The sequence below is a fragment of the Burkholderia sp. Bp9012 genome (genome assembly GCF_003853825.1).
GTDB lineage: Bacteria > Pseudomonadota > Gammaproteobacteria > Burkholderiales > Burkholderiaceae > Burkholderia > Burkholderia diffusa.
In genome coordinates this window covers 114,599-169,902 of the sequence record NZ_QTQA01000008.1, presented here as the reverse complement: position 1 = coordinate 169,902, position 55,304 = coordinate 114,599, and the positions used below count along the sequence as shown (strand labels likewise).

Annotated in this window: 55 protein-coding genes (2 of these 55 running past the window's edge); 33 read left to right on the top strand and 22 right to left on the bottom strand. The window is 68.4% G+C overall.

The features are described 5' to 3' along the window. Positions 1-142, top strand: partial view of a hypothetical protein gene (locus tag DIE11_RS36295; RefSeq protein WP_170296432.1) — the 3' portion only. It extends 14 nt beyond the left edge of the window; the window shows 142 of its 156 coding nt (coding positions 15-156); its start codon lies off the left edge, out of view; it ends in the stop codon at positions 140-142. A 159-nt stretch (positions 143-301) separates the two neighbouring features. Then, positions 302-781 carry an N-acetyltransferase gene (locus tag DIE11_RS13225; protein WP_059598939.1) on the top strand — a complete coding sequence of 160 codons (480 nt, stop codon included), beginning with the start codon at positions 302-304 and terminating at the stop codon, positions 779-781. Positions 782-949: 168 nt separating this feature from the next. Here DIE11_RS13225 and DIE11_RS13220 read toward each other — a convergent pair whose 3' ends face one another. Continuing rightward, positions 950-3,763 carry a heavy metal translocating P-type ATPase gene (locus DIE11_RS13220; protein ID WP_124624442.1) on the bottom strand — a complete coding sequence of 938 codons (2,814 nt, stop codon included), beginning with the start codon at positions 3,761-3,763 and terminating at the stop codon, positions 950-952. Between the two features lie 380 nt (positions 3,764-4,143). On the opposite strand from DIE11_RS13220, the gene DIE11_RS13215 reads away from it, so the two are divergent. Together DIE11_RS13215 and DIE11_RS13210 are read left to right on the top strand one after the other, a co-directional pair. Beyond that, positions 4,144-5,583: a DUF1254 domain-containing protein gene (locus DIE11_RS13215; protein ID WP_059598940.1), complete on the top strand. Its 1,440-nt coding sequence runs from the start codon at positions 4,144-4,146 to the stop codon at positions 5,581-5,583. A gap of 152 nt (positions 5,584-5,735) precedes the next feature. Continuing rightward, positions 5,736-9,515, top strand: coding sequence for a DUF748 domain-containing protein (locus tag DIE11_RS13210; protein WP_124624439.1), 3,780 nt, complete (start codon positions 5,736-5,738; stop codon positions 9,513-9,515). 69 nt (positions 9,516-9,584) lie between these two features. On the opposite strand, the gene DIE11_RS13205 is transcribed toward DIE11_RS13210, so the two are convergent. Then, a complete protein-coding gene (locus DIE11_RS13205; protein ID WP_059448952.1) occupies positions 9,585-9,806 on the bottom strand; it encodes a hypothetical protein in 222 nt (73 codons plus the stop codon). 289 nt (positions 9,807-10,095) lie between these two features. Between DIE11_RS13205 and DIE11_RS13195 the strand changes: the two genes are divergently transcribed. Further along, positions 10,096-11,772: an alkaline phosphatase family protein gene (locus DIE11_RS13195; RefSeq protein WP_124624433.1), complete on the top strand. Its 1,677-nt coding sequence runs from the start codon at positions 10,096-10,098 to the stop codon at positions 11,770-11,772. A gap of 78 nt (positions 11,773-11,850) precedes the next feature. On the opposite strand, the gene DIE11_RS13190 is transcribed toward DIE11_RS13195, so the two are convergent. Beyond that, on the bottom strand, positions 11,851-12,747 hold the full coding sequence (locus DIE11_RS13190; protein WP_124624430.1) for a LysR substrate-binding domain-containing protein: 897 nt from the start codon (positions 12,745-12,747) through the stop codon (positions 11,851-11,853). Positions 12,748-12,909: 162 nt separating this feature from the next. Between DIE11_RS13190 and DIE11_RS13185 the strand changes: the two genes are divergently transcribed. The 6 genes from DIE11_RS13185 (at position 12,910) to DIE11_RS13160 (ending at position 17,564) form a co-directional block, all read left to right on the top strand. Beyond that, complete coding sequence (locus tag DIE11_RS13185; protein ID WP_059598945.1) at positions 12,910-13,761, top strand: ABC transporter permease; 852 nt, start codon at positions 12,910-12,912, stop codon at positions 13,759-13,761. Positions 13,762-13,768: 7 nt separating this feature from the next. Continuing rightward, a complete protein-coding gene (locus tag DIE11_RS13180; RefSeq protein ID WP_124624427.1) occupies positions 13,769-14,800 on the top strand; it encodes an ABC transporter ATP-binding protein in 1,032 nt (343 codons plus the stop codon). 35 nt (positions 14,801-14,835) lie between these two features. Then, positions 14,836-15,924, top strand: coding sequence for an extracellular solute-binding protein (locus DIE11_RS13175; RefSeq protein WP_124624424.1), 1,089 nt, complete (start codon positions 14,836-14,838; stop codon positions 15,922-15,924). Positions 15,925-15,934: 10 nt separating this feature from the next. Further along, positions 15,935-16,765, top strand: a complete 831-nt coding sequence (locus DIE11_RS13170) for an ABC transporter permease (RefSeq protein ID WP_059598948.1) — start codon at positions 15,935-15,937, stop codon at positions 16,763-16,765. Between the two features lie 70 nt (positions 16,766-16,835). Further along, positions 16,836-17,315, top strand: coding sequence for a lysine decarboxylase (locus DIE11_RS13165; protein WP_409364569.1), 480 nt, complete (start codon positions 16,836-16,838; stop codon positions 17,313-17,315). A 54-nt stretch (positions 17,316-17,369) separates the two neighbouring features. Continuing rightward, positions 17,370-17,564, top strand: a complete 195-nt coding sequence (locus DIE11_RS13160; RefSeq protein ID WP_044848494.1) for a YqaE/Pmp3 family membrane protein — start codon at positions 17,370-17,372, stop codon at positions 17,562-17,564. Positions 17,565-17,667: 103 nt separating this feature from the next. On the opposite strand, the gene DIE11_RS13155 is transcribed toward DIE11_RS13160, so the two are convergent. Genes DIE11_RS13155 through DIE11_RS13145 form a run of 3 tightly spaced genes read right to left on the bottom strand, consistent with a single transcriptional unit; the run spans position 17,668 to position 20,277 of the window. Next, positions 17,668-17,847, bottom strand: coding sequence for a hypothetical protein (locus tag DIE11_RS13155; protein ID WP_059598950.1), 180 nt, complete (start codon positions 17,845-17,847; stop codon positions 17,668-17,670). Beyond that, complete coding sequence (gene cydB / locus DIE11_RS13150; protein ID WP_059598951.1) at positions 17,819-18,826, bottom strand: cytochrome d ubiquinol oxidase subunit II; 1,008 nt, start codon at positions 18,824-18,826, stop codon at positions 17,819-17,821. The genes DIE11_RS13155 and cydB overlap by 29 nt, the downstream gene beginning before the upstream one ends. Before the next feature lie 29 nt (positions 18,827-18,855). Next, complete coding sequence (locus DIE11_RS13145) at positions 18,856-20,277, bottom strand: cytochrome ubiquinol oxidase subunit I (protein WP_124624418.1); 1,422 nt, start codon at positions 20,275-20,277, stop codon at positions 18,856-18,858. A 491-nt stretch (positions 20,278-20,768) separates the two neighbouring features. Between DIE11_RS13145 and DIE11_RS13140 the strand changes: the two genes are divergently transcribed. The 3 genes from DIE11_RS13140 to ltaE all read left to right on the top strand — a co-directional run bounded on the left by DIE11_RS13140 (position 20,769) and on the right by ltaE (position 22,865). After that, on the top strand, positions 20,769-21,092 hold the full coding sequence (locus tag DIE11_RS13140) for a hypothetical protein (RefSeq protein WP_124624415.1): 324 nt from the start codon (positions 20,769-20,771) through the stop codon (positions 21,090-21,092). 13 nt (positions 21,093-21,105) lie between these two features. Further along, positions 21,106-21,633, top strand: coding sequence for a YMGG-like glycine zipper-containing protein (locus DIE11_RS13135; RefSeq protein WP_124624412.1), 528 nt, complete (start codon positions 21,106-21,108; stop codon positions 21,631-21,633). A 218-nt stretch (positions 21,634-21,851) separates the two neighbouring features. Beyond that, a complete protein-coding gene (ltaE, locus tag DIE11_RS13130; RefSeq protein WP_059598955.1) occupies positions 21,852-22,865 on the top strand; it encodes a low-specificity L-threonine aldolase in 1,014 nt (337 codons plus the stop codon). Positions 22,866-22,974: 109 nt separating this feature from the next. On the opposite strand, the gene DIE11_RS13125 is transcribed toward ltaE, so the two are convergent. After that, complete coding sequence (locus DIE11_RS13125) at positions 22,975-23,187, bottom strand: DUF1059 domain-containing protein (protein ID WP_059598956.1); 213 nt, start codon at positions 23,185-23,187, stop codon at positions 22,975-22,977. 106 nt (positions 23,188-23,293) lie between these two features. After that, a complete protein-coding gene (locus tag DIE11_RS13120) occupies positions 23,294-24,199 on the bottom strand; it encodes an HTH-type transcriptional regulator ArgP (protein ID WP_059598957.1) in 906 nt (301 codons plus the stop codon). Between the two features lie 226 nt (positions 24,200-24,425). Here DIE11_RS13120 and DIE11_RS13115 point away from each other — a divergent pair, with 226 nt between their 5' ends. Both DIE11_RS13115 and DIE11_RS13110 read left to right on the top strand, forming a co-directional pair. Beyond that, positions 24,426-25,496: a rhodanese-like domain-containing protein gene (locus DIE11_RS13115; RefSeq protein WP_124624409.1), complete on the top strand. Its 1,071-nt coding sequence runs from the start codon at positions 24,426-24,428 to the stop codon at positions 25,494-25,496. 124 nt (positions 25,497-25,620) lie between these two features. Further along, a complete protein-coding gene (locus tag DIE11_RS13110; protein ID WP_124624407.1) occupies positions 25,621-26,280 on the top strand; it encodes a glutathione S-transferase family protein in 660 nt (219 codons plus the stop codon). A gap of 136 nt (positions 26,281-26,416) precedes the next feature. Here the strand turns inward: DIE11_RS13110 and DIE11_RS13105 are convergent, their stop codons facing one another. The 3 genes from DIE11_RS13105 to DIE11_RS13095 form a co-directional block, all read right to left on the bottom strand. After that, entirely contained in the window at positions 26,417-27,112 is a 696-nt protein-coding gene (locus tag DIE11_RS13105; protein WP_124624405.1) for a phosphatase PAP2 family protein, read from the bottom strand. 528 nt (positions 27,113-27,640) lie between these two features. Beyond that, on the bottom strand, positions 27,641-28,279 hold the full coding sequence (locus DIE11_RS13100) for a 2-hydroxychromene-2-carboxylate isomerase (protein ID WP_124624403.1): 639 nt from the start codon (positions 28,277-28,279) through the stop codon (positions 27,641-27,643). 133 nt (positions 28,280-28,412) lie between these two features. Beyond that, positions 28,413-29,192 (bottom strand): IclR family transcriptional regulator, encoded by a 780-nt coding sequence (locus DIE11_RS13095; protein ID WP_124624657.1) that lies wholly within the window; start codon positions 29,190-29,192, stop codon positions 28,413-28,415. A gap of 213 nt (positions 29,193-29,405) precedes the next feature. Between DIE11_RS13095 and DIE11_RS13090 the strand changes: the two genes are divergently transcribed. The 4 genes from DIE11_RS13090 (at position 29,406) to DIE11_RS13075 (ending at position 34,200) form a co-directional block, all read left to right on the top strand. Beyond that, on the top strand, positions 29,406-30,392 hold the full coding sequence (locus DIE11_RS13090) for a hydroxymethylglutaryl-CoA lyase (protein ID WP_124624401.1): 987 nt from the start codon (positions 29,406-29,408) through the stop codon (positions 30,390-30,392). Then, positions 30,389-31,684, top strand: coding sequence for a CaiB/BaiF CoA-transferase family protein (locus tag DIE11_RS13085; protein WP_124624399.1), 1,296 nt, complete (start codon positions 30,389-30,391; stop codon positions 31,682-31,684). The genes DIE11_RS13090 and DIE11_RS13085 overlap by 4 nt, the downstream gene beginning before the upstream one ends. 85 nt (positions 31,685-31,769) lie before the next feature. After that, positions 31,770-33,074, top strand: coding sequence for an MFS transporter (locus DIE11_RS13080; protein ID WP_124624396.1), 1,305 nt, complete (start codon positions 31,770-31,772; stop codon positions 33,072-33,074). A gap of 1 nt (position 33,075) precedes the next feature. Next, positions 33,076-34,200: an amidohydrolase gene (locus DIE11_RS13075; protein WP_124624393.1), complete on the top strand. Its 1,125-nt coding sequence runs from the start codon at positions 33,076-33,078 to the stop codon at positions 34,198-34,200. A 25-nt stretch (positions 34,201-34,225) separates the two neighbouring features. On the opposite strand, the gene DIE11_RS13070 is transcribed toward DIE11_RS13075, so the two are convergent. From DIE11_RS13070 to DIE11_RS13060, 3 genes are all read right to left on the bottom strand, one after another. Continuing rightward, positions 34,226-34,702: an SRPBCC family protein gene (locus DIE11_RS13070; RefSeq protein WP_059608082.1), complete on the bottom strand. Its 477-nt coding sequence runs from the start codon at positions 34,700-34,702 to the stop codon at positions 34,226-34,228. Between the two features lie 120 nt (positions 34,703-34,822). Next, positions 34,823-35,308, bottom strand: a complete 486-nt coding sequence (locus DIE11_RS13065; RefSeq protein WP_124624391.1) for an SRPBCC family protein — start codon at positions 35,306-35,308, stop codon at positions 34,823-34,825. Then, positions 35,271-35,648, bottom strand: coding sequence for a helix-turn-helix transcriptional regulator (locus DIE11_RS13060; RefSeq protein WP_124624388.1), 378 nt, complete (start codon positions 35,646-35,648; stop codon positions 35,271-35,273). The genes DIE11_RS13065 and DIE11_RS13060 overlap by 38 nt, the downstream gene beginning before the upstream one ends. A 196-nt stretch (positions 35,649-35,844) precedes the next feature. On the opposite strand from DIE11_RS13060, the gene DIE11_RS13055 reads away from it, so the two are divergent. Both DIE11_RS13055 and DIE11_RS13050 read left to right on the top strand, forming a co-directional pair. Continuing rightward, complete coding sequence (locus tag DIE11_RS13055) at positions 35,845-36,375, top strand: GNAT family N-acetyltransferase (protein WP_124624385.1); 531 nt, start codon at positions 35,845-35,847, stop codon at positions 36,373-36,375. 256 nt (positions 36,376-36,631) lie between these two features. Beyond that, a complete protein-coding gene (locus DIE11_RS13050; RefSeq protein WP_124624382.1) occupies positions 36,632-37,210 on the top strand; it encodes a hypothetical protein in 579 nt (192 codons plus the stop codon). 163 nt (positions 37,211-37,373) lie between these two features. Here the strand turns inward: DIE11_RS13050 and fabV are convergent, their stop codons facing one another. Beyond that, complete coding sequence (fabV, locus tag DIE11_RS13045; RefSeq protein WP_124624379.1) at positions 37,374-38,576, bottom strand: enoyl-ACP reductase FabV; 1,203 nt, start codon at positions 38,574-38,576, stop codon at positions 37,374-37,376. 205 nt (positions 38,577-38,781) lie between these two features. Between fabV and DIE11_RS13040 the strand changes: the two genes are divergently transcribed. From DIE11_RS13040 to DIE11_RS13025, 4 genes are all read left to right on the top strand, one after another. Then, positions 38,782-39,315, top strand: a complete 534-nt coding sequence (locus DIE11_RS13040) for a GbsR/MarR family transcriptional regulator (RefSeq protein WP_006760784.1) — start codon at positions 38,782-38,784, stop codon at positions 39,313-39,315. A 143-nt stretch (positions 39,316-39,458) separates the two neighbouring features. After that, on the top strand, positions 39,459-40,712 hold the full coding sequence (locus DIE11_RS13035; protein ID WP_124624376.1) for an SDR family oxidoreductase: 1,254 nt from the start codon (positions 39,459-39,461) through the stop codon (positions 40,710-40,712). After that, the gene (locus DIE11_RS13030; RefSeq protein WP_124624373.1) at positions 40,709-41,179 is read left to right on the top strand and encodes a DUF2269 domain-containing protein; all 471 of its coding nucleotides are present in this window, start codon (positions 40,709-40,711) and stop codon (positions 41,177-41,179) included. The genes DIE11_RS13035 and DIE11_RS13030 overlap by 4 nt, the downstream gene beginning before the upstream one ends. A 141-nt stretch (positions 41,180-41,320) precedes the next feature. Then, positions 41,321-41,944, top strand: a complete 624-nt coding sequence (locus DIE11_RS13025; RefSeq protein ID WP_059608091.1) for a glutathione S-transferase family protein — start codon at positions 41,321-41,323, stop codon at positions 41,942-41,944. 66 nt (positions 41,945-42,010) lie between these two features. Here the strand turns inward: DIE11_RS13025 and DIE11_RS13020 are convergent, their stop codons facing one another. Together DIE11_RS13020 and DIE11_RS13015 are read right to left on the bottom strand one after the other, a co-directional pair. Further along, positions 42,011-43,414, bottom strand: a complete 1,404-nt coding sequence (locus tag DIE11_RS13020) for a serine hydrolase (protein ID WP_124624370.1) — start codon at positions 43,412-43,414, stop codon at positions 42,011-42,013. 193 nt (positions 43,415-43,607) lie between these two features. Further along, a complete protein-coding gene (locus tag DIE11_RS13015; RefSeq protein ID WP_185633754.1) occupies positions 43,608-44,774 on the bottom strand; it encodes a hypothetical protein in 1,167 nt (388 codons plus the stop codon). Positions 44,775-45,061: 287 nt separating this feature from the next. Here DIE11_RS13015 and DIE11_RS13010 point away from each other — a divergent pair, with 287 nt between their 5' ends. From DIE11_RS13010 to DIE11_RS12995, 5 genes are all read left to right on the top strand, one after another. Next, entirely contained in the window at positions 45,062-45,481 is a 420-nt protein-coding gene (locus tag DIE11_RS13010; protein WP_124624367.1) for an HIT family protein, read from the top strand. Positions 45,482-45,746: 265 nt separating this feature from the next. Further along, on the top strand, positions 45,747-45,911 hold the full coding sequence (locus tag DIE11_RS36285) for a hypothetical protein (RefSeq protein ID WP_006760791.1): 165 nt from the start codon (positions 45,747-45,749) through the stop codon (positions 45,909-45,911). A gap of 167 nt (positions 45,912-46,078) precedes the next feature. Next, complete coding sequence (locus DIE11_RS13005; protein WP_124624364.1) at positions 46,079-46,738, top strand: isoprenylcysteine carboxylmethyltransferase family protein; 660 nt, start codon at positions 46,079-46,081, stop codon at positions 46,736-46,738. A gap of 376 nt (positions 46,739-47,114) precedes the next feature. Continuing rightward, the gene (locus DIE11_RS13000) at positions 47,115-47,552 is read left to right on the top strand and encodes a hypothetical protein (protein ID WP_059608095.1); all 438 of its coding nucleotides are present in this window, start codon (positions 47,115-47,117) and stop codon (positions 47,550-47,552) included. 703 nt (positions 47,553-48,255) lie between these two features. Next, positions 48,256-49,092 carry a bifunctional allantoicase/(S)-ureidoglycine aminohydrolase gene (locus DIE11_RS12995; RefSeq protein ID WP_059608096.1) on the top strand — a complete coding sequence of 279 codons (837 nt, stop codon included), beginning with the start codon at positions 48,256-48,258 and terminating at the stop codon, positions 49,090-49,092. Positions 49,093-49,194: 102 nt separating this feature from the next. Here the strand turns inward: DIE11_RS12995 and DIE11_RS12990 are convergent, their stop codons facing one another. Further along, entirely contained in the window at positions 49,195-49,989 is a 795-nt protein-coding gene (locus DIE11_RS12990) for an aminoglycoside phosphotransferase family protein (RefSeq protein ID WP_124624361.1), read from the bottom strand. Positions 49,990-50,199: 210 nt separating this feature from the next. Between DIE11_RS12990 and DIE11_RS12985 the strand changes: the two genes are divergently transcribed. Beyond that, on the top strand, positions 50,200-52,323 hold the full coding sequence (locus DIE11_RS12985; RefSeq protein WP_124624359.1) for a penicillin-binding protein 1A: 2,124 nt from the start codon (positions 50,200-50,202) through the stop codon (positions 52,321-52,323). An 8-nt stretch (positions 52,324-52,331) separates the two neighbouring features. Beyond that, positions 52,332-52,943, top strand: coding sequence for a trimeric intracellular cation channel family protein (locus DIE11_RS12980; protein WP_124624356.1), 612 nt, complete (start codon positions 52,332-52,334; stop codon positions 52,941-52,943). 324 nt (positions 52,944-53,267) lie between these two features. On the opposite strand, the gene DIE11_RS12975 is transcribed toward DIE11_RS12980, so the two are convergent. From DIE11_RS12975 to DIE11_RS12960, 4 genes are all read right to left on the bottom strand, one after another. Continuing rightward, a complete protein-coding gene (locus DIE11_RS12975) occupies positions 53,268-53,495 on the bottom strand; it encodes a hypothetical protein (protein WP_059608121.1) in 228 nt (75 codons plus the stop codon). Between the two features lie 71 nt (positions 53,496-53,566). Beyond that, positions 53,567-53,950, bottom strand: coding sequence for a DUF6232 family protein (locus DIE11_RS12970; protein ID WP_124624353.1), 384 nt, complete (start codon positions 53,948-53,950; stop codon positions 53,567-53,569). A gap of 123 nt (positions 53,951-54,073) precedes the next feature. Beyond that, positions 54,074-54,334, bottom strand: a complete 261-nt coding sequence (locus tag DIE11_RS12965) for a DUF2866 domain-containing protein (RefSeq protein WP_059528608.1) — start codon at positions 54,332-54,334, stop codon at positions 54,074-54,076. A 220-nt stretch (positions 54,335-54,554) separates the two neighbouring features. Beyond that, a protein-coding gene (locus DIE11_RS12960; protein WP_059467242.1) for a porin crosses the window boundary here: on the bottom strand, positions 54,555-55,304 show its 3' portion. Its footprint extends 411 nt past the window's final position; the window shows 750 of its 1,161 coding nt (coding positions 412-1,161); its start codon lies beyond the right edge, outside the window — the gene reads right to left on this strand; it ends in the stop codon at positions 54,555-54,557.

The window sequence follows — 55,304 nt, the reverse complement described above, 5'->3', positions numbered from 1 at the left end:
TGCCCTGCTGCAAAAGATCGACGACCTGTTCGTCTCCCCGCACCTGCCGCTCGACGCGGAATATTCGTACGCTGCGCGTCACGCCGAAGCCGAGCGCGTGCGTCGTGCGAGCCTCGTGCCGATCGTCCTGTACCGTCGCTGATTCGCTGATTCGCTGATTCGCTGATTCGCTGATTCGCTGATTCGCTGATTCAGCGCGGCGCTCGTCGCCACTGCCTGCCCGTTTTCCACCGCCGCATCGCGCGCCGGTGCGACCGTCCCGCTACACTGGAAGTCCGACTTCCCTCGCGACCCCCGGGCCATGCTGCAGATGCGGCCGATGACGGCCGGTGAATTCCACGCATACCGCACGCGCGCCATCGACGGCTACGCGCGCGATCTCGTGTCATCCGGGCAGAACGCGACCGACGACGCGGCGAACCGCGCCCGGGCCTGCTTCGATACGCTGCTGCCCGACGGCCTGCTCACCTCCGGCCAGACGCTCGTCCAGCTGATCGACGCCGCCAGCGGCGACACGGTCGGCGACCTCTGGTACGCGATCGTGCCCGAAGGGCCGAACCGTACGCTGTTCATCTACGATCTCGACATCGTCCCGACCCGGCGCCGCCAGGGCTGGGCCATGCGCGCGCTCGATGCACTGGAGGCCGAGGCGCGCCGTCATGGCGTCACCGAAATCGGGCTGTCGGTGTTCAATCACAACACGGCTGCCCGTGCGCTGTATCGGGCGTGCGGCTTCGTGCCGATCACGACGACGCTGATCAAGCCGGTCGTCCAGAGCTGAGGCCAGTACGCACGCGTCGGTGACGCGCGCTGCCGTTTTCCCGGCCTTCTTCCGGTGATCGGTCCCGACGCAGCGCATGCAATGTGCGCCCCGCCGGTCGGCAAGCCATTTCCAATACGACAAGCGCCGGACCTCCGTCGGATGACCCGTCGCCCGTCGTGGCCCGCATCAGCGTGCGCGGCCTTTCCATCTCCTCAGCAGCAGCGCGTTCGTCACGACGCTGACGCTGGAAAACGCCATCGCCGCACCCGCGATCACCGGATTCAGCCAGCCGAGCGCCGCGAGCGGCACGCCGATCAGGTTGTAGACGAACGCCCAGAACAGGTTCTGCTGGATCTTCCGATACGTCCGCTTCGAGATGTCGATCGCATCGGCGACGAGCGCCGGGTCGCCGCGCATCAGCGTCACGCCGGCCGTATGCATCGCGACGTCGGTGCCGGTCGCCATCGCGATGCCGACGTCGGCCGCGGCGAGCGCGGGCGCGTCGTTGATCCCGTCGCCGACCATCGCGACGATTCCGCCGTGCGTGCGCTTCAGTTCGGCCACCACGCGCGCCTTGTCGTCGGGCAGCACCTGCGCATGCACTTCGCCGATCCCGAGTGCCGCCGCGACGGCGGCCGCGCTGCCGCGGTTGTCGCCCGTGACGAGTACGCTCGCGACGCCACGCGCCGACAGTGCCGCGACCGCGTCGCGCGCGCCCGGCTTCACGGTGTCGCCGAATGCGATCAGCGCGAGCAGCGCGCGCGGCGCGTCGGCACGCATCAGCCACGAAATCGTATTGCCCGCGCGCTCGAGTTCCGCGGCACGCGCGTCGAGTGCGGGTGGCACGACGATGCCGAGTTCGTCGCGCCAGCGGGTGCTGCCGAGTGCGAGAAGCTGACCGCCAACGCGCGCCTCGACGCCGCGTCCGGCCACCGCGCGCGCATCGGCCGCGACGACCTCGGCCGAACCCGCGCCGCCGCCGCGGGCCACGACGTCCGCATCGTGCGCGGCGACGACGGCGCGAGCGAGCGGGTGGTCGCTTTGCCGCTGGACTGCGGCCGCGAGAGCGAGCGCTTGCTCACGTGGGATGTCGACGGCCTCGAATGCCGTCACGGACGGTTTGCCTTCGGTCAGCGTGCCGGTCTTGTCGAACGCGATCACCGTGGTGCGCTGCGCGAGTTCGAGCGCCTCGGCGTCCTTGATCAGGACGCCATGGCGGGCCGCGACGCCGGTGCCCGCCATGATCGCGGCGGGCGTCGCGAGGCCGAGCGCGCACGGGCACGCGATGACGAGCACCGCGACCGCGTTGAGGATCGCTGTTTCGATGCCGGCGCCGGCGATCAGCCAGCCGACCAGCGTCAGCACGGCGATGCCGAGGATCGCCGGCACGAACACTTCGCTGACACGATCGACGAGCCGCTGGATCGGCGCCTTTTCCGCCTGCGCGGATTCGACAAGGCGGATGATGCGCGCGAGCGTCGTCTCCGCACCGATCGCGGTGGTTTCCACGACGAGCGCGCCTTCGCCGTTGATCGAGCCGGCCGTGACCGGATCGCCTTCGTCCTTCGGCACCGGCAGGCTTTCGCCGGTGATCAGCGATTCGTCGACGTGCGAGCGGCCCGACACGATCCGGCCGTCGACGGGCACACGCTCGCCCGGACGGATGCTGACGGTCGTGCCGACGCGCACCTGCGCCAGCGGCACGTCGCGTTCGACGCCGTGCTCGACGACGCGCGCGCGGTCGGGACGCAGCGCGTTCAGCGCGCGGATCGCCTCGGTCGTCTGGCGTTTCGCGCGCGCTTCGAGCCATTTGCCGAAGCGCACCAGTGTGATGATGACGGCCGATGCCTCGAAATACAGATGGCCGGGGTGCGCGGGGTCGCGCAGCAGCATCCACAGGCTCAGGCCGAACGCGGCCGACGTGCCGAGTGCGACGAGCAGATCCATGTTGCCGGTGCGTGCCTTCACTGCATGCCAGGCGGCGCGGTAGAAGCGTGCGCCGAAGCCGAACTGGACGATCGACGCGAGCACGAGCTGCAGCCAGCCGGGCAGCATCGCGTCGATGCCGAACGGCGCGACGAGCATCGGCACGACGAGCGGCACGCTCAGCACGGCCGAGCCGATCACGAGATTGCGTTCGCGGATGGCTTCGCGGCGCTTGCGGGCGTCGGGGGCTTGTGCGGGTTCGCCGGCGCGGGCGTCGGCGTCGGTCGAGGCGCTCGGGTCCGGCGCAACGGCGAGCGACGCCCGATAACCGGCCGTCGTGATCGCCGCGATCAGCGTGGTGGCGTCGAGCACGCCGGTGCCATGCACCGACGCGCGTTCGGTCGCGAGATTGACCGACGCGCGCGTGACGCCAGGCACGGCGGCCAGCGCCTTTTCGACGCGGCCGGCGCAGGATGCGCACGTCATGCCGCCGATGTCGAGTTCGAGATCGCGGGAAGCGGCCGGCGGCGGCGCGGCGACCCATGTCGCGTCGTAGCCGGCTTGCCGCACGGCTTCGGCCAGTTGCGACGCGGAAACGTCCGGTGCCGCGTCGATGGTCGCGCGCTCGGTGGCGAGGTTGACGGACGCGCGCGTGACACCGGGCACCTTCGCCAGCGCCTTTTCGACGCGCGACACGCACGACGCGCAGGTCATGCCGTCGATGTCGAGTTCGATGCTGGCGGCGGGCGCGGGCAGTACCGTCGCCGCCGTTGCGGGCCGGGCGTTCGCGTGCGTCGCGTGCTCGACGTGCGCGGACGCAACGGCTTCGACCGCCGCTTCGCGCACGGCCGCGCGATAGCCGGCGGCGTCGACCGCGGCGATGAGCTGCGCAGGCTCGACCGTGTCCTGCGCGGTCACCGTCGCCGCATGCGCGTCGAGATCAACCGCGGCATCGACGACGCCCGGCACGGTGGCCAGCGCACGCTGCACGCGGCCCGTGCAGCCGCCGCAATGCATGCCGTCGATGGTCAGTTCGATCGTTTGCATGTCGGCGGAGGCGAGTGATTCAGTCATGTTGGATTCCCCAAAAGCGCGGTTCGTGCCGCGACTGACTCCAGTATCAACATTCCCATGATGGGAAGGTCAAGGGGTGGTGATGCAATACGGGATCGTGCCGACGGCCGACCCATTCTCGCCCGTCATGCCACCCTGCGCAGGCGTCGGGCGGCTCCGGACAAGGGCCGGATCAATGGAAGTCGTGGCTGACGACAGCCCGGCTACCGCTGCACCCGATATTCGGCATATTGGGGGATGCCCTTAGGCGCTATGATACCGGCCTGACATCAGCGCCCGCCCGGCGAAGCGGCGACCGGGCACGCTGGGGTGCCTTGCTTTCGCCGATCGTGAGTCGAACAAGGCGTTGACTGACAAGAACGATATTCGGCCAGTAATCAATGATTGAAAACCTACGAGAATCAATTTCTCTGCGTCGCGCTGCAGGCGCGTCGCTGGCCCTCGCGGCGCTGCTGTCCGGATGCGCGTCGCAACCGGACGCGATCCAGCGGAAAACCGGCTGGATGCGCGCCGAAGTGGCTGACTCCTACATATACGCGTATCCGCTCGTGCTGATGGACGTCGCGAAGGAAGCCGCGACGGGCGGCGACAGCGCGCAGCCGGGCCAGGCGCCGCTCAACACGCTGCGTCACGCGCAGGCGCTGCCGCCCGTCGGCGCGCTCAACCCGCCGCTGCCGGGCGTCGACACGCTTGACTCGACCGGCTGGCTCGACGTCGGTGCCGAGCCGGTGATCGTGACGCTGCCGGATACCCGCGGCCGCTACTGGGATGCCCGCGCGCTCGACATGTGGACGAACGTGCTGTGGTCGTCGTCGAGCGTGGCGGCGCGTGGCGCTCGCGGCGCCGCGCGATCGCAAACGATTGCCTTCGCCGCGAAGGACTGGCAGGGCACCCTGCCGAAGGGCGCATTGCGTATCGACGTGCCGTCGGCCAACGCGTGGCTCGAGGTGCGGCTGCAGACGAGCGGCGGGCGCGACCTCACGAACGTGAAGAAACTGCAGCGGGCGATCCGCGTGGTGCCGCTGTCCGTCTATACGGGCAGCACGCGTGGCGCGTCGGTCGCGGTCCATGCGGGCAGCGCGCCGTTGGAAGCGGCGAGCGGCGGCACGCCGGCCGAGCAGGTGGCCGCGCTCGACCCGAAGGCGTTCTTCACGCGCTTCGCGCAGGCGCTGCAAGACAACCCGGCACCGGCCGACGACGCGCACGCGAACGAATTGCTCGGCGACATCGGTGTGACGGCCGGCTATCCGGTGCTGTGGACGGGCGATCGCCTGAGCGCCGCGACGGCCGGCGTCGCCGAAGCGCGCGCGCGGCTCGCGACGCCGCCGTCGAACCTGCTGAGCGCGAACGGCTGGAGCTGGATCGGCGACACGGCCGGCAAGTACGGCCAGGACTACGCGCTGCGCGCGTACGCGGCCTACACGCAGTTCGGCACCGCGACGCGCGACGATGAGACGCTCGCGCTCGTGCGCGTCGACAGCGACGGCCACTCGCTGAACGGCGCAAACCGCTACGTGCTGCATTTCGCGCCGGGCGCGCTGCCGCCGGTGCGCGGGTTCTGGACGCTCACGCCGTACGCGACGAACGGCGCGCTGCCCGACGTCGGCTCGGCGCGCCGCTCGCTCGGCGACCGCGACCGCTTGCGCCGCAACCACGACGGCTCGATCGACGTGGTCGTGTCGGCGTCGCCGGGCGGCACGCATGCGGCCAACTGGCTGCCGGCGCCGCGCGCCGATTTCGCGCTCGCGCTGCGACTCTACGCACCGAAACCGCAGGCGAGCGACGGCTCGTGGATGCCGCCCGTCGTCGTCCGAAAATGAACCGATGGGCGCCGCCACTGTCCGATGCGCGGGCGCGGCGGCCTCGCCCGAACGTCGTTCCGTCACCACCTGAGCCTATACTTTCGGGATAGCGTGCGCGGCCGTGCCGGTTTTCCGGCGCGGCCCGGCATCCATTCCCGAGGCATCCAAGCATGTCAAGCGCAGACAAAGAAACCGTATCCTCGACCCTTCATGCCCTCGGCGGCGTGGCACGCTCGCGCCGGACCCGGCGCATCGGCCTCGGCGTGCTGATCTTCCTCGTTTTATTCGGACTGCTCGGATTCTTCGCGGCGCCGCCGCTGATTCGTCACATTGCTGAACAGCAACTGAGCCAGCAGCTCGGCCGGCCGTCCACCATCCGGCGCATCGCGCTGAACCCTTACACGCTGAACCTCGAAGCCGACGGCGTGCACGTCGGCGAGCGCGGCGGCCAGGGCGACTTCATCGATATCGGCAAGCTCGTCGTGCGGCCGTCGTGGTCGTCGCTGTTTCGCGGCGCGCCGATCGTCAACGAAGTGCGCGTCGACTCGCCGCGCTTCCATGTCGTCCGATACGACGCGCAGCGCTTCAACTTCACCGATCTGATCGAGAAGTTCTCGACGCCGTCCAAACCCGAAAGCAAGCCGACCCATTTCTCGGTATCGAACATTCAGGTCAACGACGGGCGGATCGACTTCGACGACCGCCTGCTGAACGAAAAGCACGTGGTCGACAACTGGACGCTCGGCATTCCGTTCATCGCGACGCTGCCGTCGAAGACCGACATCTTCGTGCAGCCGAAGCTGCGCGCGCAATTCGACGGCAGCCCGATCGCGATCGACGGCAAGACGAAGCCGTTCGCGCTGTCGCGTGAGTCGGAAGTCGCGCTGAAGTTCGACCGGCTCGACGTGCCGAAGCTGGTTTCGTACGCGCCGGCGAAGCTGCCGGTGATCGTCACGAGCGGCCTGCTGAGCAGCGACCTCACGCTGAACTTCGTGATGAGCGGCGACACGCCGTCGCTGCGCGTGTCGGGCACCGTGGATCTCAACGACGCGAAGGTGACCGACCGCGCGTCGGCGCCGCTGTTCGCCGCGCGCGGCGTGCACGTCGCTGCCGCCGGCCTCGAGCCGCTGCGCAACGTGCTGCATTTCGACGAGATCCGGCTCGACCAGCCGGTCGTCGACCTGGCGCGCGACAAGCAGGGCGTGCTGAACGTCGAGAAGCTGGCCGGCCCGCCGGCCGCCGCGCCGAAGGCCGACGCGGGCAAGCCGGCCGCATCGGGCGCCGCCGCATCGACCGCCGCCGCCAACGCCGCGAGCGACGCGAAGGTCGAAGCCGCCGCGAAGGAAGCGCCGCCGCTCGACCTGACGATCCGTCATTTCGCGATCGACGGCGGCACGATCAACGTCGACGACCGCGTGCCCGCGACGCCGACCGCGATGTCGCTGACGAAGCTCGCCGCGACGCTCGACGGCTTCACGCTGCAGGGCAAGACGCCCGCGAAATACACGCTGTCGACGTCGCTGTCGCGCGGCGGCGACGTGAAGGCCGAAGGCGCGTTCAGCCTGGCGGCGAAGCAGGCCGACACGAAGCTGACGGTCGACGCGCTCGCGTTGCCGGCGCTGCAGCCGTATCTCGGCGAGGCGACCCGTGCGCGCGTGCTCGACGGCACGCTCGGCGCGAGCGTCAACGCGAAGGCCGACTGGGGCAAGACGCCGCTCGACGCGCAGGTCGCCGACAGCACGGTGAGCCTGAAGTCGCTCAAGCTCGCGACGCCGGACGCGAAGGCGCCCGCGATCGTGCTGCCCGACGCGAGCGCGAAGATCGCGAAGGTCGACGTCGCCGCGCGCACGGCGGAAATCGCGAGCGTCGATGCGACCGGGCTCGCGCTCGACGTGAAGCGCCTGAAGGACGGCAAGATCGACCTGGCTGCGCTGGCCGAACCCGCGCAGAAGGCGGTGCCCAAGCGCACGGTCGCGCGCAAGGCCGAGGCGGCCGCGCCGTCGTGGCATTACCGGATCGACGCGCTCAACGTGAAGGAGTCGTCCGCGAACTTCACGGACCTGTCGACGCCGCGCCCGGTGAAGCTCGCGATCAAGCCGCTCGACCTGTCGGTGCAGAAGATCAGCGATGACATGACGAAGCCGCTGCCGGTTCAGCTGAAGGCGACGCTGAACCGCAAGGGCTCGGTGAACGTGTCGGGCGACGTGACCGCGCAGCCGCTGAAGCTCGGCCTGAAGATCAACGGCAACCGCCTCGACGCGGCTGCGTTCGAGCCGTACTTCGGCAGCGCGCTGAACGCGACCATCGCGAGCGCGCTGCTCAACGCGCAGGGCAACCTGACGTTCGCGCAGGTGAAGGACGTGCCGCGCGCGACCTATCGCGGCGATGTCGCGCTGGTCGACGTGCGGATGCTCGACAAGGCGACGTCCGACCCGTTCGCGGGCTGGCGCTCGCTCGCGCTGTCGAACCTGAAGGTGAACTACGACGAGAAGGGCACCGACGTCGACGCCGCGCGCGTGACCTTCTCGAACTTCTACGGCCGTGTGCTGCTCGATGCGCAGGGGCGGCTGAACCTGAAGGACGTCGTCGCGAAGGAGACGGGCCCCGCGCAGTCGCTCACGCGCGACGCGAGCAAGAACGAACCTGTGCCGCTGTCGCCGGGCATGACGCCGCCGGCCGCGGCCGTGCAGCAGGCGTCCGCGCCGGCCGCCGCATCGGCGACGGTCGCCGTGAAGGCCCCGCCGCCGCCGCAGAATCCGGTGCGCATGCATTTCGGCCAGCTCGTGCTGCAGAACGGCCGCGTGACCTACACCGACAACTTCATCAAGCCGAACTACACGGCGAACCTGGTCGCGATCAAGGGGACGGTCGGCGCGTTCGGCACGGACTCGACGACGTCCGCGCCGGTGGACGTCGCCGCGAATCTCGCGGGCAACGGGCCGATCTCGATCAAGGGCTCGGTGAACCCGCTGATCGACAAGCCGGCGCTGGACCTCACCGCGACCGCGCATGACATCGAGCTGACCAACCTGACGCCGTACTCGGCGAAGTACGCCGGCTACCCGATCACGAAGGGCAAGCTCAACGTCGACCTGCATTACGAGCTCGCGAACGACCAGTTGAAGGCGAACAACCACATCTTCATCGACCAGCTCACGTTCGGCGATCACGTCGAGAACGACACGGCGACGAAGCTGCCCGTGAAGCTCGCGATCTCGCTCCTGAAGAACACGCGCGGCGAGATCGACGTGAATCTGCCGGTGTCGGGCTCGCTGTCGAATCCAGAGTTCAGTATCGGCGGGCTGATCTGGCGCGCGGTGCTGAACCTGATCGCGAAGGCCGTGACGTCGCCGTTCACGCTGCTCGCGAACGCTTTCGGCGGCAGCGGCGGCGAGGATCTCGGGTACGTCGAGTTCGCGCCGGGCTCGTACGCGCTGACCGACGCGCAGCAGAAGAAGCTCGACACCGTCGTGAAGATGCTGACCGAGAAGCCGTCGATCCGGCTGGACCTGATCGGCCGCGTCGATCCGGCGAAGGACACGCCGGGGCTGCGCGACGCGTACGTCGAGCGGCTGGTGCGTCAGCAGAAGCTGAAGGACGTGGTCGGCCAAGGAGAGAGCATCGATCCGATGTCGGTGAAGGTCGAACCGGCCGAGTACACCAAGTACCTGACGCGTGCATACAAGGCCGCCGACTTCAAGAAGCCGCGCAACCTGATCGGCCTGCAGAAGACGCTGCCCGATGCGGACATGAAGAAGGCGCTCGCCGATCACGCGCCGGCCGACGACAACGCGCTGCGCGCGCTCGCGCAGCAGCGCGCGCAGGCCGTGCGCCAGTACCTCGACGGCAAGATCGATTCGAGCCGCATGTTCGTCGTGGCGCCGAAGCTCGATGCGAAGGGCATCGAGGACAAGGGCGCGACGACCCGCGTCGACTTCGGCCTGCAGTAAGCCGCGTCACGCCATCATCCGCCGCCGCCGCGCTCGACCGGCAATCGGGCGCGGCGGCGCGCCTTCCTTTCAGCGCTCGGCGATCGCCGGTTCGCGCTTGTCCAGTTCCTTCCTCGCGGCCAGCGGCAGGCGGGCATCGTCCCACTGCGTCAGCCACTCGACCTCCTTCGCGGTGAACACCTGTCCGTAGTTGCGCAGCGCGTATTGCAACGCGTCGACGACGTGGTGGCGAATGATTTCGGGGGTACGTGCATCGTCCAGCACGAACCGGAGAGCTTCCAGGGTCGACATACTCGTGCTCCGGGTCAGGGAAAACCCTTTATCACACGCCAATAGTCATGCGCCAAGTGCGAAAAAAATGCCGCGGCGGGCGATGGCGCGCACGATGCACCGGCCCGGTGCGCACGTCGCGGCGTGCGCCCGCTCGCCTTGCTTTGCGACGGCGTCGTGTCATTTGCGATTGGTTACGTTTGACAGAAAACAGAAAGCCCCGCTTCATCGGACCGCCGCACGATCCGGCCATATTCTGCTCGCCTGTTGGCAGGTCACGCAGTTCAACGTCAATCGATGAGGTGGGGTGATGATGTCTTTCCTTGGTAAGCAGCGGAAGGTGGCGGCGATGATGGCGGGCGCGCTGGCGCTCGCAAGCGCGGGTGTCTACGCGGCGCAGCAGGACGGCAACGGTCAGGGTAATGACGCCGGCCGCGGCCGGCGCGTCGTGAAGCACGTGCTGCTGATCAGCGTCGACGGCCTGCACGAACAGGACCTCGCGCGCTGCATCGGCGCGAACACGTGTCCGAACATTGCGGTGCTCGCGCAAAACGGCGTCACGTACGCGAACGCCTATACACCGGGCCTGTCGGATTCGTTCCCGGGCCTCGCGGCGCTCGTGACGGGCGGCTCGCCGAAGACGGCCGGCCTGTTCTACGACGTGTCGTACGACCGCAACCTGTATGCGCCGAGCGACACGACCTGCTCGGGCAAGCAGGGCTGGAACGTCGTGTTCGACGAGACGACCGGCATCGATGCCTTCAATGGCGGCGCGCTCGTGCACCTCGACGGCGGCGGCGCGTTCAACCCGCAGGCGATCCCGCATGCGAAGGTCAATGGCCAGTGCGTGCCGGTCTATCCGCACAACTACGTGAAGACCAACACGGTGTTCGAGGCCGTCAAGGCCGGCGTGCCGAACGCGTACACCGCGTGGGCCGACAAGCACGCGTGGGGCTACGACTGGCTGAACGGCCCGTCGGGCACGGGCGTCGACGATCTGATGCGCACCGAGATCAACTCGATCGACCCGGCGACGAACACCGCATACACCGACGTCTATTCACACACCGCGCGCTTCGACAACCTGCACGTGCAGGCGCTGGTCAACCAGATCGACGGCCGCGACTCGACCGGCACGAAGAACGCGCCGGTGCCGACGCTGTTCGGCGCCAACTTCCAGACGCTCAGCGTCGCGCAGAAGGCGCCGGTCGCGAAGGGCGGCGGCTATCTCGACGCGAACTTCACGCCGAACGGCCAGGTCGCGAACGCGATCACGTACGTCGACAACTCGATCGGCCGCATCGTCAACGAGTTGAAGCAGCGCAACCTGTACACGTCGACGGCAGTGATCGTCACGGCGAAGCACGGCCAGTCGCCGACTGATCACACCAGGCTCGTGAAGAATGGCGACACGCTGACGAAGCTGCTCGAAGCGAACAACTATCTCGACCCGAACGGCAACTTCGGCCAGAACAACACGACGACGGGCAACCTGAACGACGGCTCGGGCCTGGTCGGCACGGGCTTCGTGCAGACCGACGACGTCGGCCTGATCTGGCTGCGCGACCGCGGCCAGCGCACGGCCGTGGTGCAGACGCTGAAGGCGAATCTCGGCTGCAACGCGCCCGGGATCTGCGCGGACGGCTCGCAGGCGTACATCCTGTACGGCGCGGCGCTGGCCGAACGATTCGGCGATCCGGCCAACGGCCGCACGCCGGACATCATCGTGCAGCCGAATCCGGGCGTGATCTACACGTCGAGCACGAAGAAGGACGAGGAGCACGGCGGCAATGCGCCGGACGACAGCCACCTCGGCCTGCTCGTGTCGTATCCGGGGCTTCACCGCGCGCGCATCGTGAGCGATCTCGTCGGCACGAAGCAGGTCGCGCCGACGATTCTCGGGCTGCTCGGCGCCGATCCGAAGCTGCTGCACGCGGTCGTGGCCGAGAACACGCACGTGCTGCCGGGGCTCGGCATCGACCACTGACGCAACGTGAGGGGCGGTACGGCGACGTGCTACGGGCGCCGCCGTGCCGTCCAGGCGCGCCGGCTTTGGCGGGCGCGCTCATCGGTCCGCGCATTCGTCGAGCATCCATTCCCTGAAGCGCCGCAACGCGGCGCTCGTCTCCAGGCGCTCCGGCGCGTAGCACAGGTAGTGCCCCTGCGCGTCGACGTCGACGGGCGCGTCGAACGGTTCGACGAGCGCGCCGCTCGCGAGCGTGTCGGCGATCAGGAAGCGCGGCACGAGCGCGAGCCCGAGCCCGGCCTGCGCGGCCTGGATCAGCACCGAATACTGTTCGAAGCGCGGCCCCGCGAGCGCGTTCATCCCGGCGACGCGGTGGCGCTCCGCCCAGAGGGACCACGCGATCTCCGCCTGCTCGTGCACGAGCCGCGGCGCGGCGGCCGTGTCGGCGGGCGTGCGCAGCGCATGTCGCGCCGCGAATTCGCCGGAACAGACCGGCACGAAGGTGCGGCCGTCCAGGTAATCGCATCGGACGCCTTCCCATGCGCCGTCGCCATAGCGTATTGCTGCGTCGAGTTCGAACGGAAACACGTCGCCGTGCGCGAGATGGCGGCGAAAACTCAGCGTGACCTCCGGCGCGCCGGCCAGAAAGCGCGCGAGGCGCGGCACCAGCCACTTCGTCGTGAAGGTCGGCACGCTTGCGATCGTCAGCAGGTCGCTGTCCTCGCGCGCGCTCAGCAATTCGATCGATGCGTTGCCGATCTCGCGCAGCGGGCCGATCACGCGCGCGTGATAAAGCTGCCCGGCGCGCGTGAGCGCGAGATTGCGCCCCTCGCGCACGAACAGCTTCACGCCGAACAGCGTCTCGAGATTCGCGATCTGCCGGCTGACCGCGCTCGGCGTCAGGCCGAGCTCGCGCGCCGCATACGAGAAGTTCAGGTACTTCACGGAACTCGCGAACGCGTGCAGCTCCGCGACGTTGGGAAACAGGTGCTTCACGGCGAACTATTCCTTGCGCGCACAGATCGATGCGGGCGTTGTACGTTTTTTTCATGACGATGCCATGTCGGATCCGCACACTGCGTCCGTCATGACAACGCGTTCCGGCCCGGCCCGGCGGGCGTTGCGTGACCCGTTCCGTGTCCGTCAGCGAGATTCGCCATGCATCCGCCATCCGCTCCGGCCCTTGCCGAAGCTATTCCGATTCGTCGTAACAAACGGCCGCGCGCGATGGCGGGACGCCTGCTGCTGCGGGCGTTCGTCGCGGTGTTCGGGCTGTATCTCGCGCTGCCGATCGTGCTGCTGCTGATCGGCTCGGTCGGCCAGTCGTGGACGAACACGCTGCTGCCGACCGGCATCACGTCGCACTGGTTCGTCGATCTGGCCGCGAATCGCAGCTTTACCCGCGCATTCGGCACGAGCCTCGTGGTCGCGCTCGCCTGCTGCGCGATCAATGCCGTGCTGGCGTTGCCGCTCGCCTATGCGCTGCATCACCGCGCACTGGCCGGCCGTGGCTTCGCGGCGCGCATCGTGATGCTGATGCCGATCGCGGTGCCGGCGCTGACGCTCGGGTTCGGCTACATCGCGATCTTCAGCGGCGATGCGCTGCCGTGGCTCGGCACGCTGCCGCTGATGATCGCCGCGCACGCCGTGCTGACGCTGCCGTACCTGCTGCAGACGCTGCTGAGCGACTTGCGCCACCTTGGCCTCGCGCATCTCGAGGCATGCGCGGCCACGCTCGGCGCGACGCCGCTGCGCCAGTTCTTCACGATCGTGCTGCCGAACCTGCGGCACAGCCTGTTCTCCGGCCTGGTGATGGTCGCCGCGCTGTCGATCGGCGAATTCCAGATCTCGAACCTCATCGCGGGCTTCCGTTACCGCAACTATCCGATCGTGCTGCTGCAGGCGTTCTACGGCGCGTCCGGGATGGCCTGCGCGGCGACCGTCGTGCTGCTCGTCCTCGCCGTGCTCGCGACACTCGCCTCCGTCTTCACCGTGCAACGCCTGAAGTGAAACCGTCATGAGTCTCGATTTCGAAAACGTCAGCTTCCAGTATCCGGGCGCCCGTCACGGCGTCGACGCGGTCACGCTGTCCGCGGCCCAGGGCGAGCTGCTCGCCGTGATGGGCCGCAGCGGCTCCGGCAAATCGACACTGCTGCGCCTCGCCGCCGGCCTGCTCGACGGCTACCGCGGACGCATCGCGATCGGCGGCCGCGACATGGCCGGCGTGCCGGTGTGGCAGCGCGAGATCGGGATGGTGTTTCAGCACTACGCGCTGTTTCCGAACCTGTCGGTCGTCGACAACGTCGCCTATGGCCTGAAGATGCGCGGCATGGCCGCAGCGCCGCGCCGCCACCGCGCGCTCGGGATGCTCGAACGTGTCGGCCTCGCCGCGCAGGCCGATCGCAGCACGGCGCTGCTGTCCGGGGGGCAGCAGCAGCGCGTCGCGCTGGCCCGCGCGCTCGTGATCGAACCGAAGCTGCTGCTGCTCGACGAGCCGCTCGCGGCGCTCGACGCCGGCATTCGCCACCAGTTGCGCGACGAGATCCGCGCGCTGCAACGCGCCTGCGGCGCGACGACGCTGCTCGTCACGCACGACCAGGACGAAGCGCTCAGCATGGCCGATCGCGTGGCGATCGTCGACGGCGGACGCATGCTGCAGGCCGGCACCCCGCGCGACCTGTACGAGCGTCCTGCGACCGCACAGGTCGCGCGTTTCGTCGGCCATTCGACGCTGCTGCGCGGCCGTGTGCTCGCACATGGCGCGGTCGACGTGCGGTTCACGACGCTGTGCGCGGAGACGGGTACGCACCGGCCGGGCGACACGGTCGACGTGCTGATCCGGCCGGAACACCTGCAACCCGATCCACCCGGGGACGTCGCGAACCGCATCGATGGCCGCGTCGGCGAGGTGCGCTACTTCGGCGCGACACAGCGCTTCGACTTCGTGCCGGCCGGCGCGACCGACGCACTGCTCGGCGAAGGGCGCGAACTGCCCGCGCGCTGCGTGTCGATCGAGCCGCGCCACCTGCTCGTGCTGCCCGCCGCGTGAGCGCGGGCGACCTATTCATACAACGGAGAATCACGATGTCTGCACGCCGCCACTTTCTTCATGCGACGCGCCGCCGCCTGCTGGCGCTCTGCGCGTTCGCGACCTTCGCGCCGGCGCTCGCCCATGCCGCGTCGCTGTATCCCGGGGAGGATGCGCTGTACGAGAAGGCCGCCGACGAAGGGCTCGTCGTGTCGTTCGACACGGGCCCGGAATGGGCGAACTGGAAGTCGCTGTTCGCCGAATTCCGCAAGCGTTACCCGAAGGTCGAGATCACGTACAACGACATCGGCTCGGCGGCCACGGTCGTCGCGCTCGACAAGTCGCGACGCCGCCCGCAGGCCGACACGGCGTATTACTTCGCGGCGTCGGCGCTCGATGCGACGGCCAAGGACGTCGTCGCGCCGTTCAAGCCGGTCAATTTCGACAAGCTGCCCACGGTGTTTCGCGCGGCCGACGGCCGCTGGTTCGCGGTGCACTCGCTGAACATCGCGTTGCTCGTCAACAAGAAGCTCGTGAAGAACGTGCCGCAGCGCTGGTCCGACCTGCTGAAGCCCGAATATCGCAACGCGGTCGTCTATCTCGACCCGCGCTCGACCGGGCAGGGGCAGGTCGCCGTGTTCGCCGCCGCCTATGCGAACGGCGGCAGCGTCGACAACCCGAAGCCTGGCGCGGAGTTCTTCGGCAAGCTGAAGCAGGCGGGCAACGTGCTGCGCGTCGAGGGGACGACGCCCTACGCGAAATTCGTCAAGGGCGAGATTCCGATCCTGATCGGCTACGAGAACGACGGGCTCAAGGCCAAGTACACGGACGGCATGGGCGATGCGGCCGAGGTCGTGATCCCGCAGGACGGCAGTGTATCGGCGCCGTATGCCATGAGTCTCGTGAAGAACGGACCGAATCCGGCCGCCGCGCAGTTGTGGCTCAACCTCGTGATGAGCGACGTCGGCCAGGCGCTGTTCGCGCAGGGCTACGTGCGCCCGGCCGTGCCCGGCACGCCGGTCGCGCAGGAGGTTGCCGCGAAGCTGCCGAACGCGCCGCAGGTGCGTCCGCTCGACGTCGCGAAGGCCGCGACGCACAAGGCCGAAGTCGACCAGCTCTGGTCGCAGGCCACGCTCGGCAAGTAAGGGGCGCGCGATGCGGGTTTCGTCCATGCGGCATGGCGTCCTGCGCCGCTACGGCGCGGTGCCGGCGGCCGCGCTGTTCGCGGTGTGCTTCGCGCTGCCGCTCGCCGCGCTCGTCGGCGCCGCATTCGAAGGCGGCGGTCGCGCCTTCGCCGCGGTGTTCGGCGATCCACTCGTCGCCGACGCGATCGTGCGTTCGCTGGCGCTCGCGATCGGCGCCGGCACGCTGTCCGTCGCCGTTGGCGTGCCGGTGGCGTTCGTGCTGGCCGGGCAGTCGCCGGCGCGCCGCCGCTGGTCGCTCGCGCTGCTCGGCGTGCCGCTCGCCTTCTCCGGCCTCGTGATCGCGTACGGCTTCATCCTCGTGTTCGGCCGCGCCGGTTTCGTGACGATGCTGCTGGCGTCGCTCGGCGCGGACCCGACCGTGGTCGGCGGCGCGATCTACTCGATGCCGGGGCTGGCGTTCGCCTATGCGTATTACCTGATCCCGCGCGTCGCGCTGATGCTCTACCCGGCGCTCGCGAATCTCGACCGGCGGCCGCTCGAGGCGGCGCTGACGCTCGGCGCGCGGCCGTGGCGCGCGTGGTTCGACGTCGCGTGGCGCGAGCTGTGGCCGTCGATCGCGTCCGCGTGGTGCCTCGTGGGTGCGATCGCGCTCGGCACGTACGGCACGGCACTCGCGCTGGCCGGCACGCAGGTCAACATCCTGCCGCTGCTGATGTATCTGAAGCTGTCCGACGGACAGACCGATTTCTCGCAGGCCGCCGTGCTGTCGATCGTGCTGACGGCGCTTTGCACCTGCGTTCTTGCACTGGGGGAAGGACTTGCACGGCAACGACGTCATTGAATGGTCGGACGACACGCGCGCCGCGCTGGCGCAACTCGCGCAGCGACAGCGCGGCGCGCAACCGCACCGGATGCCGGTCGGCGTGATCGGGCCGCGCGACGCGACAGACACGCAGCTCGCCGTCGCCGAGCGGATCGCGTACGGGATCGCGGCGACAGGCATCGCGATCGTCGGCGGCGGCAAGCAGGGCGTGATGGAGGCCGCCGCGCGCGGCGCGCGGGCCGCGGGTGGATGCGCGATCGGGCTGCTGCCCGAGGATGATGCGCGGGACGCGAATCCGTATCTGACCGTTGCGCTGCCGACCGGGCTCGGCATTACGCGCAACGCGCTGATCGCGCGCGCGTCAGTGTGCCTGATCGCGGTCGGCGGCGGTCTCGGCACGCTGTCGGAAATCGCGCTGGGGCTGCAATGGGGCAAGCCGGTGTTCGGCATCTGCGACGCGCCGCAGGTGGCGGGCGTCGAGCGTTTCGACGAAGCGGGCCTGCTCGTCGCGCGCGTTGCGCGATGGCTGTCCGGTTCGGAGCAGGTCGGCTTGAAATGGGGGGCATGACGCGCCATATTGGCCGCGTACGTTGCTCCTCATTGATGAGAAAAAGGAAATCCGATGCGTCTGCTGCTTGCCCTCTTGCTGCCGTGGTTCCAGTTCTTCACGATCGGCCGCCCGATCGCCGGTGTGATCTGCCTGATCCTGCAGCTCACGATCATCGGCTGGCTGCCGGCCGCGATCTGGTCGGTGTATGCGCTGAGCCAGTACAAGACCGATCGCAAGATCGAGGCGGCGCTGCGCGAGCGGCGGTAGGGGCGAGGCGCGCGGCGCCGGCGAGGCCGGCGAATCGGAAACATCGGCCGGCGATATGAAAACGGCCGCTCCGATCGTCGTTCGATCGAAGCGGCCGCGCAGCTTACTTCACCGCGAACAGCGTCAGGTTCATGAAGATCTTGAACGCATAGCCGAGCGTGACGGCGCCGAGCACGCCGCCCGCCCACAGCACGACGAACCACATCCAGCCGCGCATCCGCGGCCGCGGCGCGTCGGGCTGGCGAGCGGCGGAATCAGTGGTGGTAGTAATGCTGGTCTTCATGGCGCACCTTGCCTCGGAATACCCAGTAACCCATCGTCGTGTAGGCGATGATGATCGGGAGGATAACCGCTGCGCCGACCAGCGTGAAGGTCTGGCTCGAACGCGGTGCCGCCGCTTCCCAGATCGTCATTGTCTGGGGAATCGCATACGGGAACAGCGTGACGAGCAGGCCGACGTAGCCGAGCAGCACGAGCGCCAGCGCGAGCACGAACGGCGTCATGTCGTGCCGGTCGCGCACCGCGCGACGCATCCACACCGCGCACCCGGCGACCAGGAACGGCACCGGCAGCAGGCGCCAGAACAGCCCCGAATCGAACCAGCGCTGCGCGATGGCCGGATCCTGCAGCGGCGTCCACAGGCTGACGACCGCGATGAAGCCGAGCAGCACGACGGTCAGCGGCCACACGACGCGATGCAGGCGCCGTTGCAGGTCGCCTTCCGTCTTCGCGACGAGCCAGCAGCAGCCCAGCAGCGCATACGTGACGATCAGGCCGAGGCCCGTCAGCAGGCTGAACGGCGTGAGCCAGTCGAACGCGCCGCCGGCGTACACGCCGTCCTTCACGTCGATGCCCTGCAGGAACGCGCCGAGCGCGATCCCCTGGAACAGCGTCGCGCCGGCCGAGCCGCCGATGAACGCGAGATCCCACAGCTGCTTCGTGCGCCGCGCCTTCGCGCGGATCTCGAACGACACGCCGCGGAAGATGAGGCACACCAGCATGAAGATCAGCGGCAGGTACAGCGCCGACAGCACCGTCGAATAGACGACCGGGAACACCGCGAACAGCCCGGCGCCGCCGAGCACGAGCCACGTCTCGTTGCCGTCCCACACGGGCGCGACGGTGTTCATCATCAGGTCGCGTTCCTTCTCGTCCGGGAAGAACGGGAAGACGATGCCGATGCCGAGGTCGAAGCCGTCGAGCACGACGTACATGAAGAGCCCCAATGCGATGATCGCGGCCCAGATTACGGTGACGTCCATAGGTTTTCTCGTTTGCGAATGGGTTGGGCTCAGACGGTCTCGATCAGCTCGTCGACGGCCGACATCGGGCGGCGCGCGGTGTGATCGGGGCGCGTGTCGGGCATGTCGTGTTTCGGGTCGTGCTTGACGTCGGGCAGCGCGGGGCCGGCCTTCATCAGCTTCAGCATGTAGTACACGCCGGTGCCGAACACGAGGAAGTACACGATCACGAACGTCATCATCGACAGGCTGACCTGCTGCACCGAAAGCGGCGACACGGCCTGCGCGGTGCGCATCACGCCATACACGACCCACGGCTGGCGGCCCGCTTCGGTCGTCACCCAGCCCGCGAGCAACGACACGAAGCCGGTCGGACCCATCACGAGCGCGAAGCGCTGGAACCACTTCGATTCATACAGCGTGCCGCGGCGGCGCAGCAGCCATGCGAGCGCGGCGAGGCCGATCATCGCGAAGCCGAGGCCGACCATGATCCGGAAGCTCCAGAACACGACCGTCGAGTTCGGGCGGTCCTCGGGCGGGAAGTCCTTGAGCCCGCGGATCTCGCCGTCCCAGCTGTGCGTGAGGATCAGGCTGCCGAGATGCGGCACCTTCACCGCGTAGCGGGTGGTCTCCGCCTGCATGTCCGGAATGCCGAACAGGTTGAGCGCAGTGCCGCCCTTTTCGGTTTCCCACAGCCCTTCGATCGCGGCGATCTTCGCGGGCTGGTGCTTCAGCGTGTTGATGCCGTGCTGGTCGCCGATCACGGCCTGCAGCGGCGCGAGCACCAGCAGCAGCCACAGCGCCATCGAGAACATCTTCTTCACGCCCTTGTCGCGGCGCCCCTTCAGCAGGTGCCAGGCGCCGGTCGCGGCCACGACGAGCGCGGCGACGATGAACGCGGCGATCGCCATGTGGAACAGGCGGTACGGGAACGACGGGTTGAAGATGATCGCGAACCAGTCGGTCGGCACGATGCGGCCGTCGACGATCTCGAAGCCTTGCGGCGTCTGCATCCAGCTGTTCGACGCGAGGATCCAGAACGTCGAGATCAGCGTGCCGATCGCGACCATCAGCGTCGCGCCGAAGTGCGCGCGCGGGCTTACGCGATTCCAGCCGAACAGCATGATGCCGAGGAAGCCGGCTTCGAGGAAGAACGCGGTCATCACCTCGTACATCAGCAGCGGGCCGGTGACGGCGCCGGCGAAGCTCGAGAAGCCCGACCAGTTGGTGCCGAACTGATAGCTCATCACCACGCCGGAGACGACACCCATCCCGAACGCGACCGCGAAGATCTTCGACCAGAACAGGCAGAGGGTTTTGTAGTACTGCTTGCCGGTCTTCAGCCAGCGATATTCGAGCACGGCGATGAAGCTGGCGAGGCCGATGCTCAGCGCCGGGAAGACGATGTGAAAGGAGACGGTGAACGCGAATTGCAGGCGGGCCAGATCGAGGGCCGAAAAAGCGGTGTCCATACCAGTTGACCGAGGCTGACGATACCCGCCGGCGGGTGCCGGCGGACCCCGGCCGACGGGGCATCGGGGTTGGCTGGAGTATGTGCCGCGATATTGCGCCGCGAAATGCGCCAACTCGTCGCAGATGTCCAGTCCGCCGCGCGCGTTTTCGGGATAAATCGTTGATTCGTATCAACAACACCGGTCGTCACGTGCGCGATCGTGACGTGGCGGTCTGTCGCACATGCGTCAATATGGCGCGTCGCGTCATCGGAACGGTGCGTTGCGAACCGGCGTGCTGCGTGGCGCCGCCGCCTGCGGCCAGTCCGTTTCGGCGCGTTGACGCGTAACGCGTGCAGTCCCGCTGGCGGGCCCTGGCTGACGGGGCCGGTTACATGGGTAACGTCGCGCAACATTGGCGCCCGCGCCTGTAATGGCTGGCGAATCGCGCACGGCGTAGCGTTCGATATGTCGGGTTCGTATCGACGAACCGTCCTGCCGGAGAACGTGACGTGAATGGATTGAAGCTCGCGCTGGGCGCGGTCGCCGCGGTGGCCGTCGCGACGGGCGGCGTCGCGCATGCCGCCCGGGTCGGCGTGTACGTCGGCCCCGGTTACCCGTATTACTACCCGGTCGTTCCGGCGCCGTACTACTACCCGCCGCCCGTCGTCGTGGTGCCCGTCGATCCCGGTCCGCCGCCGGAGTACGTCGAGAAGGACCAGCCGCTGCAAGGCGGCGCGGACGTCTGGTACTACTGCGACGCGTCGAAGCATTACTACCCGTATGTGAAGACCTGCAAGTCGGGCTGGCGATCGGTGCCGGCGCGGCCGCAATGAGGGAGGCCCGACGATGAACCCCATGATTCGATCGCTGCGCGTGCCGGCCGTGCTGGCGCTGGCCGGCCTGCTCGGCGCGTGCGCGTACATGCCGACCGGGCCCAGCGTGATGGCGCTGCCGGGCACCGGCAAGTCGTTCGACCAGTTTCGCGTCGACGATGCGAACTGCCGCCAGTACGCGTTCCAGCAATCGGGCGGCGTGAGCGCCGGGCAGGCGTCCACCGCGAGCGCGGTCGGCAGCGCGGCCGTCGGCACCGCGCTCGGCGCGGCCGCGGGCGCCGCGTTCAACGGCGGCTCCGGCGCGGCCGTCGGCGCGGGTGCCGGGCTGCTCGCGGGCAGCGTCGTGGGCGCGGGCGCCGCGCAGGGCTCGGCCTACGACGTCCAGCGCCGCTACGACTACGCGTATCTGCAATGCATGTACGCAACCGGCAACCGCGTGCCGGTGCCGGGAGGGATGAGCGGCGGATATGTCGGAGGCGCGCAGCGCGCGGCGCCGCCGATGCCGCCGCCGGGTGTCCAGCCGCCGCCGCCGCGTTATTGACGATGCCGCCCCGAATGCCGGCCGCCCCGCCCCGGCGCGGGGCGCGTCGCTTCGTGCCGGTCGCGGGGGGATCGTGCGGCGGTGGCGCGCGATCGAGCGCCGCTTCCTTGTGCGGCGCGATGCATCGGCAGGCGCTGCGCGAATTGCGTACACTCTGAGTCTCGTTTCGGCAGGGCCGGGCGCATCGGTTCCGGTCTGCGTTCACTCAGGGCACGAAGATGATCGATTTACGCAGCGATACCGTCACACGTCCGAGCCAGGCGATGCTGGCCGCAATGACTGCCGCCGAAGTCGGCGACGACGTATGGGGCGACGACCCGACCGTGCTGCGCCTGCAGGCGGTCGCGGCCGAGCGGGCCGGCAAGGAGGCCGGCCTGTTCTTCCCGAGCGGCACGCAAAGCAACCTGGCTGCGCTGATGGCGCATTGCGAACGCGGCGACGAATACATCGTCGGCCAGCTCGCCCACACCTACAAGTACGAAGGCGGCGGCGCGGCCGTGCTCGGCAGCATCCAGCCGCAGCCGATCGAGAATGCGCCGGACGGCACGCTGCCGCTCGCGAAGATCGCCGCGGCGATCAAGCCGCTCGACAACCACTTCGCCCGCACGCGCCTGCTCGCGCTCGAAAATACGATCGGCGGCCAGGTATTGCCGGACGGCTATGTGCAGGAAGCCGTCGCGCTCGCGCGCAGCCGCGGGCTGGCGACCCACCTCGACGGCGCGCGCGTGTGCAATGCGGCCGTCGCGTCGGGCCGCCCGATCGCCGAACTATGCGCGCCGTTCGATACCGTGTCGATCTGCTTCTCGAAAGGGCTCGGCGCGCCGGTCGGTTCGGTACTGGTCGGCAATCGCGCGCTGGTCGAGCGCGCGCAGCGCTGGCGCAAGGTGCTCGGCGGCGGGATGCGGCAGTCCGGCATACTCGCGGCGGCCTGCCTGTATGCGCTCGACCACAACGTCGAGCGGCTCGCCGACGATCACGCGAACGCCGCGCATCTCGCCGCCGGCCTCGCGCGCATCGAGCCGGTGAAGGTGCTGTCGCATGCGACGAACATGGTGTTCGCGCAATTCCCCGAAGCCGATTGCGCGCCGCTCGAGGCGTGGCTGAAGGAACGCGGGATCCTCACGCAGATGCTGTACGCGTCGCGCTTCGTCACGCACTGCGACGTGTCGCGCGCGGATATCGATACCTTCATCGACGCGGTCGGCGCGTATTTCGCGCAGCGGCGCGCGTAAGGTGGAATGCGCCGGCCGGCCCGGGGGCGCAGGCGCGGCGCGAAGCGGGAGTGGGGAGGCGGCGGGGCGGTGCTGTGGCCCGTCTGTCGATATCTGGCGTGCCGGTGGACTACGCGTGCCGGGGCATGTCGGCGGGCGGCGTGCCGTCGCGGAACAGTGCTTTCAGCTGCGTGCGAAGTTCGGCGCTGTCGGTGTGCTGGTGCACCGAGACCGCATGCTGCACGGCGGCCTCCAGGAGTTCGTTGTCGGAGTCGGCGGAAATCGCGACCGAGCAATGCATCGCGCTGGGAAACTCGCGGCAATCGATATAGCGGCGGGACATGATGTTCTCCTCACGGGAAAGGGAACGGCCGGATGGGCGTGATCGGCCGCGCGGCGCGTTCGCGAGGCCGATGAAAAAAGTATAGGCGACGTGCCGGCGACGCTCGTCACGACAGCGGTGCGAGCAGCCGGCGCGCCGCTTCGACCACCCGCGTGGACAGCGACGCCATCGTCGGCGACTGCACGGTCCATGCGTGCCAGTACAGCGCGATATCGGTCGGATGCATGGGCGCGAGATCGACGAGCCCCTGCGCGTCGAGCGGCGCGCCGCCGATCAGCGGCTCCGGCACCATCGCGTAGCCGAGCCCGTGCCGCACCGCCGCGAAATGCGCGTGCGTGCCCGGCACGTAATGGCACGGATACGCGCCTTCGGGCAACCCGAATTTCTCCTTGAGGAACGTGGACTGCAGCGTGTCGCGCCGCGAATACGCGACGACCGGTGCGACGCGCGCGCTCGTGCGGCTCAGGCCGCGCGGGAACCAGCGCCCGGCGAACGCGGCGGCCGCGAGCAGCCGGTAGCGCATCGTGCCCAACGGCGTCGCGACGCAGCCGCGCATCGGCTTCGGCTCGGTCGTCACGCAACCGACGGCCATCCCGCTTTCGAGCAGCGCGAACGTGTGATCCTGATCCTCGACGATCAGCTCGAACAGGATGCGCTCGCCCGCGAGCACCGACGTCAGTGCGGGCAGGAACCAGGTGCCGAGGCTGTCGGAGTTGAGCGCGATCGTGACCGAGATCGGCGATTCGCGCTCGGCCGCGAGCGTGCTTTGCAGGTCGGCCTGCAGCAGCGCGACGCGGCGCAGGTGCTGCAGCACGCGCTGTCCGGCCACCGTCGGCCGGCACGGACGCGTGCGCAGCACGAGTGGCGTGCCGAGGCTCGCTTCCAGCGCGCGCACCCGCTGCGTGACGGCGGATGCGGTCACGTGCAGGCGCACGGCGGCCTGCTCGAAGCTGCCGGTGTCGGCGACGGCCAGCAGCGCGGCGGCCTGCTTCGGATCGATCGTCATCGACATGTCGACGCAATTCCTGTGAACGTAAGACGAGAACAGGCGGTAGTGTAAGGCAGCGCGCGCGACGCTACGGGCGCGGCATGACACCTCACCGCATGCAACGACGCGGGTGGCGTGCGCGTTTTGCACTACCCTGTATGAACGCGCGCCCCGCGCGGCGGGTGTCGCAACCGGCACCCTTCGCACGATCCGTACAACCCGCACGCCCAGCCGACGGAGCGACTTCGCCATGATCTTCCGGCAACTCTTCGACCCGCAATCGTCGACCTATACGTACCTCCTTGCCGACGGCGCATCGCGCGAAGCGCTGCTGATCGATCCCGTGTTCGAGCAGGTGCGCCGCGACGCGGCACTGCTCGACGAACTCGGGCTAAGGCTCGTCGCGACCGTCGACACGCACGTGCACGCCGATCACGTGACGGGTGCGTGGCTGCTGAAGCAGCGCACCGGCAGCGCGATCGCGATTTCGGCCGCGAGCGGCGCGCAGGGCGCCGACCGTTACCTGAACGACGGCGATCGCTGCGCATTCGGCACGCGCTACCTGACCGTTCGCGCGACACCGGGCCACACGAGCGGCTGCATCAGCCTCGTGCTCGACGACGAATCGATGGCGTTCACCGGCGACTGCCTGCTGATACGCGGCACCGGCCGCACGGATTTCCAGCAGGGCGACCCGCGCGCGCTGTATCGCGCGGTGCACGGCCGGCTGTTCACGCTGCCGGCCGCCTGCCTGCTGTATCCCGCGCACGACTATCGCGGGCTGACGGTGACGAGCGTCGGCGAGGAGCGGCGCTTCAACCCGCGCCTCGGCGGCGATCTCAGCGAGGACGATTTCGCGGGCTACATGCGCAATCTCGGGCTCGCGCATCCGCGCCAGATCGACGTCGCGGTGCCGGCGAACCTGCAGTGCGGCGTGGCTGCGAACGCACCCGACGCGCACGCGGTGGCCGACTGGGCGCCGCTCGTCTACACGTTCGCCGGGTTCTGGGAAATCGATCCGCAGTGGCTCGAGGATCACCTGCCGGAGGTGCAGGTCGTCGACGTGCGCGAGCCGGACGAATTCTCGGGCCCGCTCGGCCATCTGCCCGGCGCGACGCCGATTCCGCTCGGCGAACTGGCCTCGCGCACCGGCGAGCTTGCGCACGACCGGCCGATCGTGACCGTGTGTCGTGCCGGCGGCCGCTCTGCGCAGGCGACGGTGATTCTCCTGAAGGCCGGTTTCGATGCGGTCGCGAACCTCGGCGGCGGGATGCTGCGCTGGCGCGGCGAAGGCCGCGTCGTGATGGATGGCCGGTCGTAACGGCGCGATACCGCATACGAAAAAATGTTCGGGCCGCTGTCGAATCGGCGAGGCGCCGTTCGTCGTCAAGGTATCCGATCACATGGCGCTGCATGACGCGGCGCCGAAACCCGAGAGCCCCGCAATGACGCCGACGCTATACGCCCATCCCTTTTCGTCCTACTGCCAGAAGGTGCTGACCGCGCTGTACGAGAACGGCACGCCGTTCGCGTATCGCGTGCTCGCGCACGACGATCCGAAGCCGATGCAGGAACTGGCCGCGCTATGGCCGATGAAGCGTTTCCCGGTGCTCGTCGACGCGGGCCGTACCGTGATCGAGGCGACGATCATCGTCGAATACCTCGACCTCTACCATCCGGGCCCCGTGCGACTCGTGCCCGACGACCGGCGCGCGGCGCTGGAAGTGCGGACGATGGATCGCTTCTTCGACAACTATGTATCGACGCCGCAGCAGAAGGTCGTGTTCGATGCGCTGCGTCCGGCGCACGAGCGCGATGCGCGGGGTGTCGCCGACGCGCGCGCGATGCTCGAAACGTCGTATGCGTGGCTGGATCGCACGATGGCCGATCGCGAGTGGGCGGGCGGCGACCGCTTCAGCCTCGCCGACTGCGGCGCGGCGCCGTTCCTGTTCTACGCGGACTGGACGCACCGGATCGACCCGTCGTTCGCGAACGTGATCGCGTATCGCAAGCGGCTGCTTGCGCGGCCGTCGTTCGCGCGGGCGGTCGACGAAGCGCGGCCGTATCGTGCGTTCTTCCCGCTCGGCGCGCCCGATCGCGACTGACATGCGCGGCCGCGGTTGCCGACGCGGCGGCGACCTGACCGGCGGCGTGCGCATGGCGTGATGCCGCCGCGCAGGGCCGGCAGCGCGTGCCTGGGCGTCGTGACGACAGCAGCGGATGCATGGCGGCGCCGTCCCGTTACATTGCCGTGTGCTTGACCGACTGCGCGAGCGTCAGCAGTTCGTCGAACTGCGTGATGAGCTCGAAGCACAGCAGGAACGCGAGCGTATAGGCCGGCGCGGGGAAGCGCCGGATCGCCTCCAGCACCCGCGGCGCGAAGCGTGATCGAATCGCATCGCGCGTCAGCAGCCACGCGATCGCGATGCCGATCGCGGCACCGGCGATCAGGTCGGTCGGATAGTGATAGCCGAGATACGCGCGCGGCACGCAGATGAACACGACCGCATACAGCAGCGCGAGCACGCCGGCCCGGCGCGCGATGATGAAGATGCCTGTCGCGATCGCCATCCACAGCATCGCGTGATCGCTCGGAAACGAACTCCACGCCTGCAGCGTGGCCGCGCGCAGTTCCTCGGACGGGAAGTGCAGGTGCAGATCGGGGTTGTAGATCGGCCGCACGCGGAACGGCAGGACTTTCGCGAGCAGCCGGCCGAACGCGAGCGCGACGAGCCCGCTCGCGACCGTCGCGATGACCAGTTCGCGCTGGCGTTCGCGTTCCGGTCCCGGCTGGAACCACAGCCAGCACAGCACGGGGATGAGGATGAAGCCCTTGAACGTATAGAGGCCGGCGATCACACGGATCGCGTGATTCATCAGCGGTCCGAACGTGATGTGGGTGAGGAAGGTCTGGATCGCGGTGTCGAAATTGTTCATGTTCTGCGACCCCGGCGGACACGCAGCACATGACACGCGACCGGCAGGGATCAGGAAGCGCGCTCGCACGGGAGCGCAATGGGGGGCAAGTATGTCACCGGTAATTTCGAAGAAAATGGGAAAAAATACCGGGATTCCCCTTAGAAAACGCGATTTTCCGATGGGGCCGGATTGGGAATGACCGTGCGGCGCGGTCATGTCGAATCATCTGACGGTTGCGCGCGCGTTCACTACGCATCGTCGAAAAATAATGTGTTGAACTGGATAATCCGGTGAGCGATCGCGCACTTGCATCGGATGACCGAATGCGCGTCGCATCCCGCGCGGATCTGCCGTGCTGCGCCGGGCCGCGAAGCACCGAACGAAAATAAAAAGAAAAGGTGTGCAAGCCGTGTTGGGCTGCCCGCTCCGCATTTGCCTGCAGCGCTCGCGCCCCAAGCGCTGCTCGTGGACTTCGTCGCGATGATGCGCGAAGCCGTGCCGCTGCTCGTCGAAGGGCGCGACACGCAAGCGTCGTCGCGCGTGTCGTCAACCGCGCCGGATACCTTCGGGCAGCGCGCTGATGCGGCGCACTTCGGGCGAGTCGAGCCACGCGCGCGACGTCGCGCAGTCGACGAACATGTCGGTCGCGTCGTCGCCCCAGAACAGGTCGCCGTCGAGTTCGAAGGTCGGCACGCCGAACACGCCGTGCGCGATCGCCTGATCGGTGTTCGCACGCAGCGCGTCCTTCACCGGTTGGGCTTCGACGGCCGTCACGCCTTCCGGAAAGCCGACCGCCTCGCACAGCGCGGCGAAGCCGTCCGGCGTCGATACGTCCTGGCCGTCGCGCCAGATGTAGCGGAAGATCCGCCGGATCGCCTCGGGCGAGCCGCCCATCGCGATCGCGAGGCGTAGCGGCCGGATCGGGTTGAACGGATGGGCGGGCGGCATCCGGAACGGAATGCCGAGCTTGTCCGCGCGGTATTGCGCGTGGCGATACGTGAAGATGCGCTTCGCCGCGATCTCGGCCGGCGCCTTCTGGCCCCAGTGTGCGAGCAGCGCGCCGAGCACGATCGGCTTCGGCTCGTATGCGGCGGCTGGCGGCAATTGGTCGAACCGTTCCTGCTGCAGATACGCGAACGGCGAAACGAAATCGAAATACCAGGTGGCGGTGCGCGCGGCGTTCATCGTGGGGTTCCCTTGCGTGTCCGGACGGCGGTTGCATGTGCGGCGCCGTTCGACGGCGTGCTGCATGCGTCGACGGCCAGTGTCGCATGCGGCCGCCTTTTGCGCTGCCTCATCGCCGCATGCGCGCGGCCGGTTATGGCTGGGCGGGGCCGTCCGGTACCGCGAATCGGGCGAGACTGTCGCGCACGGCTTGCGCATCGTAGCGCGCGCCTGCGCCGCCGAGCGCGACGGTCGCCTTCTGCGCGAGCGGCAACAGCATCGCGAGCGCCGCGGCCATCGCCGGCGCGGCGGCAAGCCGCGATTGCGGACCGGATACCGTCAATGCGCCGACGCAGTCGCCGGCCGCGCCGAACACCGGCACGGACGCCGACGCGGTTTCCGGGTCGCGCTCGCCGTAGGACGCGGCCCACAACTGTTCGCGCACTTCGTTCCAGCGCGCATCGTGCGGCTCGGTGAACGCGAGCAGCACCTTCCCCGACGCCCCTTGGTGAACCGGAAACTCCTCGCCGACCCGGATGGACACGCGCACCGTGCGCGTGGGTTCGACGCGGTAGAGCACCGAGCGCATGTCGCCATGGCGCACGTAGAACGATGCCGTCTCACCGAGTTCGCGGCTGAGCGTCTCGAGCAACGGTTCGACGACCGGGCCGACCCGGAACGAGCGCTGATACAGCGCGGCAAGCCGCAACGGCTCGTGTCCGACCGCGTACTGGCCGTCGTCGAGCTTGCGCATGAAGCCGCCGTGCTCCAGCGCGGCGAGCAGGCGCAGGATCGTGCTCTTGTACAGCCCGGTGCGGCGCGACAGTTCCGCGAGCGACAGCCGGTCGTCGGTTTGCCCGAAAGCGTGGAGGATCGCGAACGCGCGATCGAGGACGGCGACGCCGCTGGAGGCTTCGGCCGACGAGTCGGGCATTTCGTCGGTGTGATCTGCGGGAGTCGAGGTCGGGGGCACGGCGCGTTGTTCCTTTCGGTGGCGGTTGATCGACTATATCGTTCTGCCTGACAGAACTCAAGTTCCAAAAAATCGCAATTTCACGGGTATACCCCGCTTACAGCCGATTCGACACGCCTCTAAAGTTCCGTCAAGAAGAACGATGTTCTTTCAGATAGAATATTGAGGTGTCGAATGCGTGTTTCCGAAAGTCCGAAGGTGCTGGTCAGCGAGGTCGGTCCGCGTGACGGCCTGCAGAGCATCAAGGCCGTGATGCCGACGGCCGACAAGTTGCGCTGGATCACCGCGCTCGCCAAAGCCGGGCTGCGCGAGATCGAGGTCGGGTCGTTCGTGCCCGCGCGGCTGTTGCCGCAGATGGCCGACGTGCGGGAAGTCGTCGCCCATGCGCTGGCGATTCCCGGATTGCACGTCGCCGCGCTCGCGCCGAACCTGCGGGGCGCCGAAAGCGCGTTCGACGCGGGGGTCCACAAGCTGACGTTGCCGGTATCGGTGACCGAAGCGCACTCGCTCGCGAACATCCGCAAGACGCCGGCGCAGATGATCGACGAAGTGCGCGCGATCGTCGCGCTGCGCGATGCGCGTTTTCCGTCGGTGCAGATCGAGGCGGGCGTGTCGGTGGCGTTCGGCTGCACGATCGCCGGCGCGGTCGCCGACGACGAGACGATCGCGATGGCCGTCGCGATGGCCGAATGCGGCGTCGACGAGATCGGCCTGTCCGATACGAGCGGCTACGCGAATCCGGCGCAGGTGCGCCGGTTGTTCATGCGCCTGCGGCGCGAAGTCGGCGGCAAGGCCGGCGGCGCGCACTTCCACAACACGCGCGGGCAGGGGCTCGCCAACGTCGTCGCGGCGCTCGACGCAGGCGTGACGACGCTCGACGCGAGCCTCGGCGGCCTGGGCGGTTGCCCGTATGCGCCCGGCGCGACCGGCAACGTCGTGACCGAGGACCTGGTGTTCCTGCTGGAGTCGATGGGGTACGACACGGGCATCGACGTCGACGCGCTGCTCGCCGCGCGCGCGATCCTGCAGGCGGCGCTGCCGGCCGAGGCGCTGTACGGCCACGTGCCGGACGCGGGGTTGCCGAAGGGTTTTCATTATGCGGACGGCCGTGCGCCGACCGCGGCCCAGCCGGAACGCTGCCTGACCGGAGTCGCGCAATGAACGATCGCCAACCGGCTTCGCCGCTGCCGTACGAAGGCGTGCGCGTGATCGAGATGACGCACATGGTGATGGGCCCGACCTGCGGCATGCTGCTCGCGGATCTCGGTGCGGAAGTCATCAAGATCGAACCGATCGCGGGCGACAGCACGCGTGCGTTGCGCGGTTCCGGCGCGGGTTTCTTCGGAATGTTCAACCGCAACAAGAAGAGCATGGCGGTCGACGTGAAGGATCCGCGCGGGCTCGAGATCATGCGGCGGCTCGTCGCGACGGCGGACGTGTTCAGCGAGAACTTCAAGAGCGGCACGATGGACCGGCTCGGCCTCGGTTATCCCGCGCTGTCCTCGCTGAATCCGCGCCTGGTGTACGTGTCGCACAAGGGTTTCCTGCCGGGCCCGTACGAACATCGCACCGCGCTCGACGAAGTCGTGCAGATGATGGGCGGTCTCGCGTACATGACGGGCCCCGAAGGCCGGCCGCTGCGTGCGGGGTCGAGCGTGAACGACATCATGGGCGGGATGTTCGGCGCGATCGGCGCGATGGCCGCGCTCGCGCAGCGCGAACGCACCGGCCGCGGGCAGCAGGTGCAGAGCTCGCTGTTCGAGAACAACGTGTTCCTCGTCGCGCAGCACATGATGCAGTTCGCGGTGACGGGGCAGGCCGCGTCGCCGATGCCGAGCCGGATCTCCGCGTGGGCCGTCTACGACGTGTTCTCCGTCAAGGATAACGAACAGATCTTTCTTGCGGTGGTGTCGGACACGCAGTGGGCGCTGTTCTGCGACGCGTTCGGTTTCGCCGCGCTGAAGGACGATGCGCGCCTCGCAACGAACAACCTTCGCGTGCAGGCCCGCGACTGGCTGCTGCCCGAACTGCGTGCGCGGCTCGCCGCGCATTCGGCTGCGGAGATCGGCGCGATCTTCGAATCGATCGGCCTGCCGTATGCGCCGATCACGAAGCCGCAGGACTTGTTCGACGATCCGCATCTGCTGGCGACGGGCGGCCTCGAAGCCGTGACGCTGCCGGCCGATGCGAGCAGCGCCGGCCGCCCGGTCGCCACGCGCACCGCGATGCTGCCGCTCACGCTCGCGGGCGAGCGCCTGCGGCTGCGCTCGGCGCCGCCCGCGCTCGGCCAGGACACCAGCGCGCTGCTCGGCGAGCTCGGCTATACGCCGGACGACGCGCGGGCGCTGATCGACGCCGGCGTCGTCGCGGGGCGGCACGCGCACGGCGCGCACGATCAACCGCCGGCCATGCCGGGCGATGTGCCGTCGCCGAACGAAGTGGCGAGCGCGTAGCGCCGCCGCGATCCATCGAACGAACAAAGGGCATCCCGGCCGCGCGATCGTGCGGGCGGGGACCGCCGCATCCACGGAGACAACCATGACATCCGCTTCCCCGGCGCTGGCCGCCGATCGCGAGACCGACGCGACGATCGAGCAACGGGCCGTGCGCAAGGCCGCATGGCGCTTCATTCCGCTGCTCGCGCTCGCGTATTTCTTCAACTATCTCGACCGCACGAGCGTCGGGTTCGCGGCGCTGACGATGAACCGCGATCTCGGCTTGACCGCCACGCAGTTCGGCTGGGGCGCGGGGATCATGTTCGCCGGCTATTGCCTGTTCGAAGTGCCGAGCAATCTCGCGCTGTACCGCTTCGGTGCGCGGCGCTGGCTGGCTCGCATCATGATCACGTGGGGATTGATCGCGGCGGCGACCGCGCTCGCGGCGGGCCCGGCCAGTTTCTATGTGATCCGGCTGCTGCTCGGCATCGGCGAGGCCGGTTTTTTCCCGGGCGTGATCTTCTTCCTCGCCGTGTGGTTTCCGGCGAGTTACCGCACGCGCGTGCTCGCGTGGTTCACCGTGTCGACGCCGCTGTCGTCGCTGATCGGCGGTCCGCTGTCGACGTGGCTGCTGCAGATGGATGGCGCGCTCGGTCTCGCGGGCTGGAAGTGGATGTTCATCGTCGAAGGGCTGCCCGCGTGCGCGCTCGGCTTTCTCGTCCTGAAGCTGCTGTCCGATTCCCCGGCCACGGCCGCCTGGCTGTCGGACGACGAGCGTGCCGCACTGCAGCGCGCGTTCGAGCGCGAAGGCGCCGCCGGCCGCAAGAAGCGTTTCGGCGTCGCATTGCGCGACGTGCGCGTGTACCTGCTCGCGCTGATCTCGTTCGGCTTCACGATGGGCTCGTACGGCATCGGCATCTGGCTGCCGCAGATGCTGAAGGCGCACGGGATGTCGACGATGCAGACCGGCTGGCTGTCCGCGGTGCCTTACTTCTTCGCGACGATCGCGCTGCTGTGGTGGGCGAAGCGGGTGGACCGGCGCGGCGGCCCGATCGCGAACCTCGCGATCGGTCTCGCCATCGGCGCGGTGGCGCTCGGCGTGTCGACCCATTTCCTGACGCTCGGGCCGGCGCTCGTCGGCATCACGCTCGCGCTGGTCGGCACGATTGCCGGACGCACGATCTTCTATACGCTGCCTTCGCGCTTCCTGTCCGGCGAGGCCGCGGCCGGCGGACTCGCGCTGATCAATTCGATCGGCGCGCTCGGCGGATTCGCGGGCCCGTATCTGGTCGGCTACCTGAAGGACAGCTTCGGCACCTTCACGGCCGGGATGCTCGGCCTCGCGATCGTCCTGGCGATCACGACGCTGCTGACGCTGTCGCTGTACGCGTTCGACCGGAGCGAATGACATGGCCATCTCGATCAAACGACGCCGCTTGCTCGGTGCGGCCGCCGCATCGCTCGCACTGCCCGCATGTGCCGAGATGCGCGCGCCGGCTGAAAACGGAGCTTCCCGCATGACGACGCAAAGCAACTATCTCGCGGTGCGCAACGACTGGCTTGCCTCGGCGCTCGAGCCCGCGCTCGAACCGGATCTGCCGATCGTCGATGCGCACCATCACTTCTACGAGCGGCCGGGCTGGATCTACATGCTCGACGACTATCTTCAGGATGCGCGCGCCGGACACAACATCCAGGCCTCCGTCTACATGCAGGCGCTGACGCGCTATCGCGATGCCGGGCCGGTCGAACTGAAGCCTGTCGGCGAGACGGCATACGTGGCCGGCGTGACGGAGCCGCTGCAGCGAAGCGGTCCGGCCGTCGCGAAAGGCATCGTCGGGCATGCGGACCTGCGGCTCGGCGCACGCGTGCGCGACGTGCTCGAAGCGCATCTCGATGCGGGGCGGGGACGCTTTCGCGGCGTGCGGCACCTGAGCACGTGGGATGCCGATCCGTCGCTCGCGAACCCGTTGTCGGCGGTGCCGCGCGGATTGCTGCTCGATCCCGCGTACCGGGCCGGCGTCGCGCAGCTCGCGCCGCTCGGGTTGTCGTACGACGCGTGGCTGTTCTTTCCTCAGTTGCCGGAGTTGTTCGATCTCGCGAAGGCGAACCCCGACACGCGGATCGTCGTCAATCACTGTGGCGGCGTCGTGCGGATTGCGAGCTACGCGGACAAGCGGCCGGAAGTCTTCGAGCGCTGGCGGACATCGATGCGCGAACTTGCCCGGCTGCCGAACGTATTCGTGAAGGTCGGTGGCCTCGGCATGCGGATCAACGGCTTCGATTTCGAGAAGGGCGCGCGGCCGCCGTCGTCCGAACAGCTCGCCGACGCATGGAAGCCGTGGATGCTCACGTGCATCGAGGCGTTCGGCGCCGAGCGCTGCATGTTCGAGAGCAATTTCCCGGTCGACAAGGGTTCGTATTCGTACGTGAACGGCTGGAACGCGTTCAAGCGGTTGACCGCGCATGCGGGCCCGAGCGAGCGCGATGCGCTGTTCCGCGGGACCGTCACGCGCGCGTACCGGCTCGGCTGATGCGTCCTGCGCCCGTCGCCTCGCGCTAGCCCGTCTCGACCAACGCGGCCAGCCGGGCGAGCGCCATTTGCCAGCCGGCCTCGTTGTCGGCGGCCGGCACGCCGGGCGGCACACCGTCGTGTACCGCATCGATGCGTGTGCCGCCTGCTTCGTCGGACAGCATGATCGTGACCGTCATCGCGCCGCGCAGCATCGGATCGTCGGTTTCGAACACGTCGATTTCGACGATCTTCTGGTCCGGCACGAGCGTCACGAAGCGGCCGTGATAGGTGTCGGTGTGCGCGGTGGTCTTGCCGGTGCCGTCCGAAGGTGCGTCGTAGCTCAGCGACACGCGCAGCGCGCCGCCTTCGCGCGCGTCGTATGCGTGCACGCGGCACGTCATGCCGTCAGGCACTTTCCATTGTTCGACGGCGCGCGGATCGAGCAGCGCGCGGTAGACGCACTCGCGCGGCGCGTTCAGGTGCCGACTGACCCGGGTCGAATGCGTGTGCATGTGCAGCATATGGCCTCCCGCGGAACGCGCACGACGGCGCACGCCGGATGCCGGCGTCTCGTCATGCGCCCTTCAGGAATCCTAGGCGCGCGCACGGCCGCATGCAATGGCCCGCGCATGCGGCCGCATTCAGCGCAACGCGGCCGCGAATTCGTCGAGCTGCGTGATGCAGATGTTCCAGCCATCGAAAAAGCCGAGGGCCTCGTGCCGCTCGCGCGTGGCGGCATCAGGGTGCATCACGCGCGCCTCGTAGCGGCAGCCGGCATCGTCGTCGGCCATCGTGATGACGGCCGTGAAGCCCAGCCACGGCACCTGCGGCCGCCAGCCGCCCGTGAGCATCGACGTGAATGCGATTCGCGCTTCCGGCACGATGTCGAGGAAGCAGCCGGGGTTGTCGCTCGTGCCGCCGTCGGGGCCGCGCATGAACGTGTGGAAGGCGCCGCCCGGGCGCAGGTCGAACGCGTGCACTTCGGTGGTCCACGGTTTCGGGCACCACCATTCCTTCAGCAATTCCGGGTCGGTCCATGCGCGCCAGAGTGCCTGGCGCGGCGCGCGCAGCGTGCGCGTGATGACGAGGTCATGGGCTTCGGCGGGGTCGACGTGGCTGGCTGACATGCGCTTGCTCCTCCTGGTGACGGCGTTCGACGAATTCCACGAGACGATCGGAGCGCGCTTCCCAGTGCGCGCGCTGCGCGGCGAGCCACTGTTCGGCCTCCGCCAGCCGGCCGGCGACCAGCTCGCAGGTGCGTGAGCGGCCAGTCTTCCGGGTCGTGACGAGGCCGCTGCGCTCGAGCACCGCGAGATGCTTCATGAACGACGGCAGCGCCATGTCGAACGGCGCGGCCAGTGCCGAAACGGTCCGCCCGCCATTGCCGAGCGCGCCGACGATCGCGCAGCGTGTCGGATCGGCGAGTGCGTGGAATACGTCGCTGATGCCGGGTTGAAAGTTAGCCATGTGGCTAAGCATAGGCGATTCAGCCGGATTTTTCATCGCGTAGCATGATGGGGCGGTAACACGCGCCAATCGGGCTGGACGCCGTGTTGCCTTGCACCGGCCGCCGTTGCGCATGCATCGACCGCACGTCGGCGTTCCATTCGATCCGGGCGCACGCCGACCGAACGCGTGCCCCACCTGATATACCGGAGAGGGTATGACCGAACCCGTGACCGTGCGCCGCCTCGATGCGAGCGAAGCGCATGCGCGCATCGACGCGCTGGCCGACGTGCTGATCGATTGCGTCGAGGGTGGCGCGTCCGTCAGTTTCATGTTGCCGATCGAGCGTTCGACCGCCGTTGCGTTCTGGACGCGCGTCGCCGATGGCGTCGCGGGCGGCGAGCGCATCCTGCTCATCGCCGAGGACGTCGCCGGGCGGATCGTCGGCACCGTTCAGGTCGTGACCGCGCAGCCGGAGAACCAGCCGCATCGCGCGGACATCGCGAAGATGCTCGTGTCCCGCCATGCACGCCGGCAGGGGATCGCGGCGCGGCTGCTGACGGCTGCCGACGAAGCCGCGCGCAATGCCGGCAAGACCGTGCTCGTGCTCGACACCGTGACGGGCGGCGATGCCGAGCGTCTGTACGAGCGGGCCGGCTGGCAGCGCGTCGGCGTCGTACCGAACTTCGCGCTGATGCCCGACGGCGCATTGTGCGCGACGACGTATTTTCACAAGCAGCTCGCGTAACCGGGCTGGATGCGATCGCACTCCGGTTCGCGATCGGCGCGCAGTGCGGCGGAGCGGGGCCGTGGGCCGGACGCCGGATGCCGAACGCCGAACGCCGAACGCCGAACGCCGAACGCCGGACGCCGGACGCCGGACGCCGGACGCCGGACGCCGGACGCCGGACGCCGGACGGAAAAAATGTCGGACGGCGACGGCGCCGCTCCGATATATTCGTGCTGGAACACGCCACCGCCATGCCAACGGAATCGCCGCCTCGATGAAACGCTCCCATGTCGCCTTCGCTCTCACGGGCCTGCTCGTCGCGGTGCCGATCGCCGCCTTTGCGCTCGTCAAGCCGCTACGCGTCGTCGCGCCCGCGCTGCTTCCCGGCGTGTCGTGCCCCAGCGCGGACATCTGCACGGACGATGCCGCGAAGTTCGGCGCCGCGCAGCAGCTCTATCGCGACGGTTATGCGCGCGCGGCGGCGGCCGTGGGCCCGTTTCGCGAGGCACCGCGCGTCGTGTTCTGCTCGACGCGCGAGTGTGCCGACATGTTCGGTCTCGGCGAACGCGCGGCATTGACGCTCGGGGATTTCGGCGTGATCGTCGCGCCGCGCGGCTGGCAGACCTACTTTCTTGCGCACGAGCTGATCCATCATCGTCAGGCCGAAGTGCTCGGCAACTTCGCGGTGGCGACCAAGCCGCGCTGGCTGATCGAGGGGATGGCCTATGCGCTCAGCGACGATCCGCGTCATCCGCTGAAGGAGCCGTTCGAGTCGTGGCGCGCGCGTTTCGGCGCGTGGCATGCGGCGCTGGGCGGACAGCCGCTGTGGGATGCCGCAAGGGCGGTGGAATAGCGCGGGCCGCGATCGCCCGATCCGCGGATGGCGCCGCCGACGCGCTCGCACGGCAGGTGCGAACCGCGCTGTCGGCGGACGTGTCCGACGGGGTGACGCCGTTCGGGCTTCGCTGCTGGAGAGTCGGCCCGCCGCCACGCGTCGCGCGCGGCGGGCCCGGTCGTCAGACCGTGGTGTCGATGATGCCCGGGATCTTCACGTCCGGGTTCACGTCCGCGTCGTAGTCGACGCCGGCGATCTCGAAGCCGAACAGGCGCAGGAACTCGGTCTTGTAGCCGGCGAAGTCGGTCATCTCGTACAGATTCTCGTTCGTCACCTTGTCCCACATGGCGACGACCTTGGCCTGCACTTGCGGATCGAGTTCCTTGTAGTCCGCGCGCAGGCGGCCTTCGTCGTCGATGTGCGGCGTCGCGCCGTACATGCTGTCCTTCAGGAGCCCGTACACCTGCTCGATGCAGCCTTCGTGCGTGCCCTTTTCCTTCATCACCTTGAACAGCAGCGACAGGTAGAGCGGCATCATCGGGATCGCCGAGCTCGCCTGCGTGACGACGGCCTTGAGCACCGACACGCGGGCATCGCCGCCGTGCGCGGCCAGCTTGTCGCGGATCGACAGCACCTTCTTGTCGAGATCCTTCTTCGCTTCGCCGATCGAGCCGTTCCAGTAGATGTCGTGCGTGATCTGCTCGCCGAGGTACGTGAACGCGGTCGTCTTCGCGCCGTCGGCCAGCACGTCGGCTTCAGCGAGCGCGTCGATCCACATCTGCCAGTCCTCGCCGCCCATCACGGCGACGGTGCCGTCGATCTCTTCCTGCGTCGCCGGCTCGAGCGAGACTTCGCGGATCACTTCCTTGTCGGTGTCGAGGCCGCGGAACGTGACCGACTTGCCGACCGGCTTCAGCGTCGAGCTGATCGTTTCGCCCGTCTTCGGATGCGTGCGGCGCGGTGCCGCGAGGCTGTAGACGACCAGGTCGACCTTGCCGAGATCCTGCTTGATGGTGTCGATCGTGATCTGCTTGACCTTGTCGGAGAATGCGTCGCCGTTGATGCTGCGCGCATAGAGCCCCTTTTGCGCGGCGAACTTCTCGAACGCGGCGCTGTTGTACCAGCCGGCGGTGCCCGGCTTCGTTTCGCTGCCGGCGCGCTCGAAGAACACGCCGAGCGTGTCCGCGCCCGAACCGAATGCGGCCGAGATCCGGGCGGCGAGGCCATAGCCCGTCGACGCGCCGATCACGAGCACCTTCTTCGGGCCGTTGGGGATCGGGCCGTGCGAAGTCACGTAGTCGATCTGTTCCTTGACATTGGCTTCGCAGCCGACCGGATGAGTCGTCACGCAGATGAAGCCACGCACGCGCGGTTTGATGATCATGGAAACCTCTATTCAGAAAGGCGGGGGACGGCCTGAAATCGGAAAAATCCCGCGCATTGTAATGGAAGCGGGCGGGCAGGGCGGGAAACGCGGGCGGTGGCGGCATTCGCAGTTGCGCGGGGTCGGACCATCGACGCGGCGATTTGCGTAGTGGCCAGATATTTCTCTCTTGACAGAAATAACTGAAAAAACTAAATTTCCCGACATGGAACTCACACCGATTGCCGAACGATTCATCCTCCACTGGGGCGAAATGGGCTCGCGGTGGGGCGTCAACCGCACCGTCTCGCAGATTCACGCGCTGCTGTACCTGGCCGGAAGGCCGGTCGCGGCCGACGAGATCGCCGAGACGCTCAACGTCGCGCGCTCCAACGTCAGCACGAGCCTGAAGGAGTTGCAGGCGTGGCGGCTCGCGAAGGTCGTGCACGTGCTGGGCGATCGCCGCGACCACTTCGAGACGTCGACCGACATCTGGGAACTGTTCAAGCTGATCGTCGAAGGGCGGCGGCAACGCGAGATCGAACCGACGCTCACGGTGCTGCGCGATTGCCTGACGAGCCCCGAGATCGCCGACGAGAGCCGCGAAACCGAGCAGCGCATTCGCGACACGCTGCAGTTCGTCGAGACGCTCACGACCTGGTCGGACGAGATGCTGCGGCTCAAGCCCGATACGCTGATGAAGGCGCTCGGGATCGGCGCGAAGATCAGCCAGACGGTCAGGCGCAAGTCGTCGAAGTAGGCGGCACCGGACGTGCGGGCACGCAGCCCGCTTTTTTTGGATTCAATGTTTCTGTCTTTACAGAAATAACTGTACAGAGAGGATGAAAAAATGAACGAGATCATGCTGTCGATCCGCCGGCATTCCGCATCGCGGAGTGCGACATGAACATCCTCGTCTGCGGCGCGAACGGCTTCATCGGGCGGGCGCTGAGCGCGCGGCTCGAGGCCGGCGGCCATCGCGTGCTGCGCGGCGTGCGGCATGCGGTCGGCGCGCACGACGTCGCGATCGACTTCGCGAAGGATGTCGATCCCGACGCGTGGCTCGCCCGGCTGGATGGCGTCGACGTGGTGATCAATGCGGTCGGGATCATCGCCGACCGGCGTGATGCGACGTTCGACACCGTGCATCGCGCGGCGCCCTGCGCGCTCTTCACCGCATGCTGCCGTGCCCGCGTGCGACGCGTGATCCAGATCTCGGCGCTGGGCGTCGAGCGCGGCGACACGCCGTATTTCGCCAGCAAGCACGCGGCCGACACCTTCCTGCAGACGCTGCCGCTCGATTACCGGATCGTGCGTCCGGCACTCGTCTACGGAACCGCCGGCACGTCCGCCCGGTTCTTCCGGATGCTCGCGAGCCTCCCCGTGCACGTGTTGCCTGCGGGCGGCCATCAGCGGCTGCGCCCCGTGCACGTCGACGATCTCGCCGAGCTCGTCGCGCGGCTCGTCGATGCGCCGGCGGCCGGCCGTCCGGTCATCGACGCGGTCGGTGGCGACGAAGTCGAGTATCGCGAGATGCTGAGCGTCTATCGCGCCGCGCTGGGTTTCCCGCCGGCGGCGCGCGTCGCGCTGCCGAGCCCGCTGGTCGGCACGGCGGCCGCGCTGCTCGGCACGATGCCGGGCGCGATGCTGACCCGCGACACGTGGACGATGCTGCGCGGCGGCAATACCGGAGATCCCGCCGCGCTCGCGGCCGTGCTTGGCCGGCCGCCGCGCGGGCTGCGCGATTTCATCGGCGCGAACGCGGCCGCGCTGCGCTGCGATGCGCTCGCGATGTGGCGGCGGCCGCTGCTGCTCGGCGCGCTCGCGATCGTCTGGATCTGGACGGCCATCGCCAGCGCGTTCATTCATCCGCGGCACGACAGCCTCGCTATGCTCGCCCGCGCCCACCTGAGCGGACTGCCCGCGCTGATCGCGCTCTACGGCGCATGCGCGCTGGACTTCGCGTTCGGCGTGGCGACCGTCGCCGCGCCGTCCCGCCGTCTGTGGGCCGCGCAAGGCGCGCTGATCGTCGCGTATTCGGCCGTCATCGCGGCCACGATGCCTGGCCTGCTCGCCGAGCCGTTCGGCCCCGTGCTGAAGAACGTGCCGATTCTCGCGATCCTGTTGATCCTCTTTTCAGAAGAAGAACACGCATGAGCACCTATCTCGTGATCAAGACGCTGCATATCCTGTCCTCGGTGCTGATGGTCGGTACGGGCTTCGGCACCGCGTTCTACCTGTTCTTCGCGAACCGCACGTGCTCCGTGCCGGCGATCGCCGCCGTGTCGCGCCTCGTGGTGCGCGCGGACTGGTGGTTCACGACGCCGGCCGTGCTGTTCCAGCCCGCGTCCGGGCTGTGGCTCGCGCATACGGCCGGCTGGCCGTGGACGACGCCGTGGCTGATCGCGTCGATCGTGCTGTATGCGGTCGCGGGCGCGTGCTGGCTGCCGGTCGTGTGGCTCCAGATCGAGCTGGCCGCGATGGCGAAGCTCGCGCATGCGAATGGCGATGCCGAGCTGCCGGCGCGCTACTGGCGTTATGCGAAGCGCTGGGAGCTGCTGGGCTATCCGGCGTTCTTCGCGATGCTGAGCGTGTATTTTCTGATGGTGGTCAAGCCTATGTAAGCGAAGCAGCGGGGCCGCGCGCAGCGGTTTCGCCTGACGGCCTGTCGATTCCCGTGCGCTCGTGTATAACTTCGGCAGGAGCGCGTTCGGGCCGTTTCGCGCGGTCCGAACGCTTCGCATTCGACCTCACAAGGAGCCTGCATGCTGCACATCCTCGGCAAGATCCCGTCCATCAACGTTCGCAAGGTGCTGTGGCTGTGCACCGAACTCAACCTGCCGTTCGAACAGGAAGACTGGGGCGCGGGCTTTCGCACGACCAACGATCCGACCTACCTCGCGCTGAACCCGAACGGCCTCGTGCCGGTCATCAAGGACGACGACTTCGTGCTGTGGGAGTCGAACACGATCATCCGCTATCTCGCGAACCGCTATGGCGGCGACGCGCTCTATCCGGCCGAGCCGCGGGCGCGCGCACGCGTCGACCAGTGGATCGACTGGCAGGGCACGGACCTGAACCGTTCGTGGGTGGGTGCGTTCCTCGGCCTCGTGCGCAAGTCGCCCGATCACCAGGACCCGGCGGCGATCGCGCAGTCGATCGCGGGCTGGACGAAGCACATGCAGATACTGAACGCGCAGCTCGAGGCGACCGGCGCGTTCGTGGCCGGCGACCACTTCACGCTCGCCGACATTCCGATCGGCCTGTCGGTGAACCGCTGGTTCGGCACGCCGTTCGAGCACCCGGAATTCCCGGCGGTGAAGCGCTACATCGAGCGTCTGGCGACGCGCGAGGGCTTCAAGCAGTACGCGGGCAGCGCGAACCCGTAACGCATTGCATCTCACGCGCGTCGCGGCGGCGTGACTGCCGCTGCAACGCTGCCTCCCCGCGGCACGTCACGTGCCGGATGCCGGTACGGCCTCGAGCACGCGCGCGAGAAACGCCTCGTGATTCCACGCGGATTCCGGCCGCGACAGCCCGAGCCGCACGACCACCAGCTCGCGGCTCGGCACCACGCTCACGAACTGGCCTTCATGGCCGACCGCATGAAACGCATCGGCGGGCAGTGGGCGCGCCTGCGGATCGCGATCGTTGAACGGCTCCGGCACCTTGACCCATAGATGCGCGCCGAATTCTCCGCGCGTCGACAGCGGCGTTGCGCGCGTCAGGTAGCGCACCCAGCCTTCCGGGAGCCGCCGCTGCCCGTCCCACACCCCGTCCTGCAGCAGAAGCTGCCCGAAGCGCGCCCAGTCGCGCGCGCTCGCATACATGAACGACGCGCTGCCGAGCGTGCCGGCCGCATCGGGTTCGAACACGGCGCTGCGCATCCCGAGCGGCGCGAACAACGCGCGGCGCGGAAACGCGAGGTAGTCGCGCTCGGTGCCGCCCATCGCCTCGCGCATCACACGCGCGACGATCGCGCTCGTGCCGCTCGAGTAGTACCACTGCGTGCCGGGCCGGGCGGCGAGCGGCTTGGTCGACGCGAAGCGCGCGGTGTCCGGCTGCGTGAACAGCATCACGGCAACGTCGGACAGCGGGTCGTCGTAGTCCTCGTTGAATTGCAGGCCGCTCGTCATCCGGAGCAGCTCATCGAGCGTGATCGCCGCGCGCGGGTCGCCGCTGTCGCGCCATTCCGGCAGCAGCGCCGACGCGTCCGGCGAGAGCTTGTGCTGCGCGACGAGCATGCCGGCCAGCGCGGCCGTGACGGTCTTCGTCATCGACCAGCCGGGTAGCGGCGTGTCGGCCGTGAAGCCGGGCGCATAGCGTTCGGCGATGACCTGGCCGCGCCACATCACGACGACCGCGCGGGTGCGTCGCGGCCGCGCCGGATCGGGTTCATCGAACGCGCGGTCGAGCGCGGCCTGCAGCTTGCGTGCGTCGATACCGGCGGGCGGTGCGGCCGGCGTCGCTTCCTGCGCGGGCGGCGGATCGGGGACGGGCGGCAGCGCCGCCGGCAGCACGCCGGGCGACGGCCCGAGCGCGAGCGTGCAGCCGAGCCCCGGCCGGAAGTCCGCCTCGCGTGGCGCGAACCCGGCGAACGTTGCGACGGCACGATGATGCTCGGGATCGATCGACGGGCGCACCAGTTTCAGCAGCGGGTGCACGCCGGCCATGATGTCGACATCGATCACCGACGCGGCCGGACGGCCCGACACGAACACGCCGGAACACAGCGCCTTCGCGGCATAACCCGTCGCGATCGGGGCGAGCCGCGACAGCATGTAGCCGGTATAGCCGAGCGCGGCGACGAGCGCGACGGCGACGCCGCGCAGGATCAGCGATTTGAAGGGGATCGTCATGAGCGAGCGTCCTCGGTGGCGTGCCGGCCGGCAACGATCCGGCAGTGTCGCAGGTTCGGGCGAGCGGTGGCAATCGCGGGAGTGGCGACGCCGGGCGGCGTCGATCAGGCGGCATGGTGCCCGGCGTGTGCGAATCGCATGTGTCGATCGCGCAGGTTCGAACGGGCCGCATTCGGCCCGTCCACGCGGTGCGTCATTGTGCGTTGTTGTCGTCCGAACGCAGTGTCCAGATCGTCGCGGTATTCGTGTTGTCGTCGACGGCCGCGAATTCCGGCTGGCCTTTGCTGCCGTGCCCGAACGCGAGGCCGAATGCCGCTCCCGGCACGGTATCGACCTGCATCTGCGCGATGAAGCGTCCGGTCACCGTGAATTCGACGATCTCGCTCGGTTGCTGCGGGTCGGGGTTGACCGCGTCGCCGTTGGCGGTCACGAGATGGCCGTTCGGCGCGAGCGCCAGTGCGAGCGGTCCGTGCAGGTGCGCTGCGTCGGCGTAGATCATCCGTCCGACGCCGGCGTTGCGATTCGTCGACGCGGCGTTCTGGATCGCGAACACCGCGTTGTCGCCGGTGGACGCGACATACAGCACGTCGATGTTCGGGTCGTACGCGAGGCCGGTCGGGCCGACCACCAGCGCGTTGGGATCGGTCCGGTTCACGTAGCCCGACGCGATGATGCGCGAGCTTTGCAGCATCCGGACGCCATCGCTGCCGATCACCAGTTCGATCCGCGCGACCGTCCCGTTCAGCACGTTCGACACGAACGCGGTCACGCGCTGGCCGCGGTCGATCACGGTCATGTCCCACGGTCCGTCGAGCAGCGTGCTGCTCGACAGTTGCGTGACGAGATTGCCTTGCGGACCGATGACGAGCAGCGAGCCCGGAGGCACGACGGTCTTGCCGTCCGGCGCGGGGACGTTGCCGACCAGCACGAAGCCGCTGCGCAGCACCGCGAGCGCGGTCGTCAGGCCGAGATTGCTGCCCTGGAAGAACGTCGTCGGCGTCTGGCCGGGCGACAGCTTCACGACCGTCGTGCCGGTGCCTTGCGCGTTCGACGCCGCGTTGAAGTTGGACACGACGACGTCGCCCGGTTTGAGCGTGCTCCAGTTCGGCACGCCGCGCGGCACGAAGGCGATGCCGTACGGATTGACGTCGCCGTTGGCGGGCACGGTCGACGCGGTGACCGACGAGACCGGCAGGATCGCATCGTTACCGCCGGCCCACGCGAAAGCCGACGACAATGCGACCAGCCCGGCGCCGCAAGCCGCGCGGCATAGCGTGCGCGTCATCGTGCGAGAGACGTGGGCGAGGAGCGGCGGGTGAATGGCGAGGGCGGGCGAACGACAGGAGGGGAGAGGATCCATGGCATGACTCCGGTTGGTGATCGCGAGCAGTCATCCCGGCTGCCGTCCTGCGCAGCTGACGGATGTCCGGTGCGGATCCGCGGTCTTGCCGTGCGAACCCGCACTCGGAATAAACGGATGGCGACGGCCGGATATTCCACCCGGCGAGCGACATGACACGCGAGCCGGCATGCATTGTTCACCGCGATCGCGACACGGCCTGACAAGTTGAAATCCGACCCGCCGTCGGCCGATAATCGTCCGGCATCGTTCCCAGTCAAACCGCAATCGCAAAATCGGAAAACGCCATGTCCTACGACAACAACAACCCGTTCGCCCGGATCCTGCGCGGCGAACTGCCGTGCGTGAAGGTCGCCGAAGACGACGCAACGCTTGCGATCATGGATCTCATGCCGCAGGCCGACGGTCACGTGCTCGTGATCCCGAAGGAGCCGGCCGCGCAGATCTTCGAGCTGTCCGGCGACGCGGCGGCGGCCGGCATCCGCATGACGCAGCGCGTCGCGGCGGCCGTGCGCGCGGCGCTCGTGCCGGACGGTGTGTTCATCGGCCAGTTCAACGGCGCGGCGGCGGGCCAGACGGTCCCGCACGTGCATTTCCACGTGATTCCGCGCTGGGAAGGCGTCGACCTGCGGATGCACGCGCGCGACATCGCCGACTCGGCCACGCTCGAATCGCTCGCCGAGCGTATCCGCGCGCGTTTCGTGTAACGCGTGGACGGCTCGTGATTCGGGCGGCGCCAGCGGGCGCGTGCGGCGACGCCGTTCGCACCTGTTTCAGCGGTCACACCACGTAACACGTGTAACCGCTCGCGAAACTCGGCCTGGCGGCTCCGGCGCTAGACTCCGCGCATTGCTGCATCGAGCGACAGGACGGGCCGGTTGCCGCCGGTTGCGTCGTCCTGCTGGCCGTCAAGGGCTGCGACGGCACGGCTTTCGCGCGATGCGACGTGTCCTTCTTGCCGGGAATCGAGCCATGTACAAAGTTCTCATCACGTTTGCGCTGATCGGCGGCCTGTCCGGCTGCTATGTCGCGCCGCCTTACGGCTACGCGCCTGCGCCGGCCTACTACGGCTATGCGCCGGCCTATTACGCACCGCCGGTCAGCGTCGGAATCGGCGGCAACTTCCGCATTCGCTGACCGGGCGGCGGCCGCGGGCGCCGCCCGCGCGTCGATCGAGCGCGTCGTTCGACGCGCCGCCGCCGCTTCTCGCAGGGAATACTCGCGCGCCGCATGACGGCTCGCGTGCGCATCGCCCGCCCGGGTTCCTATACTTCACAGGAAAGCCCCCTCCGGCGAGGCAAGCCATGGCCGTTACGCGCAAGTTCGCAATCGCTGCGAGCGTCTCCACGCTCGTCTATCTCGGGCTCGCCGTGCTCGGCATCGGTGGGTTTGCCGCCTTCTTCTCGCATCCGCAACTGACCGTCATCGCCGTCGCAACGCTCGCGCTGGCCGCTGTCGCGTTGTTGACCGAGGGCAACCTGAGCGCCGGCGAGCGCGAGAACCGCGACAATCGCTGGGTGCTCGCGGCCTTCGGCGCCAGCGGGTTGCTGCTCGCGTATGTGCCGGCGTTGACCGACCGGCTCGACGTGTGGACCTTCGGCGGCGCCACGGTGCGCTGGATCGGCGTCGTGCTGTACGTCGCGGGCGGCGTGCTGCGCATCTGGCCCGTGTTCGTGCTCGGCAAGCGCTTCAGCGGGCTCGTCGCGATCCAGCCCGGCCATACGCTGGTGACGGACGGCATCTATCGCAGGATCCGCAACCCGAGCTATCTCGGCCTGCTCGTCAATGCGGCCGGCTGGGCGTTGGCGTTCCGCTCGGGCGTCGGGCTGCTGCTCGTCGCGTTGACGATGATCCCGCTCGTCGCGCGCATCCGTTCCGAGGAGGCGCTGCTGCGCGCGCAATTCGGCGCCGAATACGACGCGTACTGCGCGCACACCTGGCGGCTGATTCCGGGTGTGTACTGACCCTCGTATGGCCCGAACGACCCGGGCGATGCCGCCGGCTCGCGGCGCGCCTCCGATGTGTTGCCACGTGTGTCCGAACCCGCGCGACGGGCACGTTCGGCATTGCCGAAAAACGGGGCTTGACCAGGGCCGGAGCCCCTGCCGGCGTGCTTTGGCGGCGGTTTCCGGCAACCTTTTCCGGTCCTCTTCCGGTAAACAACTTGTTACCAGAATGTCGACGGCAAGCCGGCTCGACCGGTGCTATTCTTCGCCGCAAGCTCATTGAAATGAATTGGTCCGGGATTCGGCACAATGCCGGCATCGACGTCGATCGATTCAGATCGTCGTATCGAGCGGACTTTCGATAACCAGATTGCGAACAAGGAAGAATACGGGAATGTGGAAGAAAATCGCCCCCGCTCTCGTCGTCGCCGCGTTGACCGGCGCGACCGCACTGCCGGCAATGGCCGGTGACCTGAACAATGCGCTTGGCGGCGCGCTCGGCGGGGTTGCCGGCGCAGCGGTCGGTGGCGCGGTCGGTGGCAGCACCGGCTCCGTCATCGGCGGCGCGATCGGCGGCGGCGCGGGTGGTGCCGTGACGTCGAACCGTCGCGAGCGCACCGGTGCAATCATCGGCGGCGCCCTCGGCGGCGGCGCAGGCACCGCAGCCGGCAACGCAATGGGCGGCCGCACGGGCGGCCTGCTGGGCGCGGCCGTCGGCGGTGGCGCAGGCGCGGCGCTGGGCGGCAACATGTCGCGCAGCTCGTACGAACGCGATCACGGCGATCGCGGCTATCGTCACCGCAAGCATCGCCACCACCGCGACTGGGACTGATCGCCGCGGGCGCGGCACGGTGCGCGGCTTGCGCACCGGCGCGCCCGGCACGTCGGCCCCCGATCCGACAGCCGGCCCGGCGGCCTCAGCCGGGCCGCCGTCGCCGGCAAGACCGGCGGCCCTTCACCCTCTCCGGCAGTCCATGCCCGACCCCGCTCGACGGGTTGGCACGCTCTCTCCCGCTTCACCTTTCCCGCTTGTAGACGACATCGCCAGTTGCATCGACATGCAGCCGCGCAGGTTCGGTCATCCTCATTTCGCACTCGTCGATCGACGCGTTGCCGCCCGGTCATCAGGATTTCCCTGATGCGCGGACGTGTCCGCGGCACGCGTTCACGGGCCATCGCGCGCAATGGCGGGTAGTGCGAAATCGAATGGATGTCATCGCAACATTTAATTGGTCGATCGGGATCGACTTCGCTATCGTCAGCGCTGCCCGCGTACGGAATCGAACCGTGCCGTCCCCCGTGCCCCGCCGTATGACCCCGAGTGTCCGCGGCCCGGCCGCCGGACCCGCAAGCATGGCTTGCCCCTGCCCGCTGAACCGGGCGGGCCCGTCGCGAAGCCTGGCCGACCGAACGAAGGCGCCCGCGCTTTCAAGCCACCCCGGCAGCGATGTCCCGCCGCCGCATGCGTGCCCCACACGCGTGCCGCGCCTGCCGTTGCCACCCGGGGCCGGACCAACCCATTGCCTGGATGCTTTATGTCTAAGACAACGTATTACGCGCCGCATGGCGGCCACCCGCCGCAGACCGATCTGCTGACCGATCGTGCGATGTTCACCGAGGCGTACGCGGTCATTCCGAAGGGTGTGATGCGCGACATCGTCACGAGCTGGCTGCCGTTCTGGACCAACACGCGCCTGTGGGTGATCGCGCGTCCGCTGTCGGGTTTCGCCGAAACCTTCTCGCAGTACATCGTCGAAGTGAATCCGGGTGGCGGCAGCGACAAGCCCGAGCAGGACAAGAACGCCGAAGCCGTGCTGTTCGTCGTCGAAGGCGAGGCCGAGCTGACGCTGCAAGGCAAGCAGCACACGCTGAAGCCGGGCGGCTACGCCTTCATCCCGCCGGGCGCCGACTGGACGCTGCACAACGTCAGCGATGCCGCCGTGCGTTTCCACTGGATCCGCAAGCACTACCAGGTCGTCGACGGCATTGCGCTGCCGGAAGCGTTCGTGACCAACGAGCAGGACGTCGAGCCGATCCCGATGCCGGGCACCAACGGCGCATGGGTGACGACGCGCTTCGTCGACATGAGCGACATGCGTCACGACATGCACGTGAACATCGTGACGTTCGAGCCGGGCGGCGTGATTCCGTTCGCCGAGACGCACGTGATGGAGCACGGCCTGTACGTGCTCGAAGGCAAGGCCGTCTATCGCCTGAACCAGGACTGGGTCGAGGTGGAAGCGGGCGACTTCATGTGGCTGCGCGCGTTCTGCCCGCAGGCATGCTATTCGGGCGGCCCCGGCCGCTTCCGTTACCTGCTGTACAAGGATGTGAACCGTCACATGAACCTGACGCTGAATCCGGCGCGCTAAGCGTCGCGCACGTCGGACACGAAAACCCGCTGGTGCATGCCGGCGGGTTTTTTCATGGGCGCCGCTACGCGATGCAGCTGACGGGGTGACGGCCGTCGCACGCTACTCGTCGAGCGCCGAGGCAGCCATCCTCGCGACCTGCACACGCGTATCGGGCGGCAGGTCGTCCTCCATCAGCCAGACCGCGGACAAGCCGGCCCAGGCGAGGATCCACTGCAGCAACCTGCGGCGGTCGAGTCGCGCGGCCTCGGCGACGAGCGCGCAGCGCCGCGCGAAGCGGGCGGGATCGACGGCGATGTCGTGCGCGGGATTGCAGAACAGGTTCGCGTAATCGAACGCGCGGTCGCCGCGCAGCCCCTTCGGGTCGATCGCCAGCCAGCCGCGATCGCCGAAGTGCAGCACGTTGCCGTGATGGATGTCGCCGTGCAGCACGACGTCGTCGAAGGGCGGCGCGGCCAGCAGCCGGTGCGCCGTCGCGGCCGAACGCCGCAGCGTTTCATCGCCCGTGTCGTGCGACAGCAGCGCGTGGAACCAGTCGGTCAGCGGCACGACCTCGGGCGTTGCCGGTGCGCGATGCGCATGCAGCCGCGCGACCACGCGGCATGCGATCCGGATCGTATCGTCGTCGTGGCCCGCGACGGACAGGCCGATGAGCGTGGGTGCCGGTTGCGCGCGTTCGAGCAGCACCGCGTCGCTGTCGTGCAGCCACACGCGCGCGGCGCCATCCCCGTTCCACCAGGTCATCAGCGCATTGCCTCGGCGCTCTTCGTCGCAGGTCGCGACCTTCAGCATCGCGGGCCGCGCGTGCCAGACGACGGGCAGCACGCCGCCGCTCGCGGTCAGGATCGGGCCGCCGTCGGGAGCGAGGTCCCACAGGCGCAGGTACGTGTCGAACATGCAGACGATGGTACAGGCGAACTGGCTCGTGCGCCGCGCGGTTCGCCCGGCACAGCCGCCCGCGCAACCCTTCCTAAATAAAATTTAGCTAGCAAAACTTAGGCTAAAGAATGTTCCGGTATCCCGGCATCCCTTCGACAATGCGCGCCTTCCGTGACCGACGGGCGCCTGTTGCGCGCCCGCGTTCGCCGCATTGAAGAAGGAGCCTGCATGACCGATCACCCAGCCAATCTTCCGCCGCCACCGGCACCGCCTCCTACGTCGCCGCGCCGTGCATGGCGCATGCTCGCGGGTGCGCTGGTCGGCCTGACGCTCGCGTGCGCGGGCATCGGCGCATGGACGATCCACCGCATCTGGACGCAGCTGCCATCCGTCGAGCACCTGGCCGTCTATCGTCCCGCGCTGCCGCTGCGGATTTTCTCGCGCGATGGCGAACTGCTGGCCGAGTACGGCGTCGAGCGCCGCGAGTTCGTGCCGCTCGAACGCATTCCGCCGCTCATGCGGCACGCGCTGCTCGCGGCCGAGGACGCGAAGTTCTACCAGCACGGTGCGATCGATATCGGCGGCCTCGCGCGCGCAACGTTCGCGAACGTCGTGACGGGACAGCCGGGGCAGGGCGGCAGCACGATCACGATGCAGGTCGCGCGCAACTTCTACCTGACGCGCGACAAGGTGCTGAGCCGCAAGCTCGCCGAGATCCTGATGGCCATCAAGCTCGAGCGCGAGTACAGCAAGGACAAGCTGCTCGAGCTTTACATGAACCAGATCTATCTCGGCGAGCGCGCGTATGGGTTCGCGGCGGCCGCGAATGTGTATTTCGGCAAGCCGCTCGACGCGCTGAGCGCGGGCGAAGCGGCCGTGCTCGCCGGATTGCCGAAGGCGCCGTCCGCGTTCAATCCGGTCGTCAATCCGGCGCGCGCGACCGCGCGGCGCAACTACGTGCTCGGCCGCATGCATGCGCTCGGCGAGCTCGACGACGCGACGTATCGCGCCGCGGCCGACATGCCGATCGCGCTGGCGACCACGCCGCCGCCCGGCATCATCGCGGCGCCGTACGTCGCGGAGCGCGCGCGCCGGATGATGGTCGAGCGCTTTCGCGACGACGCCTATACGCTCGGCCTCGACGTGACCACGACGATCTCGATGCGCGACCAGCGCGCGGCCGAAGCCGCGCTCCAGCGCACGCTGAGCCGGCAGCCGGGCACGAAGCGCGATGCGCGCAACGGGCTCGAAGGCGCGCTCGTGTCGCTGGATGCGGCGACGGGCGACATGCTCGCGCTCGTCGGCGGCGCGGATTTCAATCGCAACGTGTTCGACCATGCGCTGCAGGCGTATCGCCAGCCGGGTTCGAGCTTCAAGCCGTTCGTCTATTCGGCGGCGCTGGAGAAGGGCTACTTTCCGGGCGTGCTGGTCGACGACACGCAGCGCACGCTCACCCATGAGGAAACCGGCGCGCGGCCGTGGCGCCCACGCAATTTCGGCAACCGCTACGAGGGCTTCATTCCGGTGCGGCGCGGGCTCGTGCGCTCGAAGAACCTGGTTGCGGTCAGCCTGATGCAGGCCGCCGACGCGCGCTACGTGCAGCAGCACGCGGTGCATTTTGGTTTCGACGCGCAGCGCAATCCGGCGTCGTTGCCGCTCGCGCTCGGCGCGGGCGCGGTGACGCCGCTCGAACTCGCGAGCGCATACAGCGTGTTCGCGAACGGCGGGACGCGGATGGAGCCGCGCCTGATCCTGTCGGTGAAGCAGCGTCACGGCGGCGCGATGTACGAGGCGACGACGCCGGAAGGCGCGCGCGTCGTGTCGGCGCGCAACGCGTTCGTGATGGACAGCATGCTGCGCGACGTCGTGAAGGCCGGCACCGCGCGTGGCGCGCTCGCCTTGCGTCGCGACGACGCGGGCGGCAAGACGGGCACGTCGAACGGATCGAAGGACGTCTGGTTCGCTGGCTACTCGTCGGGGATCGTCGCGGTCGCGTGGCTCGGCTACGACACGCCGCGCCCGATGGGACGCGCGACCGGCGCGACGCTCGCGCTGCCGGTCTGGCTCGACTACATGAAGACGGCCGTCGACGGACGCACGCCGGTCGATGCGACGCCGCCGCAGGACGTCGCGCTCGTCGACGGTGATTTCGTGTACGCCGAATACACGCGCGGCACGTGCACGGCAGACGTGCCGCCGTTCATCCGCAGCCGCTTCGCGTGCGGCGGCGCACCGGCGTCCGAGGCGCCGGATGCATCGGGCGAGAAGGGCAAGCCCGACGAGCCGATGCCCGCAGCCGTCGATGCGGCCGAGCGCGAACGTGTGCTCGACCTGTTCCGTACGCAGGACTGAGGCGCGCGATGCATACGCTTTATCTGATCGCGATCGTCGCGGAGGCGATCTCGGGCGCGCTGATGGGCATGCGGCGCGGGATGGACCGCTTCGGGCTCGCGCTCGTCGGCGCGGTGACGGCGCTCGGTGGCGGCACGGTGCGCGACGTGCTGCTCGGCCACTATCCGCTCGGCTGGATCGCGCATCCCGAGTACCTCGTGATCACGCTCGCCGCGGCGACCGTCGCGTCATGGGCCGCGCGGCACGTCGCGCGGATGAAGGCGCTGTTCGTCACCGTCGACGCGATCGGTCTCGCAGCGTTCACGATCATCGGCTGCGATATCGGCGCGTCGACGGGCGCCGCGCCGATCATCGTCGTGCTGGCCGGCGCGATCACGGGTGTCTGCGGCGGGATGCTGCGCGACCTGCTGTGCAACGAGATGCCGCTGATCCTGCGCGAGGAACTGTATGCCAGCGTCGCGTTCTTCACGGGCACGCTGTACGTCGGGATCCAGCATCTCGGCATCGATGCCGGATTGGCGTCGGTGGTCGCGCTGGCGGCGGGCTTCACGACGCGCATGCTTGCGGTACGGCTGGGATGGAAAATGCGGACGTTCGGTGTCGCGGACGTCGAGCATTGAGCGAGGTTGCCGCGCGGACGCGACGATACGCGCGTGCTACGCCGGCACCATGACCGGTGGCGGCCTGTCGCCGGATAGCAATGCACAGGTGGTCTCCCATTGACGATGACGAGCCCGAAGGCTGGCTGGGTGACGCGTTCGCCTGGCTGGCCCGTTCGCGTGCGGCTGGCGGCGAACGGAGAATTGACAGGAAATGGATAATTTCGCCGTTGTAAATGAGAATTATTATTGATTCAAGGGCGAAAAGCGGCGCGTGCGGACGCGCAGCGTCGGCGCGGATCGGGCGAGCCGCGCGGCGAGACATGCGGTGAAAGCGGGCCGGCCCTAGGCCAGCGATTCGATACGAATCAGCAGGTTGCGCGCATGCGCGATGAACGCGTCGTGCGTCGCGCGATCGCCGTGGCCTTCGAAGCCGGCCTGTTCGGCGAACGCGAGCTGTTCGGCGTAGAGGTCGACGAGCACGCTGCGTGTGTCGGGCGGCAGCGCGCGGATCATCGAGACGAGCAGCAGTTCCTGCGCGCGCAGCATGCCGGACAGCGATTGGGCGTTCATGCCGACCTCCTCGAACGACGCGGCGGCGTGCCGCTCATTCAATAGTAGGTGGTCGGCGCGCGCAGCGGAAATCAGCCGGCGGCCGTCGCCGTCCGTGCATCGCGCACGACTTGCGCGACGCGCTCGACGAATTCGGCGTCGACGCTGGACAGCGCTTCGCGCTTGCCGTCGGGCATCTCGACCATCAGCCGGTATGTGATGTCCTGCGTGGTCCAGGCGAGATAGCCGACGACGGCGAGCATCACGCCGACGACCAGCGCGGCGCTCGATGCGCCGATGCCGCCTGCGACGGCGGTGGCCACGCCGATCAGCGAGATCAGCGACGGCACGAGGCGATTCTTCGGGATCTTGACGACATCGACGTGGCGGATGTCACGCAGCGGGAAGACCTGCCCGGCGGCCGACAGGCCGTTGCGCGTGACCATCACGCCGCGTTCGTTGAATGCGTTTTCCATCGTGTGTTGCGTGGACGAAAACGCGCAGCGTAGCAGAATTCGTTGCCGCGTCAAACGAGACCGAGTGCCGCACGATGCGTGCGGGCCGGCCGCGATGCGGGCAACGGCGGGTAACGGAGGGAGTCAGAATTGCAGCCGGCCGTCGCCGTACAGTCGGCCCGGCACGTGCGACGCGACGACCTCGGCGATCTCTTCGTCGGTCGATTCGGCCGGCACGATCTGGCGTCGCGCGGGCGCGTCGAGATGCATCGTCCATTCGACGAGCCGGTACGGGCGGCCCCACGGGCGCTGCATTTCCACCGACACGCGGCAGCTCTGGACGGGCAGCGAATGCCGGCGCGTCAGAATCGCGTGCAGATGGCTGAAAACGGTATCTTCGATCATCTTGGGCTCCGATCCTGTCTTGTGGGCAGTTGATGCCGGTGCCGTAGTGGGTCTCAAAAAAAAAGCCGCCGATGCTCAGGCGGCCAACAGGGGGGGTGAGAGCATCCTCTCAGCCCAGAATTAAGCGAAACTTAAAAGCCCATAAAAAAGCGCCCCGCGTGGAGCGGGGCGCTTCTTGCCGTCGTCGTCCGCGAAATGAGCGGACAGTTAAGCGGATGCTTTAGAACTTGTGACGGATACCGACGCGAGCGGCCAGCTGGTTCGACGAACCGTTGCCCGACGTGCTGAAGTAGCTCGTGCTCGAACCGATCTGCGCTTGCACGCCGTTGCCCGACGCCTTCTGGTAGACAACCAGGCCGTACACGTCCGTACGCTTGCTGAGCGCATAGTCGAGGCCCAGGTTGCCCTGGTTCCAGTGCGCCGAGTTGCCGCTTTGCGTTGCGTTCGTGTACGTGTAGCCCGCTGCTGCCGACAGGGCCGGCGTGATCGCGTACTTCACGCCTGCTTCATACGCGTTGTAGAACGTGCCCGATGCGCCAGCCGCGATCGGGGTGAACTGCGTGCGCGTCCAGAGCAGCCATGCCGTTGCCGGGCCGAAGATGTAGCGGCCGCCGACGCCGTACGTGCGCAGGTCGCGGATGTTCGTCAGCGCGATGTTCGCGATCGACGTCGAGAATGCCGGCGTCGACTGGCTCGGGAAGCGGATGTCCGTGTATGCGGCGCCGAGTGCGAACGGGCCGTTCGCGTAGTTCAGGCCGAAGCTGTATGCGCGCGACGAACCGGCCGTCGTCGTGGTGCCCGTCGTCGTCGACGGTGCGCCGGCGAAGTCGGTCGAGTTCGAGAAGCCGTACAACGCGCCGAACGTGAAGCCGGCGTAGTTCGCGCTCTGGAACTTCACCGAGTTGTTGATGCGGCTCGACGTGAGCTGGTCGATGTCGTTCACGTGGTACGCGTAGTTACCCGCGACCGT

Excerpts from the sequence above, each read along its gene's own strand:
- DIE11_RS13035 (WP_124624376.1), top strand. The coding sequence starts at position 39,459 with ATGAACATCCTCGTCTGCGGCGCGAACGGCTTCATCGGGCGGGCGCTG.
- DIE11_RS13220 (WP_124624442.1), bottom strand. The coding sequence starts at position 3,763 with ATGACTGAATCACTCGCCTCCGCCGACATGCAAACGATCGAACTGACC.
- DIE11_RS13060 (WP_124624388.1), bottom strand. The coding sequence starts at position 35,648 with ATGGCTAACTTTCAACCCGGCATCAGCGACGTATTCCACGCACTCGCC.
- DIE11_RS13070 (WP_059608082.1), bottom strand. The coding sequence starts at position 34,702 with ATGCTGCACATGCACACGCATTCGACCCGGGTCAGTCGGCACCTGAAC.
- DIE11_RS13170 (WP_059598948.1), top strand. The coding sequence starts at position 15,935 with ATGCGGGTTTCGTCCATGCGGCATGGCGTCCTGCGCCGCTACGGCGCG.
- DIE11_RS36285 (WP_006760791.1), top strand. The coding sequence starts at position 45,747 with ATGTACAAAGTTCTCATCACGTTTGCGCTGATCGGCGGCCTGTCCGGC.
- DIE11_RS13000 (WP_059608095.1), top strand. The coding sequence starts at position 47,115 with ATGTGGAAGAAAATCGCCCCCGCTCTCGTCGTCGCCGCGTTGACCGGC.
- DIE11_RS13145 (WP_124624418.1), bottom strand. The coding sequence starts at position 20,277 with ATGGACACCGCTTTTTCGGCCCTCGATCTGGCCCGCCTGCAATTCGCG.
- DIE11_RS13090 (WP_124624401.1), top strand. The coding sequence starts at position 29,406 with ATGCGTGTTTCCGAAAGTCCGAAGGTGCTGGTCAGCGAGGTCGGTCCG.
- DIE11_RS13175 (WP_124624424.1), top strand. The coding sequence starts at position 14,836 with ATGTCTGCACGCCGCCACTTTCTTCATGCGACGCGCCGCCGCCTGCTG.
- DIE11_RS13205 (WP_059448952.1), bottom strand. The coding sequence starts at position 9,806 with ATGTCGACCCTGGAAGCTCTCCGGTTCGTGCTGGACGATGCACGTACC.
- DIE11_RS13135 (WP_124624412.1), top strand. The coding sequence starts at position 21,106 with ATGAACCCCATGATTCGATCGCTGCGCGTGCCGGCCGTGCTGGCGCTG.
- DIE11_RS13100 (WP_124624403.1), bottom strand. The coding sequence starts at position 28,279 with ATGAACGCCGCGCGCACCGCCACCTGGTATTTCGATTTCGTTTCGCCG.
- DIE11_RS13020 (WP_124624370.1), bottom strand. The coding sequence starts at position 43,414 with ATGACGATCCCCTTCAAATCGCTGATCCTGCGCGGCGTCGCCGTCGCG.
- DIE11_RS13115 (WP_124624409.1), top strand. The coding sequence starts at position 24,426 with ATGATCTTCCGGCAACTCTTCGACCCGCAATCGTCGACCTATACGTAC.
- DIE11_RS12990 (WP_124624361.1), bottom strand. The coding sequence starts at position 49,989 with ATGTTCGACACGTACCTGCGCCTGTGGGACCTCGCTCCCGACGGCGGC.
- DIE11_RS13225 (WP_059598939.1), top strand. The coding sequence starts at position 302 with ATGCTGCAGATGCGGCCGATGACGGCCGGTGAATTCCACGCATACCGC.
- DIE11_RS13210 (WP_124624439.1), top strand. The coding sequence starts at position 5,736 with ATGTCAAGCGCAGACAAAGAAACCGTATCCTCGACCCTTCATGCCCTC.
- DIE11_RS13040 (WP_006760784.1), top strand. The coding sequence starts at position 38,782 with ATGGAACTCACACCGATTGCCGAACGATTCATCCTCCACTGGGGCGAA.
- fabV (WP_124624379.1), bottom strand. The coding sequence starts at position 38,576 with ATGATCATCAAACCGCGCGTGCGTGGCTTCATCTGCGTGACGACTCAT.
- DIE11_RS13095 (WP_124624657.1), bottom strand. The coding sequence starts at position 29,192 with ATGCCCGACTCGTCGGCCGAAGCCTCCAGCGGCGTCGCCGTCCTCGAT.
- DIE11_RS13075 (WP_124624393.1), top strand. The coding sequence starts at position 33,076 with ATGGCCATCTCGATCAAACGACGCCGCTTGCTCGGTGCGGCCGCCGCA.
- ltaE (WP_059598955.1), top strand. The coding sequence starts at position 21,852 with ATGATCGATTTACGCAGCGATACCGTCACACGTCCGAGCCAGGCGATG.
- DIE11_RS12970 (WP_124624353.1), bottom strand. The coding sequence starts at position 53,950 with ATGGAAAACGCATTCAACGAACGCGGCGTGATGGTCACGCGCAACGGC.
- DIE11_RS13105 (WP_124624405.1), bottom strand. The coding sequence starts at position 27,112 with ATGAACAATTTCGACACCGCGATCCAGACCTTCCTCACCCACATCACG.
- DIE11_RS13155 (WP_059598950.1), bottom strand. The coding sequence starts at position 17,847 with ATGAAGACCAGCATTACTACCACCACTGATTCCGCCGCTCGCCAGCCC.
- DIE11_RS13215 (WP_059598940.1), top strand. The coding sequence starts at position 4,144 with ATGATTGAAAACCTACGAGAATCAATTTCTCTGCGTCGCGCTGCAGGC.
- DIE11_RS13015 (WP_185633754.1), bottom strand. The coding sequence starts at position 44,774 with ATGGATCCTCTCCCCTCCTGTCGTTCGCCCGCCCTCGCCATTCACCCG.
- DIE11_RS12965 (WP_059528608.1), bottom strand. The coding sequence starts at position 54,334 with ATGATCGAAGATACCGTTTTCAGCCATCTGCACGCGATTCTGACGCGC.
- DIE11_RS13025 (WP_059608091.1), top strand. The coding sequence starts at position 41,321 with ATGCTGCACATCCTCGGCAAGATCCCGTCCATCAACGTTCGCAAGGTG.
- DIE11_RS13185 (WP_059598945.1), top strand. The coding sequence starts at position 12,910 with ATGCATCCGCCATCCGCTCCGGCCCTTGCCGAAGCTATTCCGATTCGT.
- DIE11_RS13110 (WP_124624407.1), top strand. The coding sequence starts at position 25,621 with ATGACGCCGACGCTATACGCCCATCCCTTTTCGTCCTACTGCCAGAAG.
- DIE11_RS13030 (WP_124624373.1), top strand. The coding sequence starts at position 40,709 with ATGAGCACCTATCTCGTGATCAAGACGCTGCATATCCTGTCCTCGGTG.
- DIE11_RS13080 (WP_124624396.1), top strand. The coding sequence starts at position 31,770 with ATGACATCCGCTTCCCCGGCGCTGGCCGCCGATCGCGAGACCGACGCG.
- DIE11_RS12975 (WP_059608121.1), bottom strand. The coding sequence starts at position 53,495 with ATGAACGCCCAATCGCTGTCCGGCATGCTGCGCGCGCAGGAACTGCTG.
- DIE11_RS13005 (WP_124624364.1), top strand. The coding sequence starts at position 46,079 with ATGGCCGTTACGCGCAAGTTCGCAATCGCTGCGAGCGTCTCCACGCTC.
- DIE11_RS13065 (WP_124624391.1), bottom strand. The coding sequence starts at position 35,308 with ATGTCAGCCAGCCACGTCGACCCCGCCGAAGCCCATGACCTCGTCATC.
- cydB (WP_059598951.1), bottom strand. The coding sequence starts at position 18,826 with ATGGACGTCACCGTAATCTGGGCCGCGATCATCGCATTGGGGCTCTTC.
- DIE11_RS12995 (WP_059608096.1), top strand. The coding sequence starts at position 48,256 with ATGTCTAAGACAACGTATTACGCGCCGCATGGCGGCCACCCGCCGCAG.
- DIE11_RS13160 (WP_044848494.1), top strand. The coding sequence starts at position 17,370 with ATGCGTCTGCTGCTTGCCCTCTTGCTGCCGTGGTTCCAGTTCTTCACG.
- DIE11_RS13180 (WP_124624427.1), top strand. The coding sequence starts at position 13,769 with ATGAGTCTCGATTTCGAAAACGTCAGCTTCCAGTATCCGGGCGCCCGT.
- DIE11_RS13165 (WP_409364569.1), top strand. The coding sequence starts at position 16,836 with ATGCCGGTCGGCGTGATCGGGCCGCGCGACGCGACAGACACGCAGCTC.
- DIE11_RS12985 (WP_124624359.1), top strand. The coding sequence starts at position 50,200 with ATGACCGATCACCCAGCCAATCTTCCGCCGCCACCGGCACCGCCTCCT.
- DIE11_RS12980 (WP_124624356.1), top strand. The coding sequence starts at position 52,332 with ATGCATACGCTTTATCTGATCGCGATCGTCGCGGAGGCGATCTCGGGC.
- DIE11_RS13120 (WP_059598957.1), bottom strand. The coding sequence starts at position 24,199 with ATGTCGATGACGATCGATCCGAAGCAGGCCGCCGCGCTGCTGGCCGTC.
- DIE11_RS13010 (WP_124624367.1), top strand. The coding sequence starts at position 45,062 with ATGTCCTACGACAACAACAACCCGTTCGCCCGGATCCTGCGCGGCGAA.
- DIE11_RS13085 (WP_124624399.1), top strand. The coding sequence starts at position 30,389 with ATGAACGATCGCCAACCGGCTTCGCCGCTGCCGTACGAAGGCGTGCGC.
- DIE11_RS13055 (WP_124624385.1), top strand. The coding sequence starts at position 35,845 with ATGACCGAACCCGTGACCGTGCGCCGCCTCGATGCGAGCGAAGCGCAT.
- DIE11_RS13125 (WP_059598956.1), bottom strand. The coding sequence starts at position 23,187 with ATGTCCCGCCGCTATATCGATTGCCGCGAGTTTCCCAGCGCGATGCAT.
- DIE11_RS13195 (WP_124624433.1), top strand. The coding sequence starts at position 10,096 with ATGATGTCTTTCCTTGGTAAGCAGCGGAAGGTGGCGGCGATGATGGCG.
- DIE11_RS13050 (WP_124624382.1), top strand. The coding sequence starts at position 36,632 with ATGAAACGCTCCCATGTCGCCTTCGCTCTCACGGGCCTGCTCGTCGCG.